The following is a 57,671-nucleotide window of genomic DNA, read 5'->3' as shown; positions in this document are numbered from 1 at the left end:
ATGACGCGGGTTTGGTTAACGAGGCGTTCATAACCGGCAGTTTCTGCCGGGCTGGGCCGTCGGCTCTCCCGCTCTAACCCTTTCCAGACAACGATTAACCCTGTTGGCCCGCCCCTTGCTCAGGACCGGGCTCAAGGAGTTGCCCGTGGAAAACGCCGCCTACGTCGCCCTGTCCCGCCAGATGACGCTTCGTCGCGAACTGGACATCGTGGCCAACAACATAGCCAACGCCGACACCACCGGTTTCAAGGTGGAGCAATTGATGGTCGGGACCGAGATCGGTCAACGTGCCCGCAATCACGGCATCCGTCCCTCGGCCAGCTTCGTGCTGGACAACGGCGTGGGACGCGACTTTGGCCAGGGATCCCTGCGCCAGACCGGTCGCACGCTCGACTTCGCCATTGAGGGGGAAGGCGCCTTCTTCACCGTCGAAACCGCTCAAGGCGAGGCTTACACCCGCGACGGAGCCTTTACCCTGGACCCGGAAGGACGCCTGACAACCCAGGCGGGCCATGCGGTTCTGGGCGACGGCGGTGAAATCATCCTGGACCCGGCTCTGGGCGCGGTCGCCGTGGCTGAGGATGGCACGATCAGCCAGGACGGCCAGCCGGTCGGGCGCCTGAACACAGTTCGCTTCGCCCTGCTGTCCGTGCTCGAAAAGGGTGGCGACGGGCTTTACCGCAACACCGCAAATGAAGCCCCGCTTGAGGCCAACGACGTCCAGGTCCGTCAGGGCATGCTGGAAGGCTCAAACGTCAACACCATCCTGGAAATCACCAGCCTCATCGAGATCAGCCGCGCCTACGAGCGCGCCTCCAAGATGATCGAAAACCAGAACGACCTGTCCAAGCGCGCCGTCGAGCGCCTCGGCCGTCCGAACTAGGGAGAAGCTGACCATGCGCGCACTTCGCACCGCCGCCTCCGGAATGCTGGCTCAACAGCTGAACGTCGAGGTCATCTCGAACAACATCGCCAACATGAACACGGTGGGATTCAAGCGCCAGCGCGCCGAATTCCAGGATCTGCTCTATCAGAACGTCGAGCGCATGGGGGCCCAGTCCTCCGCCCAGGGCACCGTGGTGCCCACCGGCATCCAGATCGGCGCCGGTGTGAAGGCCGGCAGCGTCTACCGCATCATGACCCAGGGCACACCGACCCAGACCGGCAATACCTATGACCTGGCCATCGACGGACGGGGGTATTTTCAGGTGACCCTGCCCTCGGGAGAAATCGGCTACACCCGCGCCGGCAACTTCTCGGTCAATCAGGAGGGGCTGCTGGTCACCGATGACGGCTATCAGGTGGAACCCGCCATCGCGATCCCTCAGGAGGCCGTGGACGTCTCCATCTCCCGCGCCGGTCAGGTCCAGGTGATACTGGACGGCGAGGCCGAGCCCCAGATCGTCGGTCAGCTGGAGATCGCCACCTTCTTCAATGAAGCCGGACTCGAGGCCATCGGAGACAATCTGCTGCTGGAAACCGCAGCCTCCGGCCCCGCCACTGTCGGCGCCCCCGGGGACATTGGCTTCGGGCAACTTCTGCAGGGCTACACCGAGGCCTCCAACGTGGATGCGGTCAGCGAAATCACGGCGCTGATCGTCGCCCAGCGGGCCTATGAGATGAACTCCAAGGTCATCTCCACCGCCGACGAAATGCTCAGCGTCTCCGCACAGGTGAAGTCATGATGAGAGCCGTCTATCGCCGTCCCGCCTTCGAGGTGATGCCCGGGCGGCGGCGCGCGCGTATCGGTGCGGGAGCCACCCTGCTGGCCGCCCTGATCATTGCGGCGGCGGCCGCAACCCCCGCCCTGTCACGACCCGTCACCCTGTCCGCCAGTCCCATGGACGACGACGGCCGGATCACCCTGGGCGAACTGTTCGACGGCGCCGGTTCCGCAGCATCGGTAGTGGTCGCCCAGCGGACAGGACCGACCGCTGTTCTGGACGCCGCCCAGGTTCAGGCCGCCGCCGCCCGCGCCGGATTGCATTGGAACAATCCTTCAGGCCTGCGCCGCATCGTGGTGCGTCAAGGCTCCGCCCCGTCTTCGTCCGCCCAGGCGTCTCCCGCGTCATCCGCCGCCCGCCCCGGCGCCACAGTCGAGGTCCTGACCTATGCGCGCAGCATGGCGTCCGGCGAGGTGATCCATCCTGAAGATGTGGTCTGGTCACAGGTGCAGGCTCATCAGGCCCCGTCAGGAGGGCCCCAGGACGCCGAGGCCGTCATCGGCCTGTCCGCCCGTAGGGCCTTGCGCGCCGGAACGCCGGTGCAGTCCCGGGACCTGACCGCGCCGCAGGTGATCGCGCGCGGCGACATGGTCCAGGTGGCTTTCATCTCCGGCGGCGTCAATCTGACCATCACCGGCAGGGCCGCCCGCAACGCCGCAATGGGCGAGGCTCTGGTCGTGACCAATATCGAGTCCGGCCGCGCCATCGACGCCGTAGCGGTTGGTCCAGGTCAGGCCGTAACGGGCCCGGCCGCCCAGGCGGCCCGCGCAAATCCCCAACAATTCGCCGCCCTGCGCTAGAGGAAATCCGTCATGCGTAAAGCCGTCATCGCCCTCGCCCCCCTGGCTCTGCTGGGAGCATGCTCCACTGCAATGGAGGCTGTGCGCGGCCCTGAACTGGCGCCCATCGGCTATCCCGCCGCTCTGGTGCCGGTCAACCAGCAGGTCCTGCCCGCGCCCGAGGCGCGCCCGGCCTCGGCCAACTCCATCTGGCGTTCAGGCTCCCGCACCTTCTTCGGCGACCAGCGCGCCCGCAACGTCGGCGATATCCTGACGGTGGCCATCGACATCCGGGACCGGGCCCAGACCCAGAATTCCACCCAGCGCAGCCGTTCCAACGAGATCAACTCTGGCGTCTCCAACTTTTTCGGGCTCGAGGCCGAGGCCGCAGGCCGCATAGGAGGCGCTTTCGATCCCTCCGCCCTGGTCGGATTTGGCGGCGGCTCCACCTCATCCGGCTCAGGCAGCGTCAGCCGATCCGAGAACATCAACGTCACGATCGCGGCCGTCGTCACCGCCGTCATGCCCAATGGCAACATGGTCATCCAGGGTCGGCAGGAAGTGCGCACCAACCGCGAGGTCCGCGAACTCACCGTCGCCGGCATTGTGCGGCCGGAGGATATTTCCTCGGCCAACACCATTCGCCACGACCAGATCGCCGAGGCTCGCATCCACTACGGCGGACGGGGCGACATCAGCCGGGTCCAGGCCGCCCCCGCCGCGCAGTCTCTGGTGGAGCGCTTCAACCCGTTCTGACCGAGAAAACGGCTCAGCTTCCGTTCATGTTCGACCTGTCACCACGGGGATCGACGAACGCCGGAAGCTGAGCCGTGAACCGTAAACGGCCATCCGCGTTCTGAAAGGCGGAGGCAGTTAACAGTATGTTCAAGTTTCTTATTCCAGCCGCCGGCTTTCTGGGACTCGTAACCCTGGCCGCCCAGCCCGCTTCCTCGGCCTATGAGGTTCAGCAGGATGTTCAACCCATGGGCTGGCATCTCCACCATGAGGGCTCCATGGCCAAGTTGGCTTATGGCGTGGCGAATTCCGACCAGTTGGCTCTGATGCTGACCTGCGACCCCGGCGAACGCAGTGCAATCGTCTACGGGGATGTTCAGCCCGACTCCCCCCGTCTCATGCGCGCCTCGATCAGCTATGCCGAACCTGACCCGCTGTCGGGCGGCGAGGCCTATGAGACCCGGATCGCCCTGAATGACTCAGCTCTCGTCAATCTTGCCGAGCGCGGCGCCATGCGGGTTGAGGGCGCAGCCGGTGTGTTTACCTTGCCCGCCACGGAAGCCGAGCGCCTCACGGTTTCGCGATTCCTCGGCTATTGCGCTTCGGATCGCGCCTGATCACTGTCGGTTCAGGATACGGGGGCGCTGAACCATGACCGCATGGCTGTTGATGGCGACGGCATTGGCCGCCCAGTCGCCCGAGCAGGCACGCTGGACCTGGACTCTTTACGACTCTCACGGCGCCCGGGTCGTACTGGCCAACGAAATTCCCGACACCCCCAGCCTTCGCGCCACACTGGAGTGCGACCCCGGAAGCGGCGCTGTCCTCGTTTCGGTCTACGACCGTGAGGGTGTTGAGGCCGGTTATATCTCGATCCGCTCGGGCCAGGCTTCCACTGCGTCGCAGGGAGAACTGTTCCAGGACGGTGGCTCCACGCGTCTCACCGCATCCATGCGCACGGAACACCCGGTGTTTACGGCTTTTCTCGAGACCCGCGCCCTGACCCTGCATCAGGGCGAGAACCGTTGGACGGTGCGCGTGGGCGCCCGGTACGGCGCCCTGCTCACCGATTTCGCCGCAGCGTGCGGCGGCTGACACTGGACGCCCGATGAAAGCCCTCATCCCCATCGTAACGACGACGTCCCTGCTGGTGATGGCCGCCTGCGCCTCGGTCGAGGCCCCGACTCCGGAGCCCTATGCGCCTCCGGAAAGCCCCGCGCCGACGCCCATCGCCGGATACGACTGGCATTTCAACAGCCACCCCGACGGCGTTTCGCTGGCCTATGGGGTCGCCGAGAGCGATGACGTGCGCCTCAGCCTGCACTGCGAAACCGGAACGCCGGGCCTGATGCTTTACAAGGACGTCGAGCCCGGCGCCGAGCCGGTCATCCATCTGGAATCCGGCGGGGAAACGGAACGCTTCCCCGCCGAATCCCAGCCGTCCATGCTCAGCGACGGGGTGATCCTAAGCGCCACGGCCGACCCGTCCCATCCGGTGTTCCAGCGCTTCCGCCGGGTCGGCTGGATCGCCTCCTGGGTCGGCGATCGGCGCGAAGCCTACGCCGCCCACGCCGGCTCCGAAGCCGCCGTCGAAAGCTTCTTCAGCGCCTGCGGCTAACCCACCGCCCCGACGCAGCCCTCCGGCCCGCCCGGCGCGATGCGAGCGTCGGTCAGGGCCAGGGTCCAGCCGTGGTGGGTGTGCAGGCCCCAGCGTCGGGCGCCCGCGCCGTCGCCCGCATCGCCGCCCGCCGACACCACCACCCGCCGTCCGCCCGGCAGGGCCGCCGGGTCGATAGGCCCGACCGCGAACGCCGACGGAACCTCGCCGCCGAAGCCCTCGAACACGCTCAGATGCGCCCACTCCTTGCGCAGACCGATCCACCACGGGGAGTCGTTGTTCACCGCCAGCACGGCCACGCCGCCGCCGTCCGAGGCGAAGCGCAGGGCGGCCTCGGCGTCCTGGACCATGCGGATCTCCGCGGCCCGACCGAACCGCTGGCGCGCGCCGTCAAAGGCCCGGGCCGGTTCGTTAGGCGACCAGACCTGAACCTTCAGCTGGCCCTGCTGCGCCAGACCCCAGCCGACGATCTCGCGCCAAAGGCCGGTCACCGCCTCCTTGTGCGCCACCGCCGCACGGCCGTGGACGTGGGCCAACACAGCCTTTTCACGGTCGGGGCGCAGCTTGGTGTGCGGGCCGGTCGGCGCGTCCTTGGCCCGGCCCACCTGGGCGGCCAGATCGAGGCGTTTCTGGAATAGCTCCAGAAGCTGATCATCGACGGCGTCGATCTGGGATCGCAGGGCGGCCAGCGCCTTGTGTTCGGGGGAGTCGGGGGCCGATTCAGGCCAGACCTGATGCAGGGTGGAATTGGGCATGGGAGGTTTCGCTGTGAAATGAGTTTCGAGGACAGGGGCGCGGTCCGCCGCTCCGGCTTGGGGAGCGGTCGCCGGCGAGGCTGTCGGTGGTCAGGCTTCCGACGCCTCAGCCGGCGTATCGAAACTCGTAAGCGAAATAGCCGAAATAGGCCGCGCGCGAACGGTCAGAGCTGGAGACGAAAAGCGCGCGCGACATGGACATGAGAAAGGTCCGGCTGGTTGCGGTCAGATCGACCGTTCGCCCAGAACACGCAAAATCCTTGCGCCGTCAACCCTCGGCAGCGGCCAACAGGACAAAGCGCGTGCGGTTATCTGCCGAATCCTGCAGATCGTGACGCAGAATCGACAATCCGTAGATTTCGGCGGCTGGCGGCGGCGCTACGGCCGCGCGGGTCACATCCCCCGCCTTGGCGACGTCCCGCGCAGCGCCCGCAGTATCGAACACCTCGCGCGCCTCCAGCCCCAGATCCGCCAGCGCCTTGACGCACTGGCCCAGCGCGGCGGGGTGGCTTTCGGCGATCTTCAGGTCCGACAGCCGCGCGCCCGGCGCCGCCATCAGCGCCAGCCGGATCGGTCTCCACACCTCCGTGACCACCGTCAGCCCTGACGCAGCAACCAGGTCGGCGGCGGGCTGGACCACGCCGATGGTGGAATTCTCGACGGGGATCAGAGCCAGGCCGCAGTCGCCCGAACGCACCGCAGTGATGGCCTGGTCGAATGTGTCGAACGCCACCGGCTCGTCCCACGGCCGCAGAGCCAGGCACGCCGCATGGCTGAAGGCGCCGGGCGCGCCCTGATAGGCCACCCGCGCCGGGCCCTTTGCTGGTTCCGATGCGTTCATGTCCTACATATCCGTCGTTTCGCGCAAGGAGCCAAGAGACGAGGTGGTGTCCTCCGGCGCGGCTCGCTAGGGTCGCTGCGTTTCACGGAGCGCCCCATGACCCTCGCCCCTGCTCGCAGCCGTCGTCACGTCCTTGCGGGTATAAGCGGCCTCGGCCTGGCTGGCGCTGCGGGATGCGCCGCCACCTCGCCCGCCTCACCAGCCCCGACCCGTCCCCGTTTCCAGCCCCGCATCCTCGCGCCGCTGCGTATGGACATGTCGCGCCTCACCCACATGACCGTCTGCCTGCGCCCGTTCCGCGCCGCCGGGCCGCGCCTGGACGTGGAGACAGTGGACGACAAACGGGTGGTGCATAACTATGGCCACGGCGGCTCGGGCTGGTCCCTGTCATGGGGTTCGGCGCAGATCGCCGCGCGCAACGCGCTTGAGGGCGGGCATAGCGATATCGCGGTCATCGGCTGCGGCGCCCTCGGCCTCACCACCGCCCTGACCCTTCAACGGGCGGGCGCGCACGTGACCATCTACGCCGCCGAACGGGCGCTCCAGACCCGCTCGGCCCGCGCCACCGGCGTCTGGTCGCCGGATTCCCGCATCGCCGACACCGCCCGTGCGCCCGCCGCTTTCGGCGATGTGTGGGAGCGCATGACGCGCGACTCCTGGGCCATGCACCGCGCCTATGTGGGCCTGCCCGGCCGGCCGGTATTCTGGAACGATAACTACATCCTGCGCGACGCCCCGCGCCTTGACGCGGCCTCGACGACGCCCGCACCCGAACCGATTCCGTCCGTCGTGGCCTTCGCCAACTATTCCGACCGCATCCGCGACCTGGGCTCGCGCTCCCGTCCGCTGGAGCCGCACGAGCATCCCTTTCCGGTGGATCAGGCCCGCCTGGGGGTCAGCATGACCTTCAATGTGGCCGAGTTGGCCACCCGGCTGACCGCCGACTTCCTGCGCGAGGGCGGCCGCATCCAGCAGATGACCTTCCACACGCCCGCCGATCTGGCGCGCCTGTCCGAACCGGTAGTGGTCAACTGCACCGGCTACGGCGCCCGCGCCCTGTGGGGCGACCACACCCTCACCCCCGTGCGCGGCCAGATCGCCTGGCTCGCGCCCCAGCCGGAGGTGGATTACAGCCTCTATTACAGCGGCGTTTCGGTGGTCCCCCGTCCCGACGGCATCGTTGTTCAGGCGCTGGGCGGCAGCGACATGTACGGCTACGGCGTCGAGGAAGAAGTCGCCGATCGCGAAGAGGCGGAGCGGGCCATCAACACGGTGGCGCGGCTGTTCGAAAGAACCTGACCTCCCGCTCATCCCGGCGAAAGCCGGGACCCAGTGCTTTGGGGTTGCAGCGGATCGGGGCCTCTCGCCGCTGGCCAGTCCTGAAACACAGCATCACGCTGGACAGGACCGGGGCCCGGCTTTCGCCGGAATGCGCGGTCAGAGATAACCCGGACTGATCACGCCGCCTCGGACGTCTCCACCCGGCCTGACTTCAGCCGTTCGGCCACCAGGAAGGCCAGCTCCAGCGCCTGGTCGGCGTTCAGGCGCGGGTCGCAGTGGGTGTGGTAGCGGCTGGACAGGTCGTCCTCGGTCACGGCCTGGGCGCCGCCCAGACACTCCGTGACGTTCTGGCCTGTCATCTCCAGATGGACGCCGCCCGGGTGCACACCCTCGGCCTCGGCCACGTCGATGAAGCTGCGCACCTCGCCCAGGATACGGTCGAAGGGCCGGGTCTTGAACCCGGTGGACGCCTTCAGCGTATTGCCGTGCATGGGGTCAATGGACCAGATCACCCGCTTGCCCTCGGCCCTGGTGGCGGCCATCAGTGCCGGCAGGCGCTCGCCCACCTTGTCCGCCCCGAAGCGCCCGATCAGGGTCAGGCGGCCGGGGATGTTGCCCGGGTTGAGGGCGTCGATCAGGGGCAGCAAATCGTCCGGCTCCATGGTCGGGCCGCACTTGACCCCGATGGGGTTCGAAATGCCCTTCATGAAGTCCACATGAGCGCCATCCAGCTGGCGGGTGCGTTCGCCGATCCACAGCATGTGGGCGCTGGTGTCGAACCATTCGCCCGTGGCGCCGTCCAGCCGGGTCATGGCGGACTCCACGTTCAGCAGCAGGGCCTCGTGGCTGGTGAAGATCTCCACCCGGCTCAGGTCCGGATGGGTGTCCGGCGTCACGCCCACCGCCGCCATGAAGGCCAGGGCCTCGCTGATCTTGTCGGCCAGGTCGCGGTATTTGGCGCCGTAGGCGTTCTCGGCCGCGAAGCCCAAGGTCCAGCGGTGGATGTTGTACAGGTCCGCATAGCCCCCGCCGGCGAACGCCCGCAGCAGGTTCAGCGTGGCGCTGGACTGGTGATAAGCCTTCAGCAGGCGGTTCGGGTCAGGCAGGCGTTCTTCGGGCGTGAAGCCCATGCCGTTGATGATGTCACCGCGATAGCTGGGCAGCTCAATATCGCCGATCTGCTCCACCGCCGACGAGCGCGGCTTGGCGAACTGGCCGGCGATGCGGCCCACCTTCACCACGGGCTTGCGCCCCGCGAAGGTCAGCACCACCGCCATCTGCAGGATCAGCCGCAGGGTGTCGCGGATGTTGTCGGTGGAGAATTCCTTGAAGCTCTCGGCGCAGTCTCCGCCCTGCAGCAGGAAGGCGTTGCCCGCCTCAACCTGCGCCAGCCGGTCCTTCAGATTGCGCGCCTCGCCCGCGAAGACCAGCGGCGGCATGGCGCGCAGTTCGTCCTCAACCCGCTCCAGGGCGGCCATGTCGGGATAGTCCGTCGGCATGTGCCTGACCGGTTTCGATCTCCAGCTCTCGGGTGTCCAGCGCGTATTCATTTCGCCAAGATAGGCAAACGGGCGCGGTGGAACAACGATTATGCGCCGATCGCCATGATCGCAGACGAGGTTTTCACCTCACCACGCCCCCATTTCGCGCAGCGCCTTCGCCAGATCCTGGGGCAGATCCGTCGCCTCCGCCGTGGTCAGGTCTACGGGCGCATCCTTCGCCTCCAGATAGCGCCAGCCCTGAAACGGCCGCCGGGCCAGCGGCGCGGTGCGGATCACGCGCGGCTCCAGGGTGATCTCGCAGCGGCTGGTCTTGCCCTCACCGGTGGTGGTGATGTCGAGGATCGGCTGGCGGCATCCCGCCACGCCCTTGATGACCCAGTACAGCGATCCGCCGTCCTCGATCTCCGCCGCCCGTTTGGGCGTCATGCGGGTGTGCACGACCAGAGGACGGCCCGCCGCAGCCCGCTTCTCCAGCCACTCCACCTCGGACACGCCCACACACAGCTTGATCAGATGCAACGCCATGGGCCGGGTCTAGCATTTAGGCGGCGGCGGAAAAGGGCTGCGGGTGTCGCGGCGGGGGATAACCCTGCCGCTTGCTGACGACGGAAATGCGAAGGCCGACCCCGGGCGTTGGGGTCGGCCTTCTCTATACTACAGGCTCACTGATCCAGCGGAGATCAGAAGCTCATGCGCAGGCCGAGGCTCACGCGGCGTCCCGACAGCTCGTACATGGTGGGGAACGAGGGATCCATGGTGTAACCCACGGTCGCTTCGTCCGTGATGTTGATCCCCTTGAGGCTGATCTGGGCCCAGTCAGTCAGCTTGTAGCTCATGGAGATGTCGGTCTGGCCGTAGCCGGCGCGCCAGATCGGATACATCTCGTAGCCGATGGCTTCGACATAATCGTCCTTGTAGTTGTAGGACACCCGGGCGTCGAAGCGGGTGTTTTCGTAGTAGAGTGTCAGGTTGTATGTGGTCTCGGCCAGCCCGACCGGCGGGGTCGGGATTCCCAGGTCCGACTCCCCGGTCAGGGAACTGTCGAGCAAGGTGTAGTTGGCGTTGACTCCGAAGCCCTGCAGGCTGCGGTGCAGGATGTCCAGCGGCATGACGGCCACAAGCTCCACACCGCTGACCTCGTATGAGCCCTCGGCGTTCACCGGCTGATAGACGTCGAAGTCATAGACGCCGTCGATTGTGCCGTTGGCGTTGTACTTGGTCACGTCCCGCACGACGCCGGTCAGTTCGTTGCGGACGACGCCCTCGACCTCCTTCCAGAAGTAGGACACCGCCAGAAGGCCGCCGTTGTCGAAGTAGCGCTCCAGACCGATCTCCCACTGGGTGGCGTAGGTGGGCTCCAGCGCCGGGTTGCCATCGGTGAACCGGAACGAGTTCCAGCTGGCCGTGCGGCGGTACGCCAGGTCCGTCAGGGCCGGACGCATCAGGGTCTCGGACGCCGCGCCGCGCAGGACCAGATTGTTCGTCAGGTCGGCATGGAAGTTCAGGCTGGGCAGCACTTCGCTGTACCCGCCCTCGCTGGTCACCGGCTCCGGCGTGTAACCGGTCGAGCCGTCCGGATTCTGGATCTGGTGGAAGCCGGACGAGACTACTGTCGTGTCCACGTAGCGCGCGCCGGCGTTGACGAACACAGGCACATTGCCGAGGGCGAATTCGAAGTCCGCCATGGCGTACAGGCTGACCACCTCCTCGCCGACCTCATAGTATTGGCCAGGATCGAACGGCGTGAAGAAGCCGTCATAGCGGAAGGTGCTGCGCGCGTAGGCGTTGGATATCTGGCTCCAGGTCAGGTCCCGGGCGCTGTAGGCGCCGCCCGGAACCAGGTCGGCGATAGGCGTCAACGGACTGTCCGCCAGGGTGCGGGTGTTGGTCCAGGACGAATCTCCCGGTCCGGGGCCCTGGATGTTCAGTGAACCATACTGCCGCTCCGTGGACCGGTCCGCGTAGCGCGCACCGACCTGTACGCTGGCGAGGGCTGGAAACGCCTGCAGATCGAAATAGCGCGTGAAGTCGAACTGGCCCGCGTACTTGTCGTCCGAGATCTGTTCGAATGTGGTTTCGTAGGCTTCGAACAGATAGCTCTCCGGCGCGTCGTACATATCGATGGTGGCGGGATTGGCGCTGGGGATGGTCTCCCCGCCCCGCTCGGTCCAGCGCGTGCGCGAGGGCGCATAGGCGACGTGTTTCAGGTTGGCGTAGTCGCGAGTCTGCTCGGCGCCGGAGTAGCCGACGAGCGCGTTCATGTCCCAGTTGTCGCCGCTCCAGTTCAGGGTCAGGCCGAACTGGGCGTAGTCCGTCTCGTTGATCCGCTCCTTGCTCAGGAACTCATGTTGGGTCGCTGTGTATGACACGTCACGCAGAATGATCATGCCGTAGTCGGCCAGGGTGGTGTCGTCGTACTCGTGGATGGTCTCCAGGGTGCTGCGGCTGGAGGCCGAATAGGCCGCCGCATCGTATTCGTCCTCGACGGTTTCATAACCGCCCAGCATGGCGTCGAAGGTCAGGCTGAAGTTGGAGGACGGGCGGTATTGCAGCGACAGCGTCGCCCCCCACTTGTCCTGATCATTCAGATAGGCCCGGTCGCCGACCTTGTCCTGAAAGATGATCCGGCCGGTTTCATCGCGATCACGGCGGTCCTGTACGATCACCCCTCCGTCGCGTTCCAGAACCGCAGCCGCCTGATCCGAGCGTGCGCCGGTCGCCTCTAGGAAGCGGAACATGGGACGGAAGTTGATGCCCGAGTTGGAATCGGTGCGGTTGGTCCGCTGCGCCGACGAGAACGACACCAGCGCACCCCAGTCGCCCCAGGTGTCGCTGGCCAGGAACGAGAACCGCGGATCGATCTCTTCCGAGATGGAGTTGTGCGCGCCCTCGACTGCGACGACGAAGGTGCGGCCCGCATAGTCGAACGGCCGCGCCGTGGAGATGTTGACCGAGCCGGCGATGCCGCCTTCCTCGTTCGCAGCAGTCGGGGACTTCTGGACCGTGACCTGCTGGATGATCTCCGAGGCGAAGATGTCGAATTCGACCTCGCGGCCGCCGCTGCCCGAGGCCGTCGCCAGGTCATTGATCGAGACATGTGTGAACTCGCTGGGCAGGCCACGCACCATGACCTGGCCGCCGAGGCCGCGGTTCCGGTCGATGGTCACGCCGGGCACCCTCTGAAGCGCCTCGGCCAGATTCTGCTCCGGGAAATTGACCACGTCCGTGGCGACGATGGAATCGGAAAACCCGATGTTGTCGCGCTTGATGTCGATGGCCTGTTCCAGACTGCGGCGATAGCTGCCGGTGATGATGATCTCATCGACCGTGACAGCGGTGTCAGGACTGGCCGAAGCCGGGTCAGCGGACTGGGCGAAGGCGGCGAACGGCGAAACAGCCACCACGGCCAAGGCCGTGGAAGCCAGGATTCTCTTCTTCATGTGTAGTATCCCCGAATGCGGCTTCCCTGCCGAAAGCCGATGGGAGGCCGATACGACCACCGCATTTTCGCCTCAAGACAAGTTTTTATAAAATTAGCTCAGAAGTCGGCGCTTTATTTTAAATAACAACGGCTCTGAACGACATAATTAATCGCATTCGGACATAATAATGAACCTATATCAGAAACAAGTCTGAACGATTACATAAAGTAGATCTGGATCATCGACCCGCAGGGTCGTGATCCGCCGCTCCTGTAATGACAGCCTGCATCACGACAAAAACGTCTGTGTTGTCCACGTAGCCGCCGTTCCAGTCATAGGCCTCGCCCCAAAGCCGGCGGGCACCCTGGTCTCGCAAGCTCATGCCTTCGAACATCGACGACCCCACGCCGATGGCGAAGAGGGGCACGAGTTCGCTGGTGTGATGGGGCGACCCATAGGTGATGCTCGGCGTCTCGCCCCGCCCGTTGTTGGCCGGCAGCACATAGTCATGAAACGTGTCGCCTTCACTCCAGACTCCGTCGCCGTCGACGTCCGTCCACGTCCCCGGGCCCCAGAGCATTCCGGTCTCATGGTCGGCGGTGATGATCAGCAAGGTCTCGTCCCAGCTGGAGTGGGTCTCGACCCATTCGACGACAGCATTCACGGCGTCATTGAAGGCCGCGTGTTCCTCCACCATTCTGCCCGCGTTGTTGGCGTGGTTGGCCCAGTCGACGGCCCCGCCCTCAATCATGACGAGAAGCCCTCCGGGCTTGCCGCCAGACGGTTCAGTGCGCCCCGCGCCATGACCGAGAGGGTCGGCGTTCTGTCCACAAAGGCGGCGCCGTCCGCGCGACGGAACTGCAGGGTCTGGCGAATCTGGGCCAGACCGAACAACGGCTCCACCCGGGCCCCGGCGCTCGGGCCGGCGTTGGCCAGACGCTCGAAATCGTTGCGGCTCTGGATCAGGGTGAGGCCGCCCGGGCTGCGTCCGTCGGCGAGCAGCCGTTCAAAATACGCGCGGCCGCCTGCCCAGGACCATGCCTCGGGCGAGACGTCTTCGGCGTCGACCGGACGACCGTCATCGTCGAACAGGGGATGGCCGGCGCCCATGACGACGTCCAGGCGGCCATCCAGCATCTGGCGGGCGACCACATCATAGTCATGGCGGCTTGCCGTCTGCACCCCGGCCCCGGCGGGCGTGGCGTGCGCGAACTGCACGCTGGTCACCGCGCCCGTCGCCATGCCCTGCCCGCGCGCGAGGGCGGCGATAGAGGTCAGCCGGGTCTCCCCGTCCCAAGCCAGTCCCAAGCGCGTATTTGTAGTCCGGCGGCCGGTATGCAGTACGGTCGAGGCGGCGGCGGAGTCAGTCGCGTCGCGCACCGAACCGAAATCAAGCCACCGCGTCGCGGGATCATAGGGCATGCGCCGCACGGACCGGGCTTCGGCGGCTTCGCGGGTCGGCGCCCCCTCGCCATCGAACATCTGCAGCGAACCCGTCACCACAGCGCCCACATGAGGCCGCGTACCATCGGGCCGGGGCCGCATATAGGGCTCGGCCCCGGCTTCTCCGTGGACGTAGTAGTCCGTAGCCATCCACCCGTTGAAGCCTTGGCCGTCCGCGATCATCAGGATGACGTTGCGCGGCCGCTGCGAAGCGCCTGCGTCCTGAGCCAGGCCCTCCGCGCTCCAGCCCAGACCGATCATGCCGACGAGGACAGCCGCAGCGAAACGGGAGAAGGTCATGAACATCCTTGAGGTCGTCTGCTGACAATAAGCCTGAAGGCGGCAGGCTAGACACGACGCCGCCGCCGACCCATCGCGAAACGGTGACATCCCCGCGCAGCTTTCAAGACAAACCCACGTCGCTTTCATGACGCGCCCGCCTGGCGGCGCGTGCCTGCAACGGCTGCAGCATGAGATTTCATCCGGCCCGGGAGGAGGTTTTGCAGCCTACCGCAATGCAACATTTCTGTTGCATGGGTCGTTAACCCCGGTTCAAGGTCATGCTTGGCCTTCGGGGGATGCTGATGGCGTTTGACGAAATGATCGGCGATGGGGGGCCGGGCGCCGTCCGCGAGAGCTATCAAGCCCTTGCCCGCTGGCTGGCCGAGGCGCCGCCCGACCTTCTGCAGGCCCGATCGCGTCAGGCGGAGCTGTTCTTTCGCCGCATGGGCATCACCTTCGCTGTCTACGGTGAGGCCGAGTCCAGCGAACGCCTGATCCCTTTTGACGTGGTCCCGCGCATCATCGGAGCATCGGAGTGGACGGGGCTGGAGGCCGGCCTGATCCAGCGCGTCGCCGCTCTCAACGCCTTTCTCAAGGACATCTACGGCCCCCAGGAGTGCCTGAAAGCCGGGATCATTCCACCGGAGCTGGTGCTGACCAACGCCTCCTATCGCCCCGAGATGCAGGGCCGCCGCCCGCCGGGCGACATATGGGTCCACATCGCCGGGGTGGATCTGGTGCGCACCGACGAGGCCGGATTCTATGTGCTCGAGGACAATGTCCGCACGCCGTCCGGCGTCTCCTACATGCTGGAGAACCGCGAGATGATGATGCGGTTGTTTCCCGACCTGTTCGCGGAGTATCCCGTGCGGCCGGTCGAGACCTACACCGACATGCTGCTGGACAGCCTGCGCGCCTGCGCGCCCGCAGGTGCGGGCGCCGATCCATGCATCGTGGTCCTGACGCCGGGGCCGTACAACTCAGCCTATTACGAACACTCCTTCCTGGCCGACAAGCTTGGCGTGGAGCTTTGCGAAGGCGCGGACCTGTTCGTTGACGACGGTTTCGTCTTCATGCGCACCACCCAGGGTCCGAGGCGGGTGGACGTGATCTATCGCCGGGTGGACGACGCCTGGCTGGATCCCCTCACCTTCCACCCCGACTCCGCCCTTGGCGTGCCCGGCCTGATGACCGCCTACCAGGCCGGCGCCGTGACCCTGGCCAATGCGCCCGGAACCGGCGTGGCCGACGACAAGGCGGTCTACACCTACATGCCCGGGATCATCCGCTTCTTCACCGGCGAGGAGCCCATACTGAAGAACGTGCCCACATGGCGGTGCCGCGAGCCCGAGGCGTTGAAGGAGGTGCTGGGCAAGCTGGACGAGCTGGTGGTCAAGGAGGTCGGCGGCTCCGGCGGCTACGGCATGCTGGTGGGCCCGGCCGCGACGAAGGCCGAGATCGAGGACTTCCGCAAGAAGCTGATCGCCGACCCGGACGACTTCATCGCCCAGCCGACCCTGTCCCTGTCCACGGCTCCGACCCTGGACAAGGGCGAACTGGCCAGCCGCCATGTGGACCTTCGCCCCTTCGTGTTGTCGTCGCCGCAGGGCATCAAGGCGGCGCCCGGCGGCTTGACCCGCGTGGCGCTCAAAGCCGGCTCCCTGGTGGTGAACTCCAGCCAGGGCGGGGGCACCAAAGACACCTGGGTGCTGGAGGACTGATGCTTTCACGCACCGCCGACAGCCTGTTCTGGACCGGCCGCTACATTGAGCGGGCGGACTATCTGGCGCGCATTCTGGAAGCCACCCTGCGTCTGGCCGCTATTCCCACCCGTGAGGGCGCCAGCGAAGGGGTCTGGGCCGGCGCGGTCGCTTCCGCAGGCATGGCCGACGCCTTCGCCGCCCTAGGCTCCGCGCCCAATGAACGGTCCGTCCGCGAGTTCCTGGCCTTCGCCCCGGACAGCGACTCCATAACCACCTGCATCACCCGGGCCCGCACCAATGCGCGCTCGGTGCGCACCGCCCTGACCACGGAACTGTGGGAAGCCATCAACGGCGCCTGGAACGGTCTGGCCGAACAAGGCCGCCCGACGCGGCGCGACGATTTCGTCAACTTCCTGGAATGGGTGAAGACCGTCACTCTGTCGGTGGAAGGCGCCTCTTCGCGGACCATGCTGAGGAACGACGCCTACTGGTTCCTGAAGCTGGGCGCGGCGGTGGAGCGGGCGGACAACACAGCCCGGCTGCTGGACGTGAAATACCACCTGCTGCTGCCCGAGGGTGAACGGGTCGGGGGCCAGTTGGACTATTTCCAGTGGACCACCCTGCTGCGCGAGGTGTCCGCCCTGACCGCCTATCGCTGGGTCTATCGCGACAACGTCAAGCCCTGGCTGGTGGCGGACCTGCTGGTGCTGAACCGCCAGATGCCGCGCTCGCTGGCCAGCTGCCAGTCCGAGATCGTCAGCTGTCTGGAGCTTCTGGCCGCCGACTACGGCCGCCGCGGCCTGTCCCAGCGCATCGCCAACACCCGCCTGATGCAGTTCGAGGAGGCGACCATCGAACGCATCTTCCAGTCCGGCCTGCACGAATACATCCAGGCGTTTCTGGACCAGAACAACCGCCTTGGTCAGGCCATCAGCGAACAGTATCTGAGCTGACCATGCGCATCCGGATCGATCACGCCACCACCTACAGCTACGATCAGGCCGCGCGCTTCATCATCCAGGTGCTGCGCCTGACGCCCCGGTCCTGCGACGGCCAGCAGGTGGAGCGCTGGCGGATCGAGACCGACGTGGACGCCCGCCTGCGCCAGTCCGAGGACGCGTTCGGCAACATCGTCCATACCCTCTACACCGAGCAGCCCGCTGACAGCCTGACCGTGCGGGTGGCGGGAGAGGTCACCACCACCGACACCGGCGGGGTGATGAGCGGCTGGTCCGAGCGGCTGTCGCCGCTGGTTTTCCTGCGCAACACCCCCCTGACCACCTGCGACCCCGCACTTGTCGACTTCACCGAAACCTTCCGCGACAAATCCGGGCTGGAGCAGTTGCACGCCCTCATGGGCGCCCTGCACCAGCGGATCACCTTCGAGGTCGGCGTCACCTCTGCCACCCACACGGCTGCCCAGGCCTTCGCCGAGGGGCGCGGGGTCTGCCAGGATCACGCCCACATCTTTATCGCCGTAGCCCGTCGCCTCGGCGTGCCGGCCCGGTATGTCTCGGGTCACATGGTGCGCATGGACGGCGAAACGGATCAGGAAGCCGCCCACGCTTGGGCCGAAGCCCACGTCGAGGGTCTCGGCTGGGTGGGCTTCGACCCGGCCAACGGCGTCAGCCCCTCCGAGTCCTACGTCCGGATCGCCTCGGGCCCCGACTATCTGGGCGCCGCCCCGGTGCGGGGAACCAGCTATGGCGGCGGCGGCGAACGTCTCAGCGTCAAGCTGGACGTGCGCGATGTCCGTCAGTCCCAGGGTCAGCAGCAGGCCCAGCAGTCCGGCGGTCGCCAGACGGGATGGACCCGATGAACGTGGATCGCATCGCCCTCGAATCGGCTATGGCTGACGGCGGTATCAAGTCGGACGACAATTCATGACCTATTGCGTCGGCATGCTGGTGAACGATGGCCTGGCCATGATCGCCGACACGCGCACCAACGCGGGCGTGGACAACATCTCCTCCTACAAGAAGCTGCATGTGGTCGAGACGCCGGGTGAGCGCGTCATCGCCCTCGCTACGGCAGGCAACCTGTCTGTCACCCAGACCGCCCTGGCCATGGTGCGCGAAGGCATCCGCATGGCCGACTCTGAAGAGGTCGAGACCCTCCACACCGCCCCCACCCTGTTCCGCGCCGCCCAGCTTGTGGGCCATGCGGTCAAGAGCGTGCGCGAAAACATCGCCCCCTCGCTGGAGGCCGAGGCTGTGGACGTCAGCGCCACCGTCCTGATGGGCGGACAGGTCGCGGGCGGCGCCCTGGGGCTTTACCTGATCTACAGCCAGGGCAATTTCATCGAGTGCGGGCCGGACACGCCCTATATGCAGATCGGCGAGTTCAAATACGGCAAGCCGATCCTGGACCGCGCCCTGAAGACCGACACGCCCCTGTCCGACGCGGTGAAACTGGGTCTGATCTCGTTCGATTCCACCGTCCGTTCCAACGTGGCGGTAGGACCTCCGTTCGACCTGATCACCCTCTCGCGCGACGCCATGAAGAGTGATCAGCGACGGATCGAGGCTGAAGACCCGTATTTTCGCGAACTTGGCGCCCGCTGGTCCAGGGCCATCAGCGACGCCCACCACGCCATGCCGGCGCCCCCATGGCTGACAACCGGGTCTTCCGGCGCGCCCTGAGCGGCACGTCCTTGATCCATTAGGGTCGGGGCCGAAAGGGGCGTATGCTGAACGCCGCTCGGCTGCCGGTTGAAACAGCGGGCGCAGGCGCGGCGCGCGGGAACCAAACGGTTCGACCGCCGGTATCTGTTCGGCCGCCGCATTTACATATCGGAGAAACTGATGAGGATCGCCCAGGTCGCACCGCTGTATGAGGCCGTGCCTCCTGTGCTGTATGGCGGCACGGAACGGGTCGTCGCCCATCTGACCGACGCCCTGGTCGATCTGGGGCATGACGTGACCCTGTTCTCCACAGCCGACGCCCGCACGCGGGCCAGACTTGTGGCCGTCCGCGATCAGCCCATTCGTCTGGACCCGGCCCCCCTGAAGTCAGACTTGGCGGCGCACTTGACGCTTCTTGCCGAGGTGCTGGCGCGGGCGGACGATTTCGACATCATCCATTTCCACACCGACATGCTGCACTTCCCGTTCTTTGCGGATCGGGCCGGGCGAACGGTGACCACCTTGCACGGCCGCCTGGACCTGAAGGACCTGCCCGGGGCGTATGCCGGATGGCCCCAGTTTCCGCTGGTGTCCATCTCCGACGACCAGCGCCGCCCGATCCCCGCCGCCAACTGGCAGGCCACGGTCCAGCACGGCATGCCCTCCGGGTTGTACGCTTTCTCTCCGAAGCCGGACGGTTACCTCGCTTTTCTCGGCCGCATGTCGCCCGAGAAGAGGCCGGATCGGGCCATCGAGATCGCCACCCGTATGGGCCGCCCCCTCAGGATGGCGGCCAAGGTGGACCCGGCGGACCGGGTCTATTTCGAGACGGAGATCCGCCCCCTGCTGGACAATCCGCTCGTCGAATTCGTAGGCGAGATCAGCGACCAGCAGAAGTCCGCCTTCCTGGGTGGGGCCGAGGCGCTGCTGTTCCCCATCGACTGGCCGGAGCCGTTCGGCCTGGTGATGATCGAGGCCATGGCTTGCGGCACGCCGGTGGTGGCGTTCCGCTGCGGCTCCACGTCCGAGATTATCGAGGACGGGGTGACCGGCTATCTGGTGAATACGGTGGACGAAGCCGTGGAGGCCGCCGGGCGGGCGGTCCTGCTGGACCGCGGAGCGATCCGGGCGCGGTTCGAGCAGCGCTTCTCCTCCGCAGCAATGGCCCGGCGCTATGTTGAGGTCTATGCCGCGCTTCAGACTTCCGCCGACTTTATTCTGCCGACGGCGACCGATCCCCTGATCATCCCCGACGTGGGGCGCGCCATCGGCGAAGAGCGGGCCTTCGCGCCGCTGGCCTGATCGCGTGACGAGTCTGGAAACCGACATGGACGATGCGATGGCGACGCCCACAGCCGATCTGACGGCCGAAGGCGTCGTGCTGGACCGCCTGCTGGCGCTCAAGGAAGGCGACACCTTTCTGGTGGCCGACCCGTGGGGCGACCTGCGCGGCGGAGCGGACGGCCTGTTTGACCGGGACGCCCGCATGCTGTCCCGGCTGGTGTTGCTGGTAGGCCATGATCGGCCCTCCCGCCTGAGTTCGGCGGTGTCGGACGACAATGTCTTTTTCACCTGCCACGCCACCAACCAGCCCCTGCCGCCCATGGGGGGACGCTCCGCGCCGGGCGGTGTGATCCATGTGGAGCGGCGGCGCTTTCTGTGGGACCGGCGGCTGTACGAGCGTGTGCGTTTGACCAATCACGGCGTCGACCCGGTCGTGGCGCCCCTGTCATTTGAGTACGGTGCGGACTTCCGCGACATCTTCGAGGTCCGCGGGACACCGCGCGAACGGCGCGGCCGGACGCAGACGCCCGTGGCGGACGGGCGTCGGGTGCAATTTGGCTACGAGGGCCTGGACGGGGTGGAGCGCCACACCTGCCTGTCATTTTCCGAACCGCCCGCGACGATGTCCGCCGAGCGCGCGGACTTCATGTTCAGCCTGTCGCGCGGCGAGCAGTTCGACCTGTTCATCGAGGCGGGCATCGAGAGCTGCGGGACGCCGGATCAGGAGCGGTGGCGCACGGCGGCGGTGCACGCCCGTCTGGCCATGCGGGCCAAACGGCGTAGCGGCGCAACGGTGCGGGGCACGCACAGCCCGCGCTTCAACCAGTGGCTGGACCAGTCCCGGGCGGACGTGGCCCTGCTGACCACCGACCTGCCCACCGGCCCGTACCCCTATGCCGGGGTGCCCTGGTTCTCCACGCCGTTCGGGCGCGACGGGATCATCACCGCCTGGCAGATGCTGTGGCTTGATCCCAGCCTGGCCAGGGGCGTCCTGACCTATCTGGCGGCGCGTCAGGCGACGGAAACCTCGACCTTCCAGGACTCCGCCCCCGGCAAGATCATGCACGAGACCCGACAGGGAGAAATGTCGGCCCTGAAGGAGGTTCCGTTCGGTCTCTATTACGGCGGCGTCGACACCACCTGCCTGTTCGTGGCCCTGGCCGGCGCCTACGCCCGGCGGACCGGTGATCTGGCCTTCATCCGCCAGATCTGGCCCAACCTTCTGGCCGCCGCCGGATGGATGACCGATCACGGGGACTCCAACGGCGACGGCCTGATCGACTACGCCCGCGCCGAGGAGACCGGCCTGTCCAATCAGGGCTGGAAGGACAGCGAGGACTCCATCTTCCACGCTGACGGGGCATTTCCGAAAGGGCCCATCGCCCTTCTGGAGGTCCAGGGCTACGCCTATTCCGCCTGGCGGGCGTTGGCCGAGCTGTCTGCCCTGCTGAGGGAAGGCGACCCGGCGGCCTGGAGCGACCGCGCCGAGCGTCTGCGGGCCCTGGTGGAGGACCGCTTCTGGATGGAGGATCAGGGATTCTACGCCATCGCCGTGGATGGCCGGGGCGCACCTTGCAAGGTGCTGGGCTCCAACGCGGGACATCTGCTGTTCAGCGGTCTGCCCTCGGCGGAGCGGGCCGGGCGGGTGACCGAACAACTGCTGTCCGCCCGGTTCAGGACAGGCTGGGGCCTCCGCACCCTGGCCAGCCGTCAGCCGCGCTTCAATCCCATGTCCTACCACAACGGTTCGGTCTGGCCCCACGACACCGCCTTGGGCGTGGCGGGCATGGCGCATTACGGCGAGCGGGACGCCGTCTCGCTGATGCTGGATGAACTCTACGCCTCGGCCGCCAATTTCCAGATGCGCCTGCCCGAGCTGTTCTGCGGATTCAATCGTCAGACCGGCGAGCCCCCCATTCCCTATCCGGTGGCCTGCATGCCCCAGGCCTGGGCCGCCGGTTCGGTGTTCCTGATGCTGCAGGCCAGCCTCGGTCTGTCCATCGACGCCCTGACGGGGACCATCCGTATCGACCGGCCCTGCCTGCCGTCAGGTCTGGATCGTCTGACCATCTCCGGTCTGGCTGTGGGTGAAACCCGGCTGGACCTGACCTTCCAGCGCGCCGGGGACCAGGTCGCGGTCTGGCCCCGTCATCACAGGGGCCCGCCCCTTGAACTGGACGTAACAGGCTGACGCGCGTCACCGCGCTGGCTTCTCCACCGCAAACACCTCGAAACGACGCTCTCGCCGCTCCGCCAAAAGAGGGAGGGCCTCGGTCAGAAAGCCCTTGGCCCGCCGCTGGGCCAGGGCGGGGGGCTGGCTGGCGTCAGCGAAGGCGATGACGTGATGCAGCACCACCAGCCGCCCCCCGGGCGCGAGCGCCCGCTGAAGCTGTTCCAGCAAGGTCAGCATATCCGGCAGAGACATATAGTAGAGGATTTCCGACGCCACGATCAGGTCGAAAGGGCCGCGCGGTGTCTCGCCCGGCAGAAGCGCCTGATCCACCACCACGTTCGCAAGACCGGCGGTGCGGCGTGCGGCCTCCCTGACCGCGGTTTCCGAGGAGTCCACCGCCAGCAACCGCAGGCACCGTGTCGCCAGCCTGCGCGTGGTCTCGCCATTGGCGCAGGCCAGTTCAAGGCCGCGTCCATAGATCCGGTCGCCGCAGGCCTGCAACAGACGATCCCGCTTGTAGGACTCGAACGGCGATCGGGCGTAGTCCCATGGGTCAACATTTTTGCGGAACAGGGCTTCGAAGCCGTCGGGATCAATGGGCTTCATGGCAAGGGCCGCCAGTAGCGCTCGACGGACTGGACCAGCCGGTCGATGGTGTCGGCGGTCAGACGGAAGCCGGTCGGATCGTCACTGATCAAATCGGTTGTCTGGGAAACGTGGGCCTCCACCGCCCGACGCTTCAGGGCCAGCACCCCCGAGATGTCGAACGCCACCGCCTCCGCCTCGCCGGCGCGCGGCTGGTCGCCCTCCTGGCCCAGTTCATCCAGCCAGACGGCGTACTCCAGCCGCTCGGGTGCAAGCCGCGCGCGCGACAGGGCGGCCTCGGTCAGGGCCCAGGCGTCCCGGTGATCGCAGTGCGGGTCCCGTCGCCAGGGCGACAGCACAAGCTCGGACCCGAAGGCGGTCAACGCCGCGGCCAGATCACCGACAACAGTCTCACCGGCCGGATCATCGAGGGCGGGCATGCCTGCGTCGGGCAGATCGAGAAACACCGGCGGGAGCGCCGTCGCGCCCAGACACGCCAGCGCCGCCTGCGCCTCGCGCCGCCTCTGCCTGGCCAGGCGCGAGGCCGGCCAGGCGGCGGAGTTGGGATGCGATCCTGCGCCGTCGGTGACGAACACCACCTGCACCGCGCGGTGGTCGGCGGAGAGGGCCGCGATCAGCCCCCCGCATCCCAGAGACTCATCGTCCGGGTGCGGGGCGATGACCGTGACCCGGCGCGCCGTCAGGGAAAGCGGATCGAGCGGTTTCACTCGCGCGGCGCCTGCAGTCCAGGCGACCAGTCGCCCTCCACGATCGCCTTGCCCAGACCAGCGAGGGCCCCGTCCGGGTTCGGTTGACGCAGATAGGTGCGAAGATCGCGGATCTTCCGCTCCAGCGGATGGGGGGCGATCAACCCGGCGGCCCCGACGCTCCGCTCGGCCGTCTCCAGAACGTCGAGGGCCAGCCGCTCGATGGCGCATCGGGCTGCATTGGCCGCGGCGATGGCTTCTCGCCCCTCGGTCAGGTCCGACGATGCGGCCGCGCGGGTCCAGGCGGCGCCGGCGGTTTCCAGCCAGCCCCAGGCCTGTTGCACCGCGATCCCCATCTCCGCGATGCGGTGCGCCTGATAGGGGTCGCCGCCACGCCCGGTCCGGCGCAGGTGCTCCAGCGCCACGTCAAAGACCGCGTGCAATCCGCCCGTATGGACCGCCGCAAAGCGCATGGCGCCGGCCGAAAACCAGGGCTGGCGCACATAGTCTCCCGGCCCGCCCAGCATCCAGTCGGGCTGGATCTCCAGCCCGGTAAAATCGACCACATGGCTGCCCGACGCGCGCATGCCCATGGGGCGCCACCAGTCGCGGTCAACGGCCAGACCCTGCAGCGGCACGACAATCATCTGCCGTTCCGGCCCGTCATTGACGGTGACGATGGCCCGGTCGAGGCCGTCGACCCCCGTGCAGAATGATTTCCGCCCGACCAGCCGCCCGGCTTCGAGCCGCAAGGGCGCGCCCGGCAGATCTGTGTTCCAGACACCGTAAAGGGCCCCGTCCGTCGCCTCCCGGTCCCACAGCCGGTACTGCGTCGGCGTCCCGTAAGTCTTCATAAGGAACAGGGTGTTGACGTGACCTTCGAAGATGCGGCCCACGCTCAGATCGCCCCGGCCGACCGCCGCCAGCAGGTGCAACAACCGCGTCATTTCTCCTGCGCCCAGCGGTGGGCTGGCGGTGACGCCGGCTTCTGCGAGAGCGTCGAACGCTTCGCTGGGAAAGCCGCCGTCGACATCGCGGGCGGCGGCGGCGAGAGCGGACGCCTCCGAAGTCTCGTCCAGGATGAGGGGGGGCGTGCGTTCAGGCCGCGACAACATTGACGTTCCCCTCTTCAAGCAGGGATTCCAGCACTGCGATGGCGGCCTCCACCGGGGTGTCCCCCCGCGCATCAAGATCGTCCGGCGCCCAGAGCTCGACACGCGCCTCCGCCGCCCATGGCCCGTGCGGATCCAGCCCTAACTCGTGGAGCGTCGCTCGGCTGATCGGTCCGCCCGCGCCCGTGTCAGCGCCGCACCGGATCGCGCGCCGCTTCGCCAGTCGGAGGAGCAGAGCCTCCGGCGATTCCACCAGATGCGCCTCCCCCTTCGCCTCCGCTTCGCTCCATGACCGCAGGCAATCCGCCATGCCGCCTGGCGCCCGGCCATCCAGACGCGCCGAGACCCTCACCCGCACGTCCGGGCAGTGACGCAGAAGAAAGCCCGCCGCCCGGGCGCGCCGCACGAAGGCCACGTCCTCACGAAAAGGCAGGGGCGGCAGACCGCCCAACGCTCGGTAGACCTCCCCGCGAACCGCGAGGCTGGCGCCTGTGTGGTCGCCATGACGCGGCAAGGGATCGTGAGCCAAGGGGTCCATCAGCGCGGCCAGTCTGTCACAAAGCTCCGAATATTTGAGGTGGCGCTCGGCCCGGCGCCGGAAGCCGGCCCCCAGGCGCGCCTCCTCAACGGGATCACCGATAATGCGGCCGCCAACGAGATCGGCGCCCGCATCCAGGCCCGCCAGATTGGCGTCGATCCAGCCCGCCTCCGGCTGGGCGTCCGCGTCCGTGGTGATCACGGCGACGGCGGCCTCCCCTTTCCACTCCAGCGCGCGGTCCATGGCCATGCGCCGCGCTGTTCCCACGTGGGCTGCGCCCTGGGGCAGGGTCACGTTCATAACCGTCAGGTCGAGACGCGGATGAAGGAGTCCCTGCTCGGCCGAAACCTGGGCCGACCGGTCCGTGCAGTTGTTCAGAACCAGCACGACGGGCAGCCGTCCTCCCCTGTCGCACCAGGTCTGGCGCGACAGGGCGGCGAGCAGATCGGGAAGCCGTTCGGCCTCGTTGCGCGCGGGAACGGCGACCACCGGCGCTCTGCCGTAAGGAAGCATGGTCCGCCTTTGCTGCCGGAGTGAAAGCGCCCCACCGCCCTCGTAGTTGTACGGCCTGTTCACGCCAGCATCCGGACCTTGGACTCGCGATCCCACTGGCGACCAGCCGCGGCCTTGACGAACGCCTTTCCGTCCTTGCCCAGGGCGACGACCCGGTCATCCGGCTCCACGCCCGCCTTGTCGAGCAGGGGCTGGGCCTCGGGCGTATGACCGATGGCCTTCAGGTGGCCGAAGGCGTCCTTGGCGAAATCGATCGCCGCACCTTCGCCCAGCAGCATTTCGCAGCCCGCCTCGGACAGGATCAGCGCCACCGCGTCGAACAGCACCGAGGGCGCGCCCTGAAGCTGGTGATCGACCTTGAGACGGGACCCGTCTTTCAGATCGACGCCGCCGACCTTGGGCGCGATCAGATGCACCTGGGCCCCCGCCGCCTCGGCCGCCGACTTGACTGCATTGACCTGGGCGCCGTCGGCGCCGTCGGTGACGAGGATCCCGACCATGCGACCCTTCAGGGTGTCGGGGTACTTTCCGACGATGCGCAGGGCGGGGCTGTCGCCCATGTCGAAAGGCTCGGATGCCGGCTTTGACGCCTTGGGCAGGTCCATGGCCAAGCCGTCGGCGACGCGGGCCGCCAGCGCCTCATCTACGTTGCGAATGTTGGACAGCACGCGCAGACGCACATTCTCCAGACTGACCTTCGACAGTTCGAAGACCATGGCGCTGGCCAAGTGCGCCTGTTCGATTTCGGTCTGCGAGCGAAAGAACAGCCGGGCCTGGCTGAAGTGATCCGCGAACGTCTCGGCGCGGAGGCGGATTTTGGTCTCCTCAACCGGCGTGCGGAAGCTGCTGAAGCCGCCTTCCGGGTCTTCGCGCGGCCCGCCGATCTCGCCGGCTTCCGCGAGGCTGTTGGGCTCGTAGTTGGCGCGGCCCTTGGGGACGGCCATCTGCATCTGGCCATCGCGCTGGAAATTCTGGAACGGGCAGCCCTTGGCCTGATTGATCGGCAACTGGTGGAAATTGACCGTGCCCAGACGCGACAGCTGGGTGTCCTGATAGGAGAACAGGCGACCCTGCAGCAGCGGATCTTCCGAGAAATCGATGCCCGGCGGAATGTTGGTGGGCAGGAAAGCGACCTGCTCGGTCTCGGCGAAGAAATTGTCCGGGTTGCGGTTCAGCGTCAGCTTGCCGATCACCCGCAGCGGATGGATTTCCTCGGGGATCAGCTTGGTGGCGTCAAGGATGTCGAACGGCAGGGCGTCGGCCTCGTCCTGGGTCAGGATCTGGACCGCGAAATCCCACTCGGGGAAGTCGCCTTTGTCGATGGCGTCGTAGAGGTCGCGGCGCAGATAGTCGGGATCGGCGCCGGCGATCTTCACGGCTTCGTCCCAGCAGGTCGACTGGGTTCCCAGACGCGGGCGCCAGTGGAACTTCACGAACACCGCCTCGTCGTCGTCGTTGACCAGGCGGAAGGTGTTGACCCCGAACCCCTCCACCATCCTGTAGGAACGCGGGATGGTGCGATCCGACATCTGCCACATCACCATGTGGGTGGATTCCGGCATCAGACCGATCCAGTCCCAGAAGGTGTCATGTGCGCTGGCGGCCTGCGGATAGCCGCGATCGGCCTCCATCTTCACGGCGTGAACAAGATCGGGAAACTTGATGGCGTCCTGGATGAAGAAGACGGGGATATTGTTGCCGACCAGATCCCAATTGCCCTCGGTGGTGTAGAATTTCACCGCGAAACCGCGCACGTCACGGGGCGTGTCCACCGACCCGGCGCCGCCGGCCACGGTGGAAAAGCGCACGAACACCTCGGTCTTCTGTCCGACTTCGGTCAGGATTTTCGCGCGGGTCACGTCCGCCAGACTATCGGTCAGCTCGAACACCCCGTGGGCCGCGCTGCCACGCGCATGAACGATCCGCTCGGGAATGCGCTCATGGTCGAAATGATGAATTTTCTCGCGGAGAACGAAGTCCTCCAGCAACGAGGGCCCGCGGTGGCCGGCCTTCAGGGAGTTCTGGTTGTCGCTGACGGGAACCCCATGGTTCGTGGTGATTCGCTGATCCGGGGCCGAGGCGGTCTCGTGGCGCTCTCCGCCGGCTCCCGCTCTCGTCGGCGTGGCTTTACTGGATTCGGGGCGCGAAGAGGGCTTGGCCATTGCGGATTCCTGTCGTGCAGAGTGGGCTTGTCCGCGACGCCCGAGGGGACGCAGTTGGCCGGGGATGAAGGGACGGCGTGGGCGCCGCTCATCCCTCAACCGCGCAGCAGGAAGCATGGTTCCTGTATGATGGCCCGCCGGTTTCGGCGTGCCTCTAGGTTGCAGGCTCGAGGCACCGGGCCAACGCCGCAGCCAGTTCGCTTCGCGTGTAGGGCTTGTGCAGGATCGTCGTCGGATCCGTATCGGCAAAGGCTTCCGCATCGGCGTAACCGGTCACGAAGACCACCGGGATGCCGGGACGACGCTTGCCAATCTCACGAGCCAGTTCGCGTCCGTTCATGCCCGGCATGGCGAAATCCATCAGCACGACAGCCGGTTCGCCTCCGCTTTCAAGATGCTCCAGCGCAGCGCCCCCGCTACCAACCTCCGCCACCTCGTACCCAAGGTCATCCAGGTAGCCGGCGGCGACTTCGCGGACCGCGTCGTCATCATCCACCACCAGCACCCGGCGCTGTTCCCCCAGCTGCGCCGCCTGCCGCGCCGAGGGAGCCCCGGCCATTTCGGTCTGGTTTTCTGCGCGAGGCAAATAGACCGCGATCGTGGTGCCCTCCCCTACCGTAGAGTCAATTCTCACGCCCCCCCCGGCCTGTTTCGCCAGTCCGAAGACCTGACTCAGGCCCAGCCCAGATCCCTGACCCACCGGCTTGGTGGTGAAGAAGGGTTCGAACGCCTTGGCCAGCACCTCCTCGCTCATGCCGGAACCGGTGTCGGTCACCGAAACCATCACAAACTCGCCAGCTGGCAGGTCATCCTGTGTTTCGTCGAGCGTCACGTTGCGGGTCCGGATCGTCAGGGATCCGCCCACCTCCATGGCGTCCCGGGCGTTGATGGCCAGATTGAGGATCACCAGCTCGATCTGGGTCGGATCAATCATGGCGCGCCACAAATCCCCGGCCAGGTCGGGCGGCATGATCTGCACGCTGCCGCCGATGGAACTGGCCAGCAGATCCTGCATGCCACGCACTGTCTCGTTGAGATCGACCGGACGGAGTTCCAGCTTCTGACGCCGCGAAAACGCCAGCATCTGCGCGGTGAGCGTGGCGCCCCGCCTTGACGCCTCCGCCATCATCTCCAGCCGGCGCGCCAGGGCAGGATCCGTAATTCGCTTCTGCATCTGCTCCACATTGCCGAGCACGACCGTGAGCAGATTATTGAAATCATGAGCAACGCCCGAGGTCAGTTGTCCGATCGCCTCCAGACGCTGGGCCTGACGCAGAGCAGACTCCGCCCGCTCTCTCTCGACAATCTGGGAAGCAAGCTGGCGGTTCGCGGATTCGAGTTCTGCGGTCCGGTCCTGCACGCGACGTTCCAGCAACGCCTCCGCCCGGCGAATTTCCTCCATGCGCTCGCGTGCTTCGTACTGTCGGCGGCGCCCTCGCAGGGCCGTCTGGACCGCGCTCACCAGGGTGGTGGGGTGGAAGGGCCGCTCCAGAAAGGCGACGTTGCCCAACAGGCTCGACGCGCGCTGCGCTGCAGGGTTACGCTCAATTCCACCGCCCCGCACCGTCAGGAGAATAAACGGAAAATCTGACCACGGCGCCTGGTCTTCAAGCCACCTCATAAGGGAGGTCAGGTCAGCCCGGCGCAGACCTTCATCCGCGACTACCGCCACCCCTGCCCCGGCTTCCATATGCGCGATAAGGCCTGCAAGGTCGCCGCAGATTTCGGCCATGAGGCCGGCCTCGCGCAGGATCGCCCGTGCGATGTCCGCGTCTCGCCCCCTGGGCGCCAGGATCAGCGTGCGCTCTGAAAGCGCTGGCGGGCTCATTCCGGGGAACTCTCCATCAACTGCGTTCCTGAACCCACTACATCCGGCACCCCTCTGAGAATTCCATGCAAACCGGCCAGGGGCGCGCCCAGCTTCAGCCCGTGTTCGGTGATGGTGTATTCGCGAATGGCCTTCTCGTGCTGGCCTGACCGCTTCTTGATCACCGAGGCGGCGCGCCGCACCGTTCCGGCCGACTCGAAATAGCGGAGCAGCACCACCGTGTCCGCCAGATAGGTTACGTCCACCGGCGCCGACAGGCTGCCTACAAGGCCATGCTGGGCCACAGTCAGGAAGGTCGAGGCGCCCTGGCGGTTCAGATACTGCAGCAGTTCGCGGATATGCAGGATCAGGAACTGCTCCTCTGGCATGGCGACACGATAGCCGTTCAGGCTATCGATCACGACGGTCTGGATGTTCTGCTCGCTGACGCAGCGCTTGACGCGTATGGCGAACTCTCCGGGTGACATCTCGCCGGCGTCGATCTGCTCCACGATCAGCTTCTGCTCTCGCTGCAAGGCGGCGAGATCAATGCCCATGCCAAGCATGCGGTCGAACAGCAGGCCGAGTTCCTCATCAAACAGGAACAGCGCCGCCCGTTCACCCCGCGCAATCGCCGCCACGGCGAAGTGGATCGCGAACAGGGACTTGCCGGTGCCGGCGGGACCGAGGATCAGCGCGCTCGAGCCACGCTCGATCCCGCCGCCCAGAAGGGTGTCCAGTTCAGGGATCCCGCTGGAGACTGCAACCCGTTCGAAGGCGATGCGGTGCTCGGCGGCGATGATCCGGGGAAACACCTCGAGGCCGCCGCTGCGTATGACGAAATCATGGTAGCCCCCACGGTATTTTCGGGCGCGATATTTGATGACGCGAAGCCGCCGCCGCTCGGAGCCATACTCTGGCGCCAGTTCGTTCAACTGGATGACGCCGTGGGCGACGCTGTGGACGGTCTTGTCGTTGACGTCGGTTGTAAGGTCATCCAGCAAAAGAACCGTCGCGCCATGTTTGGCGAAATAATGCTTCAACGCCAGGACCTGCCTTCGATAGCGCAGGGAGCCCTGCGCCAGAAGGCGGATTTCAGACAGGCTGTCGATCACCACCCGCGACGGCTTCACCCGCTCCACGGCATCCAGGATCAGACGCGTGGTTTCTCCGAGTTCAAGGTCTGAGGAATACAACAGGCTCTGCTGCTGATCCTCGTCCAGCAGACTCTCCGGCGGCACCAGCTCGAAAATCTCCACCCCGTCCAGGGACCAGCCGTGAGACTCCGCTGTGCTGCGCAACTCCGCCTCGGTTTCTGAAAGGGTGATGTACAAGGGGGGCTCGCCCCGGTCCGCGCCCTCGATCAGGAAACGCATCGCCCCCGTGGTCTTGCCTGTGCCGGGATTGCCTTCAAGCAGATACACGCGGTCCCTCTCCAGCCCCCCGGAGAGAATGTCATCCAGTCCGGCGATGCCAAACGCCGCCTGGGGCGTAGACTGTTGGGCGGATGACGGCATGCGGGGTCCTTTCTTCAGCTGGACTGTTTGAACGCTGGTCCGGCTGGAACGGTTGCCGTCAAGCTGCGTCCACCACGCCCGCGCTTCGCAATCCCGCCCATGGGCTGCGCCTGGCTGAAGAGCGAAGGCCTCGGAAAAGCCGGTGCCCATGACGCTGAAACAGGTGGATGCGGCCCCGGCGGCGGCGCTAAAGGAACGTCGTCGGAGGCGCAGGTTCATCATCGAACGCGCACTGTCACGCCGGCGAAGACCGGTTCATCCCACACGGTCATGCGAGGCAGAATGTCGGGCGATCTGCGCCGCTACCTGATGCGCGCCTTCCGCTCACCGAGGCGGAACGGAACGATCTGTTCCAAGACAACACGCCCGCCATGTCACCGCCGGGCTGATGAAACAACCTCGGCGACGCGAGGGGCCAGCCGCCTCGCCATAAAGGCCACGCCCTCCGCATTTGGGTGGATCCGGTCCGCAAGCGCATAGGCGGGGTCCAGGGCGATCCCCTCCAGCAGGAACGGGTCCATAGCCGCTCCATGCCGACTCGCCACGTCGCGGAACAGTCCATCGAAGGCCAGGGCGTAGAAGGCGAACCACGGGGGCGCCCGCATCCCGCACACCATGGCTGGAATGGATCGCGCCGCCAGACGCGACAGAATGGCGTCCAGATTGGCGCGGACCCGTTCCGGAGCGATCATCTGCATCAGGTCGTTGGCGCCCAGCGCCACGATGCAAAGGTCGGTGTCATCGGCGATATCCCGGTCCACCCGGCGCAGCCCGTCGGCAGTCGTGTCGCCCGAAACACCCGCGTTGACCACCCTCGCCGACAGGCCCAGGGCGGCGAGTTCCGCGCCGAGCCGAACGGGCAGGGCTTCGCTATGCCGGAGTCCGTAACCGGCCGTCAGGGAGTCCCCCAGCATGGCGATCCGGACGCCGCTCAAGCCGCTTCATCCCGTATGTGCAGCGGCCCGGTCGGGAACCCCAGGGCAGGATTCGAAAGGACGCTCACCGCGCGCTCGCCCTCATAAAGCGCGATGGTTTCGAAGCCTGGCCACTGCGCGGACAATCGCTTCAGCTCCAGTTCTGCTGTGAGGTCGCTGGCCGCGCTGACGACCACAATATCCCGGACCTGAACACCCGGCAGATTTACAATGCAGTAGTAGGAAATCACGCGTTACGCTCCGGGTCCGCGCCACAACGGCGGGCGGGGCCGCCGGTTCCCCGGAAAGGTCAGCTGGCCGTGGATCCCGGCGAGGAACAGACCGGGTCGAACGCAGCCTCTCTCCCGTCCCGGCCCTACCGCAGCTGGATGCGCAGGCCCGAGAAACCAAGGCTCAGCGGATATTCGATGTTCAGGTCGATCCGACGTAGGTGGCCCCAGCGCCAGAGCCCCCCGCTCGGGATCGCGTTTGGTCCAGGCCCGGCAACCTCCCGGGAGGATGTCCAGCCTGCGGAGACTGCGTCCCAAGACGGCTGGTCGGCGGCTACCGATCCCGCGAAGCGGCGTACACTGATGCCGCCGGATCCGGTCGAACTCACCATGTCGAAGGACAGGACGGCGTCGGTGTAGGTCACGCCGGCCGGCACCGAGAACGTGGCGAAGGCGATCCCTCGATTGGTCAGCGAGGCGCTGGATCCTCTTGTTGTGGTGTAGGCGGGTGAAAGCACGAATTCGAAGCTCGTCGACACGAGACAGAGACACAGGGAGCCTCCGTCAGTCGGCGCATAATCGTAGGTTTCCGCACGTGCCGGCGACGTCAGCAGCACAGTGGCTGCGAACGCCGCCAGGATCACGAGCCACGACTGGAGCCATCGTGCGGTGCTGGCAGCCTCGCGTCCGACTGGAGGTGACCCGGAGGCCCCGCCGAAAGGCTTTCCGGAAGGCTGATTAAACGATGAATTGCCCAAGGATTCCCCCACCAGTACGCATGAGGGCGCAAAGGTGGCGCGCTTGAGAACTCGACGCATCTCCAATTGTGTAGACATGCCCCGACACGGCGTCTGACGCCGGACGCGGGCGTGAGCAAGACCCCGGAGCGGAGGACGGTCTCAGGCACCTGATGGCCGGCCCTGCGGTGAGCGTCCGCTATCGAGCCGCCGGGGCGCCCAGGGAAGAAGCCTGTACAATATTGGATACGTCGAACGCTGCGGGATGACGTAGTCTTGGGAGTCAGTCATCAAGAACGGAGTCCCCATGCGACGCCTTGTACTCGCGTCTTCACTGCTGCTCGCGGTCAGCGCCTGCGCCACCGTTGAAAGCACCGATCCCCGAACCTGCCATCAGCTAGAAGCGGAGATGTCGGGGCTCCTGTTTGACCTCGAGGGCCCTGCGTTGCGGGCGGCCTATGATCAACTCATGTCGGTGGCGAGGGCCAAGCGCTGTGCGTGGGTAGACATCTGAACGCCCTCACAGCTTTGGCATCCGCGCCGCCAGCTCCAGCTGGCTGGCCACGCCGACCTTCTCGTAAATCCGGCGCACTTGCGTCCTGACCGTCCCCAGAGACACGCGCCGCTCGTGGGCGATGGCGGCGGGGGAGCGGCCCGCTGCGAGTTGGGCGGCGATGGCTGCCTCGCTTGCGCTCAGCCCGTACAGAGAGCCGGCCGCCACGGCCACGCGCTTTTCATCCCCGCTCGGTCCGTGAACGATGATCAGGGCCCGAGGACCAAACCCTGGCGCACTGGATGAAGGGAGCGGCGCCGCCTCAATGAACAGACGCTCGTCGCCGTGCAGGCGTCGGGCGGCTACGGCATAGGCCGGCGGTCCGCCAGTAAGGGCCGCCGCGAGGGCGAGCTCCAGTCCGTGGCGATCGGCTTCGCATGCCGTGGTCAGCCTCCCCTTTCTCAGCCGCAGGACGTCGCCGTCCGTCAGGAGCGCCTCAGCGGACGCGGTCATGCCTCGCACCCGACCTCCCGCATCGCAAAAGAAGGCGGTCGCCCGCACGGCCTCGAGCGCCCCGGCCAGGAGCTGGGCGCCCTGCGCCTCCAGCGCCATCTGTGTACGCACAGCGCCCCGAGCATGGGCGGCCAGCAGGGCGAATGCCCGCTTCTGCTCCGAGCTGACATTACCCTGCTGCTCACTGCGGAGCAGGGCAAGCCCGGCGTTCCGTTCAGGCTCCTTGACCAGATTGGTCAGGCACGTGTGGTGCATGTCGTAGGTGCGGATCCAGTCGGCATATTCAGGACTGAGCCGCATGTCCGTCGCTGTGGTGAAAGCCGACTCGTCCAGCACTTCCAGTTCAGCCGCGCGCATGCCAATTCTGACCCGAGAGTTGATAGCCGGGTCGCCGCCGCCCGCCACCAGGAAATCACGCCCGGTCTCCGGGGGGACGCCGGTCATGACATTGAAAGGGACGGTGGCTTCGGATCCCAGGCCGATCAGCTGGGCTCCGGTGGAACCGGTGACGGCAGCCAGGCCATCCAGGGCCTCCTCCCAGCTCACCTGCCCCAAGCCGGCGGCCTGAAAGCGTTCGGCCGCCGCTTCGACGGATTTCTGCGTCACGCCACTCATGTATTAGCACTACTCCCACCCCTTCCCGCAGGTAAATGGAGAAGCGCCCGATAATCAATGGGAACGCGGCCTGACGCGACGTGACTTCAGGCGCAAGTGCTCCACTGCAATGCCGTGGGCATTCCTCCTCGGCGGGCGGTGATCAACGCCGCTCCGGTCCAATCGTCCCCCGCAAACAGCTCCGCGCCCTGAGCATTGCGGTGGGAAAGAGCCACAGCCACAAGGGGGCGGAAATGGGCCCGCACGGACTCTCACCACCGCCTCCACGCTCGGCCGCATGGGACCTTCAAACCCGGCAAGCTCGCGTCCCACGCAGAAATAAAGCCCCCCTAGGGCGCGACGGATTCTCTGGCGGCGGACTGCAGACAGGACAGGGCCGCGCGCAGCTCGACATCTCTCGCTTCGCCATGGCCAAATAGGGCGATACGGACATCAACCTCCGTCTGCTGATCACCGGTCGGCGGGCGGTGGGTGCCCGGGCCAACGCAGGTCAGAGTCAGGCGCCCCGGCCCGGCCGCTTCCGCGCGCATCACAACCGGCGCCGGCGACTGCCAATGATCCCGACCCGGCGTCATGGGGCGAGCACAGGTCGCGAAGTCTGCCTCGACCAGACAGCGCGTGACATGAGAGGGCGTTGTCTCCAATGGGTGACGAGAAAAGGCTCCGGCTGCGCTCATGTACTGCAAGAGGGCCTCGCCGAGGGCGCGGGCTTCATGATCGGAGGAGACCACCATTATGGCATAGGGCGGCGGAATCGAGGCCTGAGCAGGGGCCGTAAACGCAATGAGGGGCGCCATGATCGCGGCGACGGCGGCCAGACGGTTCATGCCCCTTCCACACCTCTCAGGCTTCGTCCGCAGGAAGGGGCGCCCCCCGACCTGTCGCATCGAAGCGCCGCCCGCCTCGACCCGTGCCCCAGCCAGGGGCCTTGGGCTGGCGGACGAGCTCCGGCCGCCGTTTATGGATTTCCCCGGGTTGCTGTGTCCCATCCCAATTCTCCGCCTCAGTCCGACATTCAATGGCGTAGCCATGGGCCTCGCACATCTACAGAATTGCAGATGCTGGAACCGTCCGGCTGACATATGCACCCTACCCTCAGGCCGCCCCGGCCAAGCGTTTCGGCTCCGGGCTGAGGCCCAAACCAGGGCGCGGATAATGGTGCGATGACGATGCAGGACCCCGCCCCGATGACAAGGCTATCCTCATATAGCGTCAGAACTGACCGCCCGCGCGCAGCCCTGGTCAGGGTCAGCCGCAGAGTTCGGCAGGGGAGCATCGGCATTCTTTTGGCGACCCTGTCCGTCTGGCTTTCTGCGACACCAGCCGTGGCGCAGACGGACAACGCGCTGACACGCGCCGATACCTACAGGGCGGAGCGGGCGGCCGCTTGCCGAGGTGGTGATCTCGACGCCTGCGCTCAGGAGGGGCAGAATTACTGGGCGGGCGTCCGCGTACCGCGGAACTTGTCTCTGGCCGCCGAGTTCCTGGGGCGGGCCTGTGACGGCGACCGGCTCGCGGCCTGCGTGAGCCTGGGACGCCTTTATACGGATGACGCCAATCCCTCGCCTCGACCACGAGCCGCCCTGGCGCTCTTTGAACGCGCCTGCGCAGCGAGGGAGGTGAATGGCTGCGTGGCCGGCGCCGTCGCCCTGCAAACTCCCGACGGGCGCCACTACAGCGACTGGGCTGAAGCTGAACCCTTGCTGCAGCGAGCGTGCCAGCTCGGTCACACCGAATCTTGCTGGCGATGGGGGGTGGTCTATTTGAACGGTGAAGGCGTAGAGCGTGATTTTGGCCGCGCGGCCGCACCCATGGCGAGCGCTTGTCGAGGCGGAGGGCGACCGGCATGCGCCGTCGCGGCCAGACTCTTCGGCGGAGGTCACGGCGTCCCAAGAGATCTGGATGTCGCTGAGCAGATGGCCGAAAGAGGCTGCGCGCTCGGCGATCAGGTTTCATGCGATCTGCGCGATCACACCCGATCGCTCCTGGAGGCCCAGCGCGAGAGGTGACAGCAGGCGCGGGATGAAGGCGCCTGTAACCCGAATGCGTGAGAAGCTCGACGGTCCTGAGGAAATCCCATGCTGGATGTCAAGACCCGACAGCTGATCGCCACCGCGGGGAATCGGCGTCAGATCGAGCTATCTGCCTTGTTCATAGGCCTGGAGCCCCCACCCCTTCGACACAAGGCGCGCGGGGCCCGTAGCCAGTCCTGGACCGACCTTCGGGACGCCATTACGATCGCTATCGGCGAATGCGACGATCTTCGGGTGCTCAAGACCATGAAGACGCGACCGGAACTCGTCCTCAGAGGCACAGCGGCAAGTTGGCGGCGGTTTCTCGTCGATCACGACCGGTTGGTCAGGGAACGCTCCATCATGTTCCGGGAGCATCGAAGGAGCTGGACGGAGGGGTTGAGGGGATTTCCCGAATAACCCGTGCGGCGAACCTTGGGAAAGTCACGGGCCCGCTACCTGCGGGTGTTCCCCCCCCCATCCGATGCCGCAGCGGCTGCCAGTCGGCGGACCCGTAAGGAGGTGCAAAGGTGGTCCACTGCACGCTGACGGGATTCATCAGGAGGCAGCATCGCCACGGTCATCCGGCGCATCACGCGGGGCAGCTGATGCGCCCGACCAGGAAGCAGAGAGTGGCGTGTTGGCTCCGCGGAGTGCCTCCGTCGGGGACGTGTGGACACCCGCGCCTCGGCCACGCGGCGTATACAGCATTGGAGATGCGGGAAGCCCGCGCTTGCAGCATGATGGGCTGCGGCCGCCCTTGGTCGATGGAAGGACGAAAGCTCATGCTGAATAGGCAGCTTAGAGGCGTGGGTATCTTAATGCACCGGTTGAAGTGGGGAATCGCCAGCGCAGCGGCGCTCTTCGGACTAGGAGCGCCGATCGGTTCCGCTACAGCGCAGGAAGGGATGCCCAACTTCCGGTCGGAGGCGGAGCTGCTGCACTTCCTCATGCCCGATCCCGACGCCGGCCTCGCCATCGCGGAGTTGCCGCCGCCGCCCCCGCCTCCGTATGTGCCGATGGCGCCGCCCCCACCGCCCCCGCCACAGGGTTCTTCTCCGACAGCTGCGCAGTCGAGCGCGCCACCTGCGCCCGCCCCCTCAAATCCCTCCATCACCAATGTTCAGATCGCAGGTGTAGATGAGGGTGGGATCGTCAAGGTTATCGGCGACCACCTGGTGATCCTGCGCCGCGGCCGCCTGTTCACCATCTCGACAAGTGCCGGAGACTTGATCCCGGTTGCCTCGATAGACGCCTTCCCTCCCGGGGTGGACGCCTCAGGCGACTGGTATGATGAGATGCTGGTGCGAGGCGATCTGATCATCGTGGTCGGCTTCAGCTACGACCGGGGCGGGACCGAGATCAATCGCTTCCGGATGTCCAGTGACGGCGATTTAACCTACCTGGATTCCCATCACCTCAAGTCAAGTGATTACTACTCCAGCAACAACTATGCGTCACGCATCGTCGGCGACCGTCTCATCGTCTACACACCGCTATATTTTGATCGGTCCGCGCGGGATCCGCTCTCCGACCTGCCCGGTCTAAGTCGCTGGGAGCCGCGTCGCGAGCGGCCAGTTTTCGAACGCATAGCTTCGGCGCGCGAGGTCTATCTTCCCGTTCCCCTGAAAACCCAGGGCGCCGCAACGATCGAGGCGATGCACACGGTCAGCCGGTGTGACCTGACCAGTCCAGAACTCTCCTGCGAGGCCACCGTCGTATTGGGGCCCAACAGCCGCACCTTTTTCGTGTCACAGAACGCCGTCTACGTCTGGGTGGCTCCGGTCTGGTCGGGCTGGGAGGAGGATACCGGGGGCGAAGGCTTCCTCTACCGTATTCCGCTGGACGGTGGCAGGCCCGCCGCGGTCCAGGTCGCAGGCGCGCCCCTCAATCAGTTCTCCTTCAACCCCGATCTCATCAACAGCCGCCTCGATATCGTGGTCACCAACCTGACAGACGATGACGCCGCGTGGGGACCGGAGTTCGGAGCAGGCCAGCCTGCGCTGCTGCAACTTCCTACTTTTCGATTCGGTGACGGGTCACAGTCGGCCCACCGGTCGGATTATCGCCCCCTGCCCGGGGCCGAAGGTGTTTACATCGGCCACAACCGCTTTGCGGGGGGATGGCTGCTGTACAGCTTGAACGGATGGACCCGGAACTCGGGCGTGTCGCACCTGGTGGCGGCCCGCCTCGACGGAGCCGGGCATCCCCTCACCTTTCAGATCGAGGGCGGCGTGCGGCGTATCGAACAGCTCGGCGAGGACGCCCTTCTGGTCGGCGGCCATGGTGAGACCATCTTCACGCCAGTCGACCTGACGTCCAACGCGGTCCCTTACCTGGACCAGGCGTTTGTGCTGCCCGATTCGCGTCAGGCCGATTCGCGTAGCCATGGCTTCTTCTATCGCCCCGATCCCGACCCGGCGGTGAGAACCAGCGGGCTTCTCGGTCTCCCGGTGATGCGTTTGGCCGAGAACGTGTGGACCGCAGAAATGCGTTTCCTGCGCCGCCAGTACGGAAGGCTGGCGGACATGGGCCGTCTGGGCGCCAGCCCGGGGCGGCGCGAAGACGGCTGTCAGGCCTCTTGTGTGGACTGGTACGGCAACGCCAGGCCAATCTTCCTTGGCGACCGGCTGTTCGCCCTTATGGGTTACGAACTGGTTGAGGGCGCCCAATCCAACGGGGAGATCCGCGAACTGCGCCGCGTCGACTTCGGACCCTCATCAAACGCGGGAGACTAAGGACAACCACTTGAGGCTCGCAGAGCTGGTCAACTGGAGACCGAGCCACGCTGGGGGCCGACGGTCCACGTGGCTGAGCCAACGGGCTCTTTAACGCCCCGCTTCAAATTCGCCTTGATCGACCTGTCAGCTCTCACCACCTGGGGCCGCTTGCCACGGGCGCGGTGGCCCATCACCATTTCTTGAGCAAAGCTTTCGCTCGCTGCCGGAGAGTCCGCGGCCTACTGAAGGTCTTCGGGGTGAAGCTGCCGATGCGCCTGTCGCGCGGAGCCTTCGACGTCGCCGTGCGCGACACCATCGAGAGCTATCCGGGGCTGAGCCGCGCACCCCTGCCCATGCTCCATGCGCGGCAGATGCTGTTCAAGACCTTCATGGAGCTTGATCGGCGGATGCGAAGGCAACTCTCATGCGCTCGATTACGTGGCCGAGCCTGAAGGCCTGGGGCATGCGGCGGAGGAAGACCAAGGGCCGGCGACGCGCCATCGTCGCCGTCGCCCGAAAGCTCGCTGTCGTCCTGCACCGCATGTGGGCCGACGGCACAGAGTTCCGGCACGGATCGGAGGCGGCGGCATGACCTGACCTACAGCCTCCGACCGATCCTGGCCGGATCGTCCCACGCGGACGACGGGATGGATGAAGCCGAAAATGTCTGCTGTGCCCCGAGCGCGACCAATAGCGAGGCTCTCCAGACCCTGATCCCATGCATGCGTGCAGCGGCTCCGCTCGCAAGGAGCCACCCAGACTGCGAAGAGAAGCGTGACCCGCGTCGTCGATCAGTCCGACGATCAAAACCAGCTTGACCCCTATCCCCGGTTAGAGAAGCGGACATCGGCCTACCGACACAGATTGGACGGTCCGACCAAACCACCGGACCGCCCTTCGGCAGAAATGTGGCGCAGCCAATCTCAGGCCGGGGCTGCTGGCGCAGCTGTATCGGCCGCCCTTCGCGACCGCGCTCACCATCCGAGGCTTTCTAAGCACTACGGACGCCATTGTCCGCCTTGACTCCAACGCGGCGGTTTCCAGCGCCCCTCGCGCCACGCTCCCGCTACGAAATTGGTCAAATAGACGTCCGCACCTGGGCGGGCCGTGCAGACTCTCCCCCCAGAAGATCTTCCACTACCGACCGGAAGACCACCGCCGTCAACGGCTTGGTGAGCACCGCGTGGGCGCCGAGGGTCCTGGCGACCTCGAGCAAGTGTCGCGCATCCATGCTGCCGCCGCTGGAAATGGCCAGGATGCGCAAGGAGGGCTGAACCTGACGCGCTTCCATGATCGTCTCCAAGCCATCCATTTCGGGCATGAGCATGTCAAGCACCATCAGGTCAAAGGGCACGGCCTTGAGAACATGCATGGCCTCAAGACCGTCGCCGGCCTCCACGATGGCGTGGTCGCCCTCGCGCAGGAACTCGGTTGCGATCGTCCTGATCATGGGATCGTCGTCGACGATGAGAATGGCGGCCATGGTGCTACTCCAAGGGGCAGCATGGCATGGAATGAGCGCCGATCCCCTAACGGAAAGGCTTAATCTTCCTAAGCAGCGACATCCGCCAGTTTCACGATCACCTCAGGGGGCAGGGGGCGGTGGAAGTGATAACCCTGCAGGTGGTGCGCGCCGGCGGTGCGCAGGAAGGCGGCCTGTTCAGCTGTTTCCACGCCTTCGCACGTGACCGTCATGCCCAGCGCGCGACCAACGCTGATGACCGCATGAATAATGGCCGCAGAGGAGGTGTCCACGAGGCAGCTGTCCACAAAACTGCGATCAATCTTCAACGTGTCGAAGGGCAAGTCCCTGAGCGCGTGAAAACTGGTGTACCCCGCTCCGAAGTCATCGAGAGCGACCCGCACCCCCAGGTCTTTCAGCGCCGCGATGGTCACGGCGGCGCGGGCGACCTCAAGCATGGCGGTCTCGGTGACCTCGATCTCGAGCCGGTCGGCCGGAAACTTCCCGGCCTTCAGGGCGGCCGCCACCCGGTCAGCGAATCCGGGATCCTGGAACTCTTCCGGAAAGACATTCACCGCCACCCTCATCGCTGACGGCGCGGCGAAGTCGCGCATGGCGCGCGCGAGGACGAAATCAGTCACACGTGGTCCCAAGCCCGACGATGTGACGGCGGGAAGGAAATCGTCGGGGGACAACGGGCCGCGCGTAGGATGGTCCCATCGGATCAAGGCCTCGACCTTGCCGCAAGCCGCGCCATTTCGACCCACGATCGGCTGATAGACGAGCTTCAATCCGCCGTCCGCGAGGGCCTGTTCGATGGCGGACTCGATGGCGTCGTTCGGTGGCGCGTCCGCGAACAGGGCTGTCATCGTGCGCGCGAGCACGTCCTGCAAAGCCTTCATCGGGACGTCGGGGCCCGTGCCTCCGGACCGCGCTTGCGCCTCGACCATAGAGGCGACGTCCGCCACAGCCCGGGCGCCAAGGCTCAGGCTCATGGATTTCAGGGCATGGGCGGTGCGAGCCACGGCGTCCAGATCCCCGGCCCGGAGCGCAGCATCGATCTCGCGAGCGCGCAGCGGCGCATTTGCGCGATAGAGACTCTGCACCCGGTCCAGAAACTCGGGCTTCCTTATGGCGATGGCGTCCAGGTCCGCCCTGACCCTGGGGTCGAAAAGTACAGCATCGGCGTCGGCCTGATGTGTATGAGGCGGAGACGGGGGCGCGGTCACAGCCCTATGGGCGCAGGTCCGCTGCAGAGCTTCCGCCAGGTCCCGGACGGTGAAGGGCTTGTGGACCACCCCGTCCATGCCGGCCTCCCGCCATGCGTCCGCTCCGGCCCCGATGACATGGGCGGTCAGGGCAAGGATCGCCGTGCGGGGCCGGCCAGCCTGCGCTTCCTCCGCCCGGATGCGGGCCGTGGTCTCGAAGCCGTCGAGGCCCGGCATAGAGCCGTCCATGAACACCAGATCGAAGGCCTCAACCCGCATCAGCGCGATGGCCGCCCCCCCGTCTTCGGCCAGGGTAACCTGCACATCAAGCTGACTCAGGCTCTCTGCGGCCACCTCGCGGTTGACGTCGGAATCGTCCACCACCAGCACTCGCGCCTCGGGGAAGCGGGGGAAATCATCCGCCGCCTGCTCCATGACGGCGTCGAGCCGGGGCGCACGGCCCTGGCTGACCTGCTCAAGTACGCTCACGAGATCAGCCCGGCTCAAGGGCCTCGGCAGGAGGGCGTCGGCGGCCGCGTCCTCTTCATCGAGGGCGATGCGCACCGCGTTGTTAGACATGGCGGCCGGCCCCGGGCCGAACATGAGACGCGCATTGGCGGGCTCCGCTCGTCGCACCCCAAAGGCAGCCAGATACAGGGATAAGGCCTCCGCCGACATCGCCCCGACGTCGCCTACGGCGACGGTCAGGCCGGACAGGTCCGCTATCGGCTGAACCTCGCCGGCGACGTGAAAGGGCGCGGAGAATGCGAAGCGCGAGCCGCGACCGATCTCGCTCTCCAGCCGCCACTCGCCACCCATAGCGCGCACCAGCCGGTCGCAGATGGCCAGGCCGAGGCCCGTGCCCCCAAAACGGCGCGTAGTGGACTGGTCGGCTTGGGTGAAGGCCTCGAACAACGTCGGCAGGCGGTCGGCGGGAATGCCCGGGCCCGTATCCTCCACGGTAAACAATACATGGTCGGGCGCTGTCGGATCGCTCTCGACCCGAATCAGGACGCCGCCGCACTCGGTGAATTTGACGGCGTTGTTGACCAGATTGCTGATGACCTGACGCAGGCGGACGGAGTCGGCCGACACCTCAGGCAGGCGCGGGTCCACATAGACAGCGAGATCGAGCCCCTTGCCCCGGGCGCGCTCCATAAAAAGACTGGCTACGTCCTCGGCCACCTCGGCCAGATCGACTGGCAGGATCTCCATCTCCATCTTGCCGGCCTCCACCTTGGAGAAGTCGAGGATGTCGTTGATGACACCCAGCAGCAGGCGGCCGGACTTTGCGATCACCTCGGCGTGGCGGCGCTGGCGGGCGGGCAGATTGGCCCGGGTCAACATGTCGCTGAGGGACAGAATGCCGTTCAGGGGGGTGCGAATCTCGTGGCTCATCACAGCCAGGAAGTCCGACTTGGCGGCGTTGGCGCTTTCCGCCACGTCCCGGGCGCGCGCCAGATCGATCGTCCTTGCGGCCACCTCGTCCTCCAGGTTTTCAACCTGGCGAGCGATGCGGACGTCACGATCCAGAACGCCCGCCAGCAGGGCGTTGAAACCCTGCACCAGTTCCGCCACCTCGCCGTCGGCCCGGATATCGGCAGGCCGGGAATAGTCATGGGTCGCCTGCACCTGATCCATGTGCGCCGCCAGGGCCCCGATGGGGCCACTGATGCGACGGGTCAGCCGCATGGCCACCGCCAGGCCGGCCAAGAGGGCGACCGCAGCGCCGGCCAGACTGATCCAGAGTGCGAACAGAATGCGCTCGCGGACGCCTGGCGCCCGGCTGAACAGCACGATTTCGCCGACCTGCTCACCGTGGCTGATCACGGGCGCGCGCGCTTGCAGGCTGTCGGTGGTCAGAATGGCCCAAAGCGAGGGTCGTTCGCCTTCGCGCACCTGGGCGTCCCGGGAGAGGCGAAGTCCGCCGCCGGTCTCAGCCAGCACGGCGCCGTCGGGGGTCTCGATCCGCGCGTAAGTTACATCTGGCATCTGGCGGATCGAGCGCACGCCCTCGAACGCGCCGCGGCGATCGCGCTCCCGGATAGCCTCAGCCGACAGGGATCCGATGACCCGCGCGGCCTGGGTCAAGCGTTCCACCTCCAGATCGGCCTGTCGCCGAGCCTCTATCACTGTGGACAATCCCGCCGTCGTGAAGAACGACGTCGCCAGCGCTGAAAGCACCAGCACCACAAGTTTTCGACCAATGGTCTTTCTGGAGGTCACGGGCCCCTTAAGGTCAAGCTTGTCAATCTATAAACGATACCGGCGGTTAATGACTCCGCGATTAATGTCCCCTCTTGAGAAGGAGGGCCGATAAAGGCCTGAGGGTTGATGGCGAGTTTCGAGTACGTGGACCTGGGGTCAGCCACGATCCTGTTTGTGGATGACGACCCCATCTTGCGCGAGTTCGCCAGGGTTCACCTAGCCACAGACACGGCGGCGGTCGAGTTGGCGAGCGACGGCGCCCAAGGTTATGCGATGGCGTGCGACGGTCGATATGATCTGATCCTGACCGATCTGGAGATGCCCGTTCTTGACGGGTTCGGCCTCATCAAACGTCTGCGTGAGAATTCCGTCACGCGCCATACGCCCGTGCTCGTGCAGACCAGTCGCGAAGACGTGGCTTCCATCGACTGGGCCTATCGCGCCGGGGCTGACGGGTTTGTCACCAAACCTCTCAATTGGCGGCTCCTGAGCTATCAGATCGCTTTTGCGCTACGCGCCGCCCGGATGCAGCGTGACCTGATGGCCTACGGGGCGCTACGCCGAGCGGCGGGATGACCGACCGCCCGGTTCTGAACGGTCTGCGCCAAGGCCTGGCCCTGATCTGGCGGAGCGAAGCCGGAACGATCGCCATCAAATTCGCTCTGGCCTTCCCGGTCCTCGCCGTGGTCGCTGTGGGCGCCATTGATCTTTCGGAGGTCCAGTCGTCCAAAACCCGCTTGCAGGATATCGCCGACAACGCGGCTCTGGCAGGAGCCGCGCAGTTGCGCCTGGCCACCAATCTGTCCGCCGCTGTCGAGCGAGCTTCGGCCTATGTGGACGGCCACCTGCAGGATTGGACACATGCGCCCGAAGTGACACAGCGGGTTCAAGTGATCACCATTGATGGCCAGAATGCACTTGAAGTTGTTCTGGACGCGCACCGGGACTCTTTCTTCGGCAGCATGCTGCCGCCTGGGGGCTGGCATTTCAGCGCCGAGGCGCGCGCCGTCACCCTTGCGCGAGCGCCCCTGTGCGTGCTGATCACGGGCGATCGCGGCGAGCGAGTTATGAATGTGCGGGACTATGGGCGTATCAGCGCCCCTGCTTGCATGATCCATTCCAATCGCGACATCATCGTGGACGGGGGCAGCGTGTCCGCCGCCGAAGTGCAGGCCGTGACCGACGCCAGAGGAACCATAACGCCCCTGCCCGGGGTAGACGCCGCGTCCGTCCCGGATCCATTTGCGGACTCGGATTTCACCCCCCCCCACGCCTGTTCCGGCGCGGCCTTGCCGGGAATGGTGCAGAGCGGCGTCTTGCGTCTCTCTCCGGGGGTCCACTGCGGCGACATTGCGATCGTGGGCGACGCCGTGCTGGTGCTGGAGCCTGGCGAGCACTGGTTCTCCGGCGGCGTAGTCGATATTCGCGGCCAGGGACGGCTGATCGGGAATGACGTGGCCCTGATGTTCGCACCCAACGCCCGATTTGAATTCCGGGGCCAGGCTACGGTCGATCTGGAGGGCCGGCGCACAGGGCCGTATGCGGGGTTCGCGGTGGTGTCTGCGCCCGCCAACATTGAGGAGTTTCTCATCTCCGCGGACAACGTCCGGCGTCTTCTGGGCGTAATCTACATCCCGAACGCCCAGCTGGTGGTCGAAGGTCGGAGAACCGTCGCCCAGGACAGCGCCTGGACCGTAATCGTGGCACGGCAGTTGCGCCTGAACGGGTCGCCATCCCTCATTATCAACGCGGGCTACGGTTTCGGCAACGTGCCCGTACCAGAGGGCGTAGGCCCCTCCGGCGGCTCGACCCAGTTGATCGAGTAGGACGCGTGGATGCCCGCCGGCCGCTTGGGGCAGCCGCACAGCAGACTTCCCCAACACCCGCAATGAGCCCCCTGCCGACCTTTTAGTGGTTTGGAAAGCGCCAGCAACGGACGCTCGTACCAGCCCCGAAAGCGGACGCTCGGTGGGCTGTTTGAGAAAGTCGCCGGTTCCAGTTAAAGCACCAGCGATCCATCAGGCAGCCGCGATATCAGCAACCCGTACTCGCCGTTGGACAGCAACAGGGTGCCATCTCCGGCCTTTTCCACCAGAGGATCGGCGTGGAGAAGACGGATCGCGTCGGAAGCTTTGGGCAAGGCGGAGCCATCCGCCGTGTCGCTCAAGCCAGGACAGGCGAGAGGCCCGGCCGGGAGCATCGCCCCTCCGCTTTTTCGCAGCTGACCCTGTCCCGTGTATCGGAATGTCAGGTCGACCTCAGGGCAGCCCCGAACCCGTAGCCGATCTCCCTCGATGACAATGCGGCTGGACGCTTCGGAAAGGCCGATCCCGGCCACGCCCCCGTCCGGCGGAAACCAGGAAACCTCGAGCATTTCCCACTCGCCCTGAAGCTCGGTGCTCGAAGCGAGGTAAGAAAGGCGACGCACGGACGGGCGCTCAAGGATCAGTTCGTCTTGCCCGGCGCGCAAGCGCAAGCGATCGACACTGATGAACTCGATGCTCGGGTTCCGCTCGAAAAAGCCGAAGTAGCGCACTTCCCGTGGACCACGCTCCGGTCCGCACCCGATCTGCGTCTGAACGCCGTCGCCGCCGAGCTCCGCAACAAAGCGCCCGTCGATGACGCGACCCGATCGGCCAGTGTAGTTGCACTCCATCCTCAGGCCTACGCCGTTCGTCCCGAAGTCGGCGTAGGCGGCGCGCACGGTTCCGGAGAGCCGTCGCGGCCGATGGCCTTCGAAACTGACGACGTCCCATTGGCCAGCGACATCCGCCGTGGTCGAAATCGGCGTGAGCGGAGGAGCCGGATCTGTCGGTGCGTCATCGAGTGGGCCCGCTGCTTCACTCACCGACTCTGAGGTCGGGGCGCACGCGGCCAGAGCGAGGACCATCGCCAACAACGTCGGACCGAACCCTCTTTGCGCTCTCTCGCTCATGACAATCCTTTCGCTGTCGCACGACGGCAGTATCTCGGGTCCGGAGCTTACTCTGTTTCCTTCGTCCCGAATGCGCCATCACCAGACTCGCCGCCTTGACCCCAAATACGTCATTAAGCAGGTCGCCTGGGCACCGCTGGCAAGGCCCACCCTTGTACTCTTGCGCCCGATCCTGTTCGCGTCCGCTGTCTCAGGAGAACACGTCAGCGACGTAGCGGCCATGCTCCCGCTCGATTTCGTCGGCCCAGGCGTTAGCCGCTTCCTCGCTGACCTGCATCGCCTCGCGATAGATGCGGATGAAGGTCTCGCGCACGGCCGGGGCCATGCGCTCGCCGTCGCCGCAGACGAATACGGTCGCGCCGCGCCGGAACAGGTCGGCGATCCGCTCGCGATCTCGCCAGACCCGATGCTGGACATAGGTGACCTCGTCCTCGGGCGCCTGGGAGAAGGCGAGGCGGACATCGACCACGCCCTCGGCCCGCCACTGCTCCAGTTCCTCGCGGTAGAGATAATCGACATCGGGATGGGCGATGCCGAAGAACAGCAGCGCCTCGCCGACCTCGCGCCCGCCCGACTTCTGGATGGCGCGTTCCTGCAGGAAGCCGTGGAAGGGCGCGATGCCGCTGCCAGCGCAGACCAGGATGATCGGCGCGGCGGGGTCTTCGGGCGGGTGGAAGGCCGCCTGGGACGGCCGCACCGCGACCGACACCGCCGCATTTTCGACCAATCCGGCCAGGTAGGTCGAGGTGACGCCGAGATGCCGCCGCTCGCCGGCGAGCGCGGGCGCGTCAAGCACGGCCACTGTCAGCGAGCAACGGCCGGGATCGCGCAGCGGCGAGGACGAGATGGAATATTGCCGCGCTCGCATCGGGGGCAGGGCTGAGAGGAACTGCCCAAGCGGCAGTTCGCACGCGGGGAAACGCTCCAGCAGGTCGAGCAGACTGACCCGTTTGGCCAGGACATCCCGCGCATATGCCTCTTCTTCGCCAAGAGCCTCCAGGGCCGCGCGGTCCGGCGGACACCGCGTGGCGGCGGCCAGCAGACCGACCTGCGCACGCGTCGCCGGTTGGCCCAGTTCGACATAGTCGGCGAGGACCTGGGCCAGGGCCACGGGGTAGCCGCTGGGCAAAGAGACAGCGCCCCGCTGGCCGCCGATCACGACCTGGGTATCGGCGGCGAGTCCGAAGCGGCGCAGTACCCGGTCGATATCGACCTGCGGACTGCGCGGCAGCACCGCGAGATAGTCGCCGGTGCGGTAGCGCATGCCGGGCGGGAGCGCGATCTCGATATGGCGCTTGGACCGCGCGAGCGGAGAGGTCATGTCCACGAGTTCGCGGTTCTCGAGGATCCGTCCCTGGTCGAGGTCTGGCAGGCGCAGCGCCTCAAGCCGGTCCGATCCGACGATCTCGACGTCGAGGCCTGCATCCGTCGGCTCCAGCGCCTGCTTGCCCAAAGCGGCGCCGAGATCATGCCAGAGATCGCCGTACCATGCGTCGAAGCCGCCGAAGAAGTCCCCCGCGGCGTCGGTCTCGCCACGCGGCTTGATGCGCGTCGCGCCGGCTTTTTCCATCGCGGCGTCGACTCGTTTGGGGATCGCCTGATAGGTCCGGGCCCACTGGCGGTTGCCGCAACCGAAGACGGTGAAGCGAACGCCCTTGAGCGCATCCGCGCCCAACCCTTCAACCCAGGGCACGAAACGCCTCGCATTGTCGGGCGGCTGGCCCTCGTAGGAGGCGGTGACGATTACGACGGCGCCGTCCCGCGGCAGCCGCTCGACGTGATCATCCAGCGGCGCGGTCAGGGCGGCATAGCCCTGGGCGGCGGCCTCCTGCGCGATCCGTCCGGCGAAGGCTTCGCACGAGCCGGAATTGCTGCCGTAGAGGACGAGCAAGGGCGTGGTCGCCCCGCCCTCCACCTCAGCGGAGGCGGGGGCCGGCGACAGCGTTCTGGGGGCCGAGGCCGGGATCTTGCTGCGCGACCGGGCCGTGACGTCATCGCGCCGCCGGGCGTGGACGCGGAAGCCGTCGGCCTTCAGAGTCAGGGTTTCGGCGACCTTGAGCTGGTAGGCCGGGTCGACCTCGGTCAGGGTGAAGCGCTGCAGGATCATCGTCAGCACCATCTGCGCCTCCTGCATGGCGAAGCCCCGGCCGATGCAGGCCCGCCCGCCATTGCCGAACGGCTTCCAGGCGTTGGGCGGCAGTTGCTCGGCGGTCTCCGGGGCGAACCGCTCGGGCCGGAAGGCCTCGGGATCGTCCCACACCGCACGGTCGCGGTGCAGGGCCGGGATCAACACCAGCAGTGAATCGTCGGGCGTCACCGGATACCGTCCGGCCAGCAGGGTCGGTTCATGGGGTGCGACCGCGAACGCCGGCGCGGTCGGCCACAGGCGCAAGGATTCCTGCAGGATCTGCTCGATATAGCGCAGCCTGGCCAGATCCTCGACCCGCGGGGGTTTCCCGTCCAGCACCGAGTCGACGTCCTCGCGCGCCCGCGCCAGGACCTCGGGATTGCGCATGAGAAAATAGAGGGCGAACGACAGCAGGCCGCTGGTCGTCTCATGCCCGGCGATCAGGAAGGTCACGAGCTGGTGGCGGATGTTGGTGTCCGACAGCCGTTCGCCAGTTTCCGGGTCCTGGCCCGAGAGCATGATGTCGAGCAGGTCGCCGCGCGCGCCGATCCTGCCCTCTGCCCGGCGCTCCTCGATGATCGTCCCGGCCACGCGCTTCATCAGCGCCAGGTCCGCCTCATAGCGGCGGCGGGACGTCAGCGGCAGGGTGTTGGCGAAATCCGGGCGCCGCGCCCGCGCGCCCGCCTCGGCCAGGGCCCCTGACATGGCCGCGACGAAGGGGTGCATCTCATTCTGATAGAAGCTGTTGAACCGGTAATCGAAGGCGCACAGGGCGATGGTGTCCAGGGTCAGGCGAGTCATGTTGTCGGCGACGTCGATGACCGCGTCCGGGCCGAACCGCTCCCAGCGCAGCAGCATCTGGTCAGCGATCTCCTCCATGCGATCGAACATCGCGCGGACGCCGATCGGGCCGAACGCGGGCATCAGCAAACGGTGCGCCTTGGCCCAGTTGGGCTCGTCATTATAGGCGGTGAACAGGCCGTCGCCGCCGAGATCCCGCAGAGCCTGCAACGGCCGGTGGAGGTTTTTGGCAAATCGCGTCTCGTCGCAAACCTCGTTCACCAGCGCCTGCGAGCCGAGCACAATGATCGATTGGCCGAAACCCGACATGCGGAATATCGGGCCATGAATCTCGGCCAGTCGGATCAGGCTCTGAATGGGCGCCTCGCCATCTATGAGATTGAGGTTGCCGACCAGGGGCAGACTGCGGGGCTGCGGGATCAAATCCATCGTGTTTGCGGTCATGACGGGTCTTTCTGCGAACGGTCCGCGAGGACCCTGGCCGCGGTCGCCCGGGGCTCGTGGAGAAGGGTGGATACGACCGTCTCGATCAGCTGCGCGCGCGCCTCCGAGGGCGCGATGTCGGGGGCCAGCCGTGCGACAAGCTCGGGAAATCGGGGGGGCTGGCTGAGCATGCTGTTGAGCAGCACATAGACGAGCGCGGGATGCGCGCCCCTGATGATGCCCGCGGCGATGCCGGCCGTGATGAGCGGCCGGGTGGCCTCATAGGCGGGGCGAAGGATTTTCTCCGTGACGATCGCCGCCCGATCATCGCCTTCCGAGGCGATCCGCAGGACAAAGTCGCGCACGTTCGGAAAGGCGTCGTAATATGCACTCGTGATTGAAACCGCGTCGCGCAGGCGCTCGGCGAGCGGGCGGCTGTCGTCGTCGAACAGCCGCCCGGCCGCCGCCAGGCTCGGCGTCATGGCTTCGGCCAGCCGCTCGACACAGGCCGTCCACAGTCCATTCTTGTTGCCGAAATGCACGCGGATGAGGTTGGGGCTGACCCCCGCCGCCGAGGCAATGCCGCGCAGATCGGCGCCATCGAAGCCGTGCCGCGCGAAAGCGTCCACAGCGGCGCCCAGCAGCGCCTCGCGGCCATCGGTGCGGTCCTTCGTGGGGCGTCCACGTGACCTTGAAAGGAGTCCCGTCATCACATCAGTAGCCCATTAAATGTACACTTGCACATTTAATGGGCTACGAGGCGGCTTCAAGGCCTTGAAGCCTCGCTTAACCAAGGAGGCCGTTCGAAGCTGCTTGCCATTGGCCTTGCTGACGACAATCCAGCTTGCTTGGTCGAGCACCCGGTCAACAACGCCCTCAAAGAGGTCATGGCCGAGGCGGAACAACGGCTCCTGGATCGCTTTGGAGAAGTCACGATAGGTGCCCTTTCGCGCGAGATGACGTTCCCGGATGGAGTGCATTCGGCAGAGGAAATCCTCTGATGGACGCCACGCGCGTGACGACGGCTCTGCGCCAATTGCAGACTCTGGGACCTAGCCGGGAACCGGACCTTCAGAAGCCGGTGCCTACGTGGCCAGCTGCGATAGAATCGGCGCGAGGCCCAACCGCCGCCGACCCCGAGGCCAATGGCCATCGCGATGCTCTGAGCGGTGCGGCGTACTTGCGCCAGATCTCCCACCCGCCCTGCGTTCCAGTTGCGGTCGCCGTCGCTGCTGTCATGTGGCCGATTGCCAAGGCCTCCGCCGCCAGATGATCAGGTCGACGGAGGGCCTCAGACGGGAGACAAGTGTCTCCGTACGGTCAGCTCGTGGTCAGTCAGGTTGAACGGGGTCAGGCGTCCAGCCCCATGCTCCCATCATGACGTCGAAAAGATGGGTGTTGGGGAAGTAGCCCCGAATGCGATCGGCGCCGGCGCCGATCGCGAGGGTCGGAACTTCCTCGGCCGTGTGGCTGCGATTGACGAGGACGTTCTCGAGCCGAATGAGATCGTCATCAGCGCCCGAGGCTTTCCAGGCTTCATACCCCTCAAGCAAGGGCTCACCGCGGCTGCCGCCGTCGACCTGAAGTCCGAAGGAGTGGTCAGAGGTGAACAGCAGCAGCGTATCCTGAAGGTCGACGCGCGCCTCCACCTCCGCCATCAGCCTGTCGAAATCGACGATGTTCTGCAGCCCTTTCCGGGGGTCGTCGGTGTGGGCGTCCCACTCCACGATCAGAAAGTACCCCTCCGGCGCGCTTTCCAGCAGGCTCAGGGCTCGAAGCGTAGCCGCATGCACATCCAGATCATCGGCGACAACCAACGGCCGCGCATTCTCCGCAGGCGCATCGTCGAGTCGCGCATAGATCGGCCGGTTGTGCGTCTCGCTCAAGGCGTCAAAGCTCAGGCCTGCGGCGTCGAGCTGATCGCCGATTCTCCCGCGGCCGGCCCCGAACATCACATCCACGCCGTCGCCATACCGGGGCGAGAACAACTGCGGGAATATCCCACCCCAATTGCTGCGATCATTCGAGTGCGCATACGCCGCAGCCGGCGTGGCGTCTGCGGCCGACTGGCTGGTGATTACGCCTGTTCGAAGACCGCGTTCTTCAGCGTACTCGAGAAGGGTCCTGGTCGGCGCCCCGTCCTGACGCCCCCGCACGGCGGATGGGGACTGGCTGATCACGCCGTTACGCGTCTTCACGCCTGTCATGATCGCGGACATGCCATTGGCGGAGTCTGAAACAAACCGATCCACGGGCGAGGTCTCGCTCAACCCCAGATGGGGCCATTGCTGAATGTGCAGCCTCAGCGGCTCACCATAGGCCATGAGGCTGGCCGCATTAAGCGTGGACACCCCCGCCGCATCCGCCACGAAAAGGATGATGTTCCTGGCCGGCCTCGCCTCCGCTGTGGCGCTCGGCGGTTGAACCGGGGCGACGTCCTCAGCGAGGGCCAGAGACGGGCCGGCGATCAATGCCGCCACGGCGGCCATCAGAAGGTGGCGAGAAAATTTCGACATGGGCGTCGTTCCTGATTGTCTTGCGGATGGGCGTCGTCGGGAGGCGGGCGGCGATGGGCGTCTACGTCGGCCGGAAGCGTGAGCGGCGAACAGTCGCGCCCCCCCCTGCCTAGAAGTTCAGGCGCATGCCGATCATGTAGCGCGCGCCGAACCGTTCGTACTCCGAGACCCGCCAGGCTTCGCCCTGATACCGGATGCCCGGCTCGTCCAGCAGGTTGTTGGCGTCGAAGTAGATTTCCGCATGATCGTTGAAGGCATAGCTGGCCTTGAAATCCAGGCGGCCCACTTCGTCCCAGTAGCCGTCGCCCAGGATGTCCCCATCACCCAGGCTGTCGAGCCATTTGGTACGGTACTGCCAGCTCACCCGGGACGAGAACCCGTACCGTTCGTAGGATACGGCGGCGTTGTAGATGAGGTCGGATGCGCCCGGCAGGGGGACCTTGCGGTTGTCAGGGGTTTCGGTTTCCGAGTCGTTGAGGGTCAGGTTGCCGCGCACGCCGAAACCTGCGGCCCAGTCCGGCAGGCCGAGCCCGTCCACGAACGGCTCAAGGGTCTGTGAAAAAGCCACCTCAAGGCCGCGCAGATAGCCGCTGCCGCCGTTGTCAGTCGTGGAGTAGGTGTACTCTGACCTGTCGATGCCGGGCTGGTTCAGGACGTCGCTGCCAAAGCGAGGGTAGGTGACGCTGAACAGCACGTCTTCCAGGCGCTTGTAGTAGGCGCCAACCGAGAAAAAGGCGCCCGACGGCAGGTACCATTCCAGATAGGCGTCAACGCCCTGGGCTCTTTCCGGACCGGCTGACGGGTTGCCGCCGCTGATGACTTCGTCCTCATCGTTGATGCTGAAGTTTGGCCGCAGCAGGGTGAAGTCCGGTCGCGCTGCGCCGGTATTGGCGGACAGCCGCAGCTTCAACTGGTCGTTGATGTCCCAGTTCAGGTGGGCGCTGGGCAGGACCACGACATTGTCGCCGCCGACGCGCACCGGCTGGAAGCCTGCGGCGCCCTGGCTGACAAGCGCCTCGCCCTCGTTGTCGACGCGTTCAGCGCGAACGCCGACCAGCACATTGCCCCAGTCGAAATAGGTCGTCGCCATGGCGTAGCCAGCCAGTACGGTCTCCGAAACCTCGTAGTTGTTGGTTTCCGATGTATTGGCCTGAATGCGACTAAGCCCGCGCCCGTGCAGGTCATTCCAGATGTCCCGGGCGCCGCTCTCGGAGAAGTAGCGGAAGGCATAGCCCAGCGGCAGTTCACCCATATAGGGATCGTTGATCGCGAAGTCGGCCGTGGACGGAAAAGGCACGCCGGCCGCGGTCAGCATGGCGGGGACGATCTCGAGGGTCTGGCGCGTGTCCTCCTTGGTCCGGTCGTCGTACTGGCCACCAAACTGCAGTTCGGTCGGACGTCCGAACAGGGTCAGGTCGCGGCTGAGATCGATGCGCGCGCTGTAGGATTGACTGTCCTGCAGCCGCGTGGTGGAGCGCAGGTACACGAATTCGTAGTCCTGCGGATCCAGCGAGCGCTTGGAGTCTCCCCGCGAATAGGTGCCGTCCGGATTGACGATGGTCTCAAACAGCTGGACGCCATGTTGTTCGCGATTGGTGAAGTCATAAACCACCGTCGGGCGCAGGCTGTAATCGATCACGCCCCCCGGCCGCGGACTGCGCCAGGCAGAGTTGAAGGACGGCCCGCCCTCAGCCCGTGACTGGGTGTAGTTCAGGCGCCACGACACCCCCCACTCGTCGAACCGCTGCTCGCCGCCCAGGGTATTGGTGAAGATGCTTTCCAGCGTGTGGTTGATGTTCAGCGTGCTGTCGAGCTCGACGCCGTAAATCGTGCCCTGCAAGGCCGAATTCCCGGTGCGGACATCAGCGTAGCCCCGGGTGATCGCAGCCGCGTCGGTGCGTACGGCTCCATCGTCCAGGTCGAACTCGTGCGCATTGCGCATCTCGTCGTCCGTGAACTCCGTGTAGATGCTGGTCAGGAAAAAACGGTGCTCGTCGCTGGGGCGAAAGTCGAAGCGTCCCGCGTAGGCGGTGTTGCTGCGCGTGAGCCGATAGAGTTTGTTCTGGTGGGCGTCCGCCCAGGTCCGGTCTTCTGAACCCGGCTCGCGGTCTTCCGACGCGACTTCCCAGTCGGTCTCGAAATTGTCGGTGATCATGTTGCGCTCATAGCGCGACGCAGACAGGGCCACGCCAAACCGGCCGTCCCCGAAGGTGTCGGCGATGAAGCCACCTAAATCGTACTGACTGCGCCCGCCGAGATCGTTATAGCCGTACCCAAAGTTCAGCGAGGCGGCGAGGTCGGGATAGTCAAAGGCGCCGCGAGTGGCGATATCGATATTGCCGGCCAGGGTTTCACCCGACATGGCCGCCGTAACCGCCTTGCGCACCGTCACCGACCGGGCGATCGAGGCCGGTATGGTGTCCGTGCGAGCGCTTTTGCCGCCTGGCGCGATGACGTTGACGCCGTCGAAGGAGATGGTGCTCCAGCGCGAGGGCGCGCCACGAAGGCTGATCGAGCGCTCCTGCCCTTGGTCGCGCTCGACGGCGACGCCGGGCAGGCGGCTGAGCGCGGCGGCGATGTTCTGATCCGGAAAGTGACCAATCGCGTCTGCCGACACCACGTTGACAAGAGCCGTGGACGAACGCTGGAGCTGAAGGGCCGCGGCCTCGGACTCAGCCTGGGGGCGGCGGCCGATAACCACCAGCTCATCCACGGAACTGGCCCCTGAATCAGCCGGCAGCGCGGCGGTCACCGACGTGACGGTGTCAGCGGAGATGATGACCTCCGTTCGGTAGGTCGCCCGGCCGAAATACTGGATGACGAGGGTCTGGCGGCCGATCGGTGCGCGCTGGAAGCTGAACCGACCTTCACGATCCGTAACGGCGACGGGACCGTGGCCTTCGATCCTGACCTCCGCACCCACCAGATAACCGCCGCGCTCGAGATCAGTCACCACGCCGACAAGCTCACCGGCATCAACTGCTATCAAGCCTGCCGCTTCTTCGTTTGCGAAGGCAGTAACAGGAAGAACTATAAGCCCGACGCCTATAAAGCCTGCGCCGCTGAGAAGAATTGACTTAAGACTTTTATTAAACATGCGCAGCGTGCCCCGAGTAAGAGTGTCTTTGTGGGCAGAGCTATATCGCCATCATAGCGACGACAGGATCATGGTTTTAATACATTTTTGCATCTGTACATCGCCCCCATAATGAACAGCGTTATCCTCCGGGACGGCTCGTAGCAGCGAGCTGACTGTCCAGTCTGGACGTCGTGCGGAAAGCGGACCTTCCCAACTGCCGCTTGGAGCCCTCTGCCATCGTGACCACGGCTTGGAAAGCGCGCCAGTTGCCGACATTCGCTTCGGGCCAGAGTGAGGCCTTTTCGTCCGTTCCGTCTCGCTTGCCTCCTTTACTCAAATGGATCGGCAATGACGAAGTGACCGACGACCAAGGTGTGGCTTTAGTGTCAGGAAGCTACGGCGGACCGCATCTCGTCCAGGTAGGCGGCCTCAAGTTGCTGTGCGCTCATCGCGGCGGCGACGAGCGGCGGGGCCATGCGACCCGTTGCGCATCAGGCCGATCCGGTCCGCGATCTGTTTGGCCCTGAAGAGATCGTGGGTGACCATGAGGACCGCCGCGCCCGCGTCCCGCTGCCGGGACACGAGATCATGAAACTCGGCTGAAGCCTGCGGGTCCAGCCCGGAGTGGGCTCATCGAGCAGGATCACCTTTGCCCCCTTGGCGATCGCCAGGGCGACGCCGACCTTCTGACGCATGCCCTTGGAATAGGTCGAAACCCTGCGGTGCAAGGCCGACGAAGGAAGACCGGCCTGCTCCAGACACTCGAGCAAACGCACGGACGTCCCCTCCGGAATGGCCGAGAGAGTCGCGAAATAGCTGAGCCGGCGATACGGTCCAGGGTGTCCTGAACAGCTGCCGCAGGCAGAAGCAGGCGTAGCCAGCCAGCTTGTCCCCGGGGACTACAGAACAGTACCGCTGTATCGTAGATTGCTTGGCTCAAGCGCTGCATCGGCACGACAGCGACGTCGCCGCTGAAGCCGGGATCTCGTGCGCAAAATGATAGACACAGTGGTGGTGACCCAGCTGCCGGGGCGCAGCCAGTTTTCCCTGAGGGTAAAACGCAAAACAGCCGCCCTGGCGAACCGGGGCGGCTGTTTTGGTGTCTTGGGTGCGGGAGCAGGATTTGAACCTGCGACCTTCAGGTTATGAGCCTGACGAGCTACCGGGCTGCTCCATCCCGCGGCAAGGCGGTCTATGTGAAGGAAGAAAAAGGTTCGAGAACGATCCGGCCTCAAGTCGCGAGCAACCGCGTTGCGAGCATAGGCCGAAAAGCATTCTGTGTGTCTGGTAGACCCGGCGACGACCTACTCTCCCGCGCCTTAAGACGAAGTACCATCGGCTCTGGAGGGCTTAACGACCGAGTTCGGAATGGGATCGGGTGGGGAACCTCCGACATAGTCACCAGGTCAACCAGACACACAGAAATGAGAAGACATCGTCGCGTTTTTATTTCGGCAAGTAAAACCGAATGAGTTTTGCTGAGAAACGATCAAGCCGATCGGATTATTAGTACCAGTAAGCTTCATGCGTCACCGCACTTCCACACCTGGCCTATCAACGTGGTAGTCTT

The 57,671-nt window shown here is 65.9% G+C and carries 46 protein-coding genes, 1 tRNA gene, 2 rRNA genes and 3 pseudogenes; 22 read left to right on the top strand and 30 right to left on the bottom strand.

Annotated features, from left to right (window positions below):
- Nucleotides 1-145 precede the first annotated feature (145 nt).
- The 7 genes from flgF (at nucleotide 146) to ACK4FB_RS01725 (ending at nucleotide 4,856) form a co-directional block, all read left to right on the top strand.
- Nucleotides 146-883 (top strand): flagellar basal-body rod protein FlgF, encoded by a 738-nt coding sequence (gene flgF / locus ACK4FB_RS01755; protein WP_409747227.1) that lies wholly within the window; start codon nucleotides 146-148, stop codon nucleotides 881-883.
- A 13-nt stretch (nucleotides 884-896) separates the two neighbouring features.
- Nucleotides 897-1,685: a flagellar basal-body rod protein FlgG gene (gene flgG, locus ACK4FB_RS01750; protein WP_409747224.1), complete on the top strand. Its 789-nt coding sequence runs from the start codon at nucleotides 897-899 to the stop codon at nucleotides 1,683-1,685.
- Entirely contained in the window at nucleotides 1,682-2,524 is an 843-nt protein-coding gene (gene flgA / locus ACK4FB_RS01745; protein WP_409747222.1) for a flagellar basal body P-ring formation chaperone FlgA, read from the top strand. Before flgG ends, flgA begins: the two co-directional genes overlap by 4 nt.
- Before the next feature lie 12 nt (nucleotides 2,525-2,536).
- Nucleotides 2,537-3,259 (top strand): flagellar basal body L-ring protein FlgH, encoded by a 723-nt coding sequence (gene flgH / locus ACK4FB_RS01740; RefSeq protein ID WP_409747219.1) that lies wholly within the window; start codon nucleotides 2,537-2,539, stop codon nucleotides 3,257-3,259.
- Nucleotides 3,260-3,384: 125 nt separating this feature from the next.
- Nucleotides 3,385-3,855: a hypothetical protein gene (locus ACK4FB_RS01735; protein WP_409747216.1), complete on the top strand. Its 471-nt coding sequence runs from the start codon at nucleotides 3,385-3,387 to the stop codon at nucleotides 3,853-3,855.
- 34 nt (nucleotides 3,856-3,889) lie between these two features.
- Nucleotides 3,890-4,333 (top strand): hypothetical protein, encoded by a 444-nt coding sequence (locus ACK4FB_RS01730; RefSeq protein WP_409747213.1) that lies wholly within the window; start codon nucleotides 3,890-3,892, stop codon nucleotides 4,331-4,333.
- 13 nt (nucleotides 4,334-4,346) lie between these two features.
- Nucleotides 4,347-4,856, top strand: a complete 510-nt coding sequence (locus tag ACK4FB_RS01725; RefSeq protein WP_409747210.1) for a hypothetical protein — start codon at nucleotides 4,347-4,349, stop codon at nucleotides 4,854-4,856.
- Here the strand turns inward: ACK4FB_RS01725 and ACK4FB_RS01720 are convergent.
- Together ACK4FB_RS01720 and ACK4FB_RS01715 are read right to left on the bottom strand one after the other, a co-directional pair.
- The gene (locus ACK4FB_RS01720) at nucleotides 4,853-5,611 is read right to left on the bottom strand and encodes a chorismate mutase (protein WP_409747207.1); all 759 of its coding nucleotides are present in this window, start codon (nucleotides 5,609-5,611) and stop codon (nucleotides 4,853-4,855) included. The genes ACK4FB_RS01725 and ACK4FB_RS01720 overlap by 4 nt on opposite strands.
- 268 nt (nucleotides 5,612-5,879) lie before the next feature.
- The gene (locus tag ACK4FB_RS01715; RefSeq protein WP_409747204.1) at nucleotides 5,880-6,452 is read right to left on the bottom strand and encodes a prephenate dehydratase domain-containing protein; all 573 of its coding nucleotides are present in this window, start codon (nucleotides 6,450-6,452) and stop codon (nucleotides 5,880-5,882) included.
- Between the two features lie 96 nt (nucleotides 6,453-6,548).
- Here ACK4FB_RS01715 and ACK4FB_RS01710 point away from each other — a divergent pair, with 96 nt between their 5' ends.
- Nucleotides 6,549-7,751, top strand: a complete 1,203-nt coding sequence (locus tag ACK4FB_RS01710) for an FAD-dependent oxidoreductase (RefSeq protein WP_409747202.1) — start codon at nucleotides 6,549-6,551, stop codon at nucleotides 7,749-7,751.
- A gap of 158 nt (nucleotides 7,752-7,909) precedes the next feature.
- On the opposite strand, the gene ACK4FB_RS01705 is transcribed toward ACK4FB_RS01710, so the two are convergent.
- From ACK4FB_RS01705 to ACK4FB_RS01690, 4 genes and pseudogenes are all read right to left on the bottom strand, one after another.
- Nucleotides 7,910-9,283, bottom strand: a complete 1,374-nt coding sequence (locus ACK4FB_RS01705) for a class II 3-deoxy-7-phosphoheptulonate synthase (RefSeq protein ID WP_409747198.1) — start codon at nucleotides 9,281-9,283, stop codon at nucleotides 7,910-7,912.
- A gap of 78 nt (nucleotides 9,284-9,361) precedes the next feature.
- Nucleotides 9,362-9,760, bottom strand: a complete 399-nt coding sequence (locus tag ACK4FB_RS01700) for a DUF1489 family protein (RefSeq protein WP_409747195.1) — start codon at nucleotides 9,758-9,760, stop codon at nucleotides 9,362-9,364.
- 155 nt (nucleotides 9,761-9,915) lie between these two features.
- A complete protein-coding gene (locus ACK4FB_RS01695) occupies nucleotides 9,916-12,675 on the bottom strand; it encodes a TonB-dependent receptor (protein ID WP_409747192.1) in 2,760 nt (919 codons plus the stop codon).
- Nucleotides 12,676-12,895: 220 nt separating this feature from the next.
- A pseudogene (locus ACK4FB_RS01690) lies at nucleotides 12,896-14,079 on the bottom strand (alkaline phosphatase).
- Nucleotides 14,080-14,678: 599 nt separating this feature from the next.
- Here ACK4FB_RS01690 and ACK4FB_RS01685 point away from each other — a divergent pair.
- The 6 genes from ACK4FB_RS01685 to ACK4FB_RS01660 all read left to right on the top strand — a co-directional run bounded on the left by ACK4FB_RS01685 (nucleotide 14,679) and on the right by ACK4FB_RS01660 (nucleotide 22,184).
- Nucleotides 14,679-16,103 carry a circularly permuted type 2 ATP-grasp protein gene (locus ACK4FB_RS01685; protein WP_409747639.1) on the top strand — a complete coding sequence of 475 codons (1,425 nt, stop codon included), beginning with the start codon at nucleotides 14,679-14,681 and terminating at the stop codon, nucleotides 16,101-16,103.
- Nucleotides 16,103-17,038: an alpha-E domain-containing protein gene (locus ACK4FB_RS01680; protein WP_409747189.1), complete on the top strand. Its 936-nt coding sequence runs from the start codon at nucleotides 16,103-16,105 to the stop codon at nucleotides 17,036-17,038. The genes ACK4FB_RS01685 and ACK4FB_RS01680 overlap by 1 nt, the downstream gene beginning before the upstream one ends.
- Before the next feature lie 2 nt (nucleotides 17,039-17,040).
- Nucleotides 17,041-17,904: a transglutaminase N-terminal domain-containing protein gene (locus ACK4FB_RS01675; RefSeq protein ID WP_409747186.1), complete on the top strand. Its 864-nt coding sequence runs from the start codon at nucleotides 17,041-17,043 to the stop codon at nucleotides 17,902-17,904.
- A gap of 64 nt (nucleotides 17,905-17,968) precedes the next feature.
- Complete coding sequence (locus ACK4FB_RS01670; RefSeq protein ID WP_409747184.1) at nucleotides 17,969-18,727, top strand: peptidase; 759 nt, start codon at nucleotides 17,969-17,971, stop codon at nucleotides 18,725-18,727.
- Nucleotides 18,728-18,889: 162 nt separating this feature from the next.
- Complete coding sequence (locus ACK4FB_RS01665) at nucleotides 18,890-20,011, top strand: glycosyltransferase family 4 protein (protein WP_409747182.1); 1,122 nt, start codon at nucleotides 18,890-18,892, stop codon at nucleotides 20,009-20,011.
- 25 nt (nucleotides 20,012-20,036) lie between these two features.
- Entirely contained in the window at nucleotides 20,037-22,184 is a 2,148-nt protein-coding gene (locus ACK4FB_RS01660) for a glycogen debranching N-terminal domain-containing protein (RefSeq protein WP_409747178.1), read from the top strand.
- A 6-nt stretch (nucleotides 22,185-22,190) separates the two neighbouring features.
- Here the strand turns inward: ACK4FB_RS01660 and ACK4FB_RS01655 are convergent, their stop codons facing one another.
- From ACK4FB_RS01655 to ACK4FB_RS01600, 12 genes are all read right to left on the bottom strand, one after another.
- Nucleotides 22,191-22,772, bottom strand: coding sequence for a class I SAM-dependent methyltransferase (locus tag ACK4FB_RS01655; protein ID WP_409747176.1), 582 nt, complete (start codon nucleotides 22,770-22,772; stop codon nucleotides 22,191-22,193).
- Complete coding sequence (locus tag ACK4FB_RS01650) at nucleotides 22,769-23,479, bottom strand: PIG-L deacetylase family protein (RefSeq protein WP_409747173.1); 711 nt, start codon at nucleotides 23,477-23,479, stop codon at nucleotides 22,769-22,771. Before ACK4FB_RS01650 ends, ACK4FB_RS01655 begins: the two co-directional genes overlap by 4 nt.
- Nucleotides 23,476-24,573, bottom strand: a complete 1,098-nt coding sequence (locus ACK4FB_RS01645; protein WP_409747170.1) for an acyl-CoA dehydrogenase family protein — start codon at nucleotides 24,571-24,573, stop codon at nucleotides 23,476-23,478. Before ACK4FB_RS01645 ends, ACK4FB_RS01650 begins: the two co-directional genes overlap by 4 nt.
- Entirely contained in the window at nucleotides 24,557-25,597 is a 1,041-nt protein-coding gene (locus ACK4FB_RS01640) for a glycosyltransferase (RefSeq protein WP_409747167.1), read from the bottom strand. Before ACK4FB_RS01640 ends, ACK4FB_RS01645 begins: the two co-directional genes overlap by 17 nt.
- Before the next feature lie 83 nt (nucleotides 25,598-25,680).
- A complete protein-coding gene (locus ACK4FB_RS01635) occupies nucleotides 25,681-27,783 on the bottom strand; it encodes a catalase (RefSeq protein WP_409747164.1) in 2,103 nt (700 codons plus the stop codon).
- Between the two features lie 154 nt (nucleotides 27,784-27,937).
- The gene (locus ACK4FB_RS01630; protein ID WP_409747161.1) at nucleotides 27,938-29,611 is read right to left on the bottom strand and encodes a response regulator; all 1,674 of its coding nucleotides are present in this window, start codon (nucleotides 29,609-29,611) and stop codon (nucleotides 27,938-27,940) included.
- Nucleotides 29,608-31,107, bottom strand: coding sequence for an ATPase domain-containing protein (locus ACK4FB_RS01625; protein ID WP_409747158.1), 1,500 nt, complete (start codon nucleotides 31,105-31,107; stop codon nucleotides 29,608-29,610). The genes ACK4FB_RS01630 and ACK4FB_RS01625 overlap by 4 nt, the downstream gene beginning before the upstream one ends.
- 374 nt (nucleotides 31,108-31,481) lie before the next feature.
- Nucleotides 31,482-32,042 carry an arylesterase gene (locus tag ACK4FB_RS01620; RefSeq protein WP_409747155.1) on the bottom strand — a complete coding sequence of 187 codons (561 nt, stop codon included), beginning with the start codon at nucleotides 32,040-32,042 and terminating at the stop codon, nucleotides 31,482-31,484.
- Entirely contained in the window at nucleotides 32,039-32,272 is a 234-nt protein-coding gene (locus ACK4FB_RS01615; RefSeq protein WP_409747152.1) for a hypothetical protein, read from the bottom strand. The genes ACK4FB_RS01620 and ACK4FB_RS01615 overlap by 4 nt, the downstream gene beginning before the upstream one ends.
- Nucleotides 32,273-32,397: 125 nt before the next feature.
- Complete coding sequence (locus tag ACK4FB_RS01610) at nucleotides 32,398-32,895, bottom strand: hypothetical protein (RefSeq protein WP_409747149.1); 498 nt, start codon at nucleotides 32,893-32,895, stop codon at nucleotides 32,398-32,400.
- 613 nt (nucleotides 32,896-33,508) lie between these two features.
- Complete coding sequence (locus ACK4FB_RS01605; protein WP_409747146.1) at nucleotides 33,509-34,600, bottom strand: helix-turn-helix transcriptional regulator; 1,092 nt, start codon at nucleotides 34,598-34,600, stop codon at nucleotides 33,509-33,511.
- Between the two features lie 338 nt (nucleotides 34,601-34,938).
- Entirely contained in the window at nucleotides 34,939-35,436 is a 498-nt protein-coding gene (locus ACK4FB_RS01600; protein ID WP_409747143.1) for a hypothetical protein, read from the bottom strand.
- 336 nt (nucleotides 35,437-35,772) lie between these two features.
- Between ACK4FB_RS01600 and ACK4FB_RS01595 the strand changes: the two genes are divergently transcribed.
- The 5 genes and pseudogenes from ACK4FB_RS01595 to ACK4FB_RS01575 form a co-directional block, all read left to right on the top strand.
- Complete coding sequence (locus ACK4FB_RS01595) at nucleotides 35,773-36,618, top strand: tetratricopeptide repeat protein (RefSeq protein WP_409747140.1); 846 nt, start codon at nucleotides 35,773-35,775, stop codon at nucleotides 36,616-36,618.
- A gap of 69 nt (nucleotides 36,619-36,687) precedes the next feature.
- The gene (locus ACK4FB_RS01590) at nucleotides 36,688-37,041 is read left to right on the top strand and encodes a hypothetical protein (protein ID WP_409747137.1); all 354 of its coding nucleotides are present in this window, start codon (nucleotides 36,688-36,690) and stop codon (nucleotides 37,039-37,041) included.
- 401 nt (nucleotides 37,042-37,442) lie between these two features.
- Nucleotides 37,443-39,359, top strand: coding sequence for a beta-propeller domain-containing protein (locus ACK4FB_RS01585; protein ID WP_409747134.1), 1,917 nt, complete (start codon nucleotides 37,443-37,445; stop codon nucleotides 39,357-39,359).
- A 239-nt stretch (nucleotides 39,360-39,598) separates the two neighbouring features.
- The gene (locus ACK4FB_RS01580) at nucleotides 39,599-39,793 is read left to right on the top strand and encodes a hypothetical protein (protein ID WP_409747131.1); all 195 of its coding nucleotides are present in this window, start codon (nucleotides 39,599-39,601) and stop codon (nucleotides 39,791-39,793) included.
- Nucleotides 39,751-39,933: pseudogene (locus ACK4FB_RS01575) on the top strand (IS110 family transposase); the annotation flags it as partial. The gene ACK4FB_RS01580 and the pseudogene ACK4FB_RS01575, both read left to right, overlap by 43 nt.
- 486 nt (nucleotides 39,934-40,419) lie before the next feature.
- Here the strand turns inward: ACK4FB_RS01575 and ACK4FB_RS01570 are convergent.
- Together ACK4FB_RS01570 and ACK4FB_RS01565 are read right to left on the bottom strand one after the other, a co-directional pair.
- On the bottom strand, nucleotides 40,420-40,824 hold the full coding sequence (locus ACK4FB_RS01570) for a response regulator (RefSeq protein WP_409747129.1): 405 nt from the start codon (nucleotides 40,822-40,824) through the stop codon (nucleotides 40,420-40,422).
- 68 nt (nucleotides 40,825-40,892) lie between these two features.
- Entirely contained in the window at nucleotides 40,893-44,237 is a 3,345-nt protein-coding gene (locus tag ACK4FB_RS01565; RefSeq protein ID WP_409747126.1) for an EAL domain-containing protein, read from the bottom strand.
- Between the two features lie 108 nt (nucleotides 44,238-44,345).
- Between ACK4FB_RS01565 and ACK4FB_RS01560 the strand changes: the two genes are divergently transcribed.
- Both ACK4FB_RS01560 and ACK4FB_RS01555 read left to right on the top strand, forming a co-directional pair.
- Entirely contained in the window at nucleotides 44,346-44,795 is a 450-nt protein-coding gene (locus ACK4FB_RS01560) for a PleD family two-component system response regulator (RefSeq protein WP_409747123.1), read from the top strand.
- On the top strand, nucleotides 44,792-46,045 hold the full coding sequence (locus ACK4FB_RS01555) for a TadE/TadG family type IV pilus assembly protein (RefSeq protein ID WP_409747120.1): 1,254 nt from the start codon (nucleotides 44,792-44,794) through the stop codon (nucleotides 46,043-46,045). Before ACK4FB_RS01560 ends, ACK4FB_RS01555 begins: the two co-directional genes overlap by 4 nt.
- Before the next feature lie 173 nt (nucleotides 46,046-46,218).
- Here the strand turns inward: ACK4FB_RS01555 and ACK4FB_RS01550 are convergent, their stop codons facing one another.
- From ACK4FB_RS01550 to ACK4FB_RS01525, 6 genes are all read right to left on the bottom strand, one after another.
- Entirely contained in the window at nucleotides 46,219-47,154 is a 936-nt protein-coding gene (locus ACK4FB_RS01550; protein WP_409747117.1) for a hypothetical protein, read from the bottom strand.
- A 190-nt stretch (nucleotides 47,155-47,344) separates the two neighbouring features.
- On the bottom strand, nucleotides 47,345-50,506 hold the full coding sequence (locus tag ACK4FB_RS01545) for a bifunctional cytochrome P450/NADPH--P450 reductase (protein WP_409747114.1): 3,162 nt from the start codon (nucleotides 50,504-50,506) through the stop codon (nucleotides 47,345-47,347).
- 17 nt (nucleotides 50,507-50,523) lie between these two features.
- A complete protein-coding gene (locus ACK4FB_RS01540) occupies nucleotides 50,524-51,216 on the bottom strand; it encodes a TetR/AcrR family transcriptional regulator (protein ID WP_409747111.1) in 693 nt (230 codons plus the stop codon).
- A gap of 15 nt (nucleotides 51,217-51,231) precedes the next feature.
- Nucleotides 51,232-51,486 carry a hypothetical protein gene (locus ACK4FB_RS01535; protein WP_409747109.1) on the bottom strand — a complete coding sequence of 85 codons (255 nt, stop codon included), beginning with the start codon at nucleotides 51,484-51,486 and terminating at the stop codon, nucleotides 51,232-51,234.
- 351 nt (nucleotides 51,487-51,837) lie between these two features.
- The gene (locus ACK4FB_RS01530) at nucleotides 51,838-52,995 is read right to left on the bottom strand and encodes an alkaline phosphatase (protein WP_409747106.1); all 1,158 of its coding nucleotides are present in this window, start codon (nucleotides 52,993-52,995) and stop codon (nucleotides 51,838-51,840) included.
- Nucleotides 52,996-53,131: 136 nt separating this feature from the next.
- A complete protein-coding gene (locus ACK4FB_RS01525; protein WP_409747103.1) occupies nucleotides 53,132-56,119 on the bottom strand; it encodes a TonB-dependent receptor in 2,988 nt (995 codons plus the stop codon).
- 456 nt (nucleotides 56,120-56,575) lie between these two features.
- Between ACK4FB_RS01525 and ACK4FB_RS01520 the strand changes: the two genes are divergently transcribed.
- Nucleotides 56,576-56,704: a hypothetical protein gene (locus ACK4FB_RS01520; RefSeq protein ID WP_409747653.1), complete on the top strand. Its 129-nt coding sequence runs from the start codon at nucleotides 56,576-56,578 to the stop codon at nucleotides 56,702-56,704.
- Nucleotides 56,705-56,736: 32 nt separating this feature from the next.
- Here ACK4FB_RS01520 and ACK4FB_RS01515 read toward each other — a convergent pair.
- From ACK4FB_RS01515 to ACK4FB_RS01500, 4 genes and pseudogenes are all read right to left on the bottom strand, one after another.
- Nucleotides 56,737-56,877: pseudogene (locus tag ACK4FB_RS01515) on the bottom strand (ATP-binding cassette domain-containing protein); the annotation flags it as partial.
- Nucleotides 56,878-57,206: 329 nt separating this feature from the next.
- A tRNA-Met gene (locus tag ACK4FB_RS01510) sits at nucleotides 57,207-57,283 on the bottom strand.
- A gap of 109 nt (nucleotides 57,284-57,392) precedes the next feature.
- Nucleotides 57,393-57,507 (bottom strand): 5S ribosomal RNA (gene rrf, locus ACK4FB_RS01505).
- 79 nt (nucleotides 57,508-57,586) lie between these two features.
- Nucleotides 57,587-57,671 (bottom strand): 23S ribosomal RNA (locus ACK4FB_RS01500); the annotation flags it as partial.

Source organism: Brevundimonas sp., from assembly GCF_046299535.1.
GTDB lineage: Bacteria > Pseudomonadota > Alphaproteobacteria > Caulobacterales > Caulobacteraceae > Brevundimonas.
This window is presented reverse-complemented; position numbering and strand designations above follow the sequence as displayed.

Bases quoted from the DNA above. Each gene is read 5' to 3' on its own strand.
- flgG (WP_409747224.1), top strand. From the start codon at position 897: ATGCGCGCACTTCGCACCGCCGCCTCCGGAATGCTGGCTCAACAGCTG.
- flgA (WP_409747222.1), top strand. From the start codon at position 1,682: ATGATGAGAGCCGTCTATCGCCGTCCCGCCTTCGAGGTGATGCCCGGG.
- flgH (WP_409747219.1), top strand. From the start codon at position 2,537: ATGCGTAAAGCCGTCATCGCCCTCGCCCCCCTGGCTCTGCTGGGAGCA.
- ACK4FB_RS01735 (WP_409747216.1), top strand. From the start codon at position 3,385: ATGTTCAAGTTTCTTATTCCAGCCGCCGGCTTTCTGGGACTCGTAACC.
- ACK4FB_RS01730 (WP_409747213.1), top strand. From the start codon at position 3,890: ATGACCGCATGGCTGTTGATGGCGACGGCATTGGCCGCCCAGTCGCCC.
- ACK4FB_RS01725 (WP_409747210.1), top strand. From the start codon at position 4,347: ATGAAAGCCCTCATCCCCATCGTAACGACGACGTCCCTGCTGGTGATG.
- ACK4FB_RS01720 (WP_409747207.1), bottom strand. From the start codon at position 5,611: ATGCCCAATTCCACCCTGCATCAGGTCTGGCCTGAATCGGCCCCCGAC.
- ACK4FB_RS01715 (WP_409747204.1), bottom strand. From the start codon at position 6,452: ATGAACGCATCGGAACCAGCAAAGGGCCCGGCGCGGGTGGCCTATCAG.
- ACK4FB_RS01710 (WP_409747202.1), top strand. From the start codon at position 6,549: ATGACCCTCGCCCCTGCTCGCAGCCGTCGTCACGTCCTTGCGGGTATA.
- ACK4FB_RS01705 (WP_409747198.1), bottom strand. From the start codon at position 9,283: ATGAATACGCGCTGGACACCCGAGAGCTGGAGATCGAAACCGGTCAGG.
- ACK4FB_RS01700 (WP_409747195.1), bottom strand. From the start codon at position 9,760: ATGGCGTTGCATCTGATCAAGCTGTGTGTGGGCGTGTCCGAGGTGGAG.
- ACK4FB_RS01695 (WP_409747192.1), bottom strand. From the start codon at position 12,675: ATGAAGAAGAGAATCCTGGCTTCCACGGCCTTGGCCGTGGTGGCTGTT.
- ACK4FB_RS01685 (WP_409747639.1), top strand. From the start codon at position 14,679: ATGCTGATGGCGTTTGACGAAATGATCGGCGATGGGGGGCCGGGCGCC.
- ACK4FB_RS01680 (WP_409747189.1), top strand. From the start codon at position 16,103: ATGCTTTCACGCACCGCCGACAGCCTGTTCTGGACCGGCCGCTACATT.
- ACK4FB_RS01675 (WP_409747186.1), top strand. From the start codon at position 17,041: ATGCGCATCCGGATCGATCACGCCACCACCTACAGCTACGATCAGGCC.
- ACK4FB_RS01670 (WP_409747184.1), top strand. From the start codon at position 17,969: ATGACCTATTGCGTCGGCATGCTGGTGAACGATGGCCTGGCCATGATC.
- ACK4FB_RS01665 (WP_409747182.1), top strand. From the start codon at position 18,890: ATGAGGATCGCCCAGGTCGCACCGCTGTATGAGGCCGTGCCTCCTGTG.
- ACK4FB_RS01660 (WP_409747178.1), top strand. From the start codon at position 20,037: ATGGACGATGCGATGGCGACGCCCACAGCCGATCTGACGGCCGAAGGC.
- ACK4FB_RS01655 (WP_409747176.1), bottom strand. From the start codon at position 22,772: ATGAAGCCCATTGATCCCGACGGCTTCGAAGCCCTGTTCCGCAAAAAT.
- ACK4FB_RS01645 (WP_409747170.1), bottom strand. From the start codon at position 24,573: ATGTTGTCGCGGCCTGAACGCACGCCCCCCCTCATCCTGGACGAGACT.
- ACK4FB_RS01635 (WP_409747164.1), bottom strand. From the start codon at position 27,783: ATGGCCAAGCCCTCTTCGCGCCCCGAATCCAGTAAAGCCACGCCGACG.
- ACK4FB_RS01630 (WP_409747161.1), bottom strand. From the start codon at position 29,611: ATGAGCCCGCCAGCGCTTTCAGAGCGCACGCTGATCCTGGCGCCCAGG.
- ACK4FB_RS01625 (WP_409747158.1), bottom strand. From the start codon at position 31,107: ATGCCGTCATCCGCCCAACAGTCTACGCCCCAGGCGGCGTTTGGCATC.
- ACK4FB_RS01600 (WP_409747143.1), bottom strand. From the start codon at position 35,436: ATGAACCGTCTGGCCGCCGTCGCCGCGATCATGGCGCCCCTCATTGCG.
- ACK4FB_RS01595 (WP_409747140.1), top strand. From the start codon at position 35,773: ATGACGATGCAGGACCCCGCCCCGATGACAAGGCTATCCTCATATAGC.
- ACK4FB_RS01590 (WP_409747137.1), top strand. From the start codon at position 36,688: ATGCTGGATGTCAAGACCCGACAGCTGATCGCCACCGCGGGGAATCGG.
- ACK4FB_RS01585 (WP_409747134.1), top strand. From the start codon at position 37,443: ATGCACCGGTTGAAGTGGGGAATCGCCAGCGCAGCGGCGCTCTTCGGA.
- ACK4FB_RS01570 (WP_409747129.1), bottom strand. From the start codon at position 40,824: ATGGCCGCCATTCTCATCGTCGACGACGATCCCATGATCAGGACGATC.
- ACK4FB_RS01560 (WP_409747123.1), top strand. From the start codon at position 44,346: ATGGCGAGTTTCGAGTACGTGGACCTGGGGTCAGCCACGATCCTGTTT.
- ACK4FB_RS01555 (WP_409747120.1), top strand. From the start codon at position 44,792: ATGACCGACCGCCCGGTTCTGAACGGTCTGCGCCAAGGCCTGGCCCTG.
- ACK4FB_RS01550 (WP_409747117.1), bottom strand. From the start codon at position 47,154: ATGAGCGAGAGAGCGCAAAGAGGGTTCGGTCCGACGTTGTTGGCGATG.
- ACK4FB_RS01540 (WP_409747111.1), bottom strand. From the start codon at position 51,216: ATGACGGGACTCCTTTCAAGGTCACGTGGACGCCCCACGAAGGACCGC.
- ACK4FB_RS01535 (WP_409747109.1), bottom strand. From the start codon at position 51,486: ATGCACTCCATCCGGGAACGTCATCTCGCGCGAAAGGGCACCTATCGT.
- ACK4FB_RS01530 (WP_409747106.1), bottom strand. From the start codon at position 52,995: ATGGCCGCCGTGGCGGCATTGATCGCCGGCCCGTCTCTGGCCCTCGCT.
- ACK4FB_RS01525 (WP_409747103.1), bottom strand. From the start codon at position 56,119: ATGTTTAATAAAAGTCTTAAGTCAATTCTTCTCAGCGGCGCAGGCTTT.
- ACK4FB_RS01520 (WP_409747653.1), top strand. From the start codon at position 56,576: ATGCGACCCGTTGCGCATCAGGCCGATCCGGTCCGCGATCTGTTTGGC.